Consider the following 54883-nt stretch of genomic DNA (forward strand, 5'->3'; position numbering starts at 1 on the left):
TCCGCCCGTCATCGGGGCGCACCAGCCCATAGATCATCTTGACCAGGGTCGATTTTCCGGCGCCGTTTTCGCCCAACAGGGCATGGATCTCTCCGGGCGCCACGGCGAAGGACACGTCGTCATTGGCGCGCACGCCGGGATAGGATTTGCCGATCCCCTCTGCCCGGAGCACTGCGCCTTCGGTCAAATTTTGTCCCCCTGGTCAAAGTCTTTTCCCATGCTTATCGCGCAAGTGACGCCCAGGGCAATTGCGCTGTTTCGGCAGGTTGCGATAGATGTCTGACCATGCCCGCGAAAAATCCCCGATTCATCCATCTTCGCACCCATTCCGAGCATTCGTTGCTGGAAGGTGCCATCCCCGTGGGCAAGCTGCCCGCCCTGGCGGCGGATGCCGGGATGCCTGCGGTCGCGCTGACCGACACCAATGCGATGTTCGCAGCCCTGGAATTCAGCGTGAAGGCGATGGACAAGGGCGTCCAGCCGATCGTCGGCTGCCAGATGACCCTGCTGGACGGCGCGACCGGGCCGGTGGTCCTGCTGGCCCAGAACGACGCGGGCTGGCTGAACCTCATGGCGCTGTCATCCTGTCTCTATCTGCGCGAGAGCGGCGCGCCGCTGCATGTCACCGTGGACGAGTTGTGCGCCAATGCCGAGGGGCTGATCTGCCTGACGGGCGGCGCGACCGGGCCGCTGGGCTGCCTGATCGCGCAAGGCGCGCGCGACAAGGCCGACGCGCTGGCCGACCGTCTGGCCGCCGCCTTCCCGACCCGGCTCTATGTCGAATTGCAGCGCCATCCCGGCGAGAACGGCCAGTTGATGCCCGCCGAGGCCGCGTCCGAATCCGGGCTGATCGACCTGGCCTATGCGAAATCCCTGCCGCTGGTGGCCACCAACGACGTGTATTTCCCCAAGGCGGACATGTTCGAGGCCCATGACGCGCTGATCTGCATCGCGGAAAAGGCCTATGTGGACCAGTCGCAGCCCCGTCGCCGCCTGACGCCGCAGCATTACTTCAAGTCGGCCGAAGAGATGGCCGTGCTGTTCGCCGACCTGCCCGAGGCTTTGGACAACACCGTCGAAATCGCCCGCCGCTGCGCCTTCGCGGTCAAGAAGCACAAGCCGATCCTGCCGCGCTTCGCCGATGACGAGGTGGACGAGCTGCGCCGCCAGGCGCGCGAGGGGCTGGAGGCGCGGCTGGCGGTCATCCCTCACGCCGTCCCGGTCCAGGAATACCAGGCCCGGCTGGAGTTCGAGCTGGGCATCATCGAGCAGATGGGCTTTCCCGGCTATTTCCTGATCGTCGCCGATTTCATCAAATGGGCCAAGGACCGCGACATTCCGGTGGGTCCGGGGCGGGGGTCGGGCGCGGGGTCGCTGGTCGCCTATGCGCTGACCATCACCGACCTGGATCCGTTGCGCTACAACCTGCTGTTCGAACGCTTCCTGAACCCGGAACGGGTGTCGATGCCGGATTTCGACATCGACTTCTGCATGGACCGGCGCGAGGAGGTGATCCGCTATGTCCAGGACAAATACGGCAAGGACAAGGTGGGCCAGATCATCACCTTCGGCGCGCTTCTGTCCAAGGCCGCCGTGCGCGACGTGGGCCGCGTTTTGCAGATGCCCTTCGGCCAGGTGGACCGGCTGTCCAAGATGATCCCGGTGGAAGGCGTGAAGCCCGTCAGCATCGCCAAGGCCCGCGCCGACGAACCCCGCCTGCGCGAAGCGGCCAAGGAAGAGGTCGTCAAGCGCCTGCTGGACTATGCCGAACAGCTTGAGGGGCTGTATCGCAACGCCTCGACCCATGCGGCGGGCGTGGTGATCGGCGACCGGCCGCTGGACCGGCTGGTGCCGCTGTATCGCGACCCGGCCTCCGACATGCCCGCGACGCAGTTCAACATGAAATGGGTCGAACAGGCCGGGCTGGTCAAGTTCGACTTCCTGGGTCTCAAGACGCTGACGGTGATCCAGAACGCCGTGGACCTGATCAACGGCGGCGGGCGGCCGTTGCATGTCGCGGCGGATGGGCGGCAGCTTTACGACCCCGCGCCGGGCACGGAAAACCAGATCAACCTGATCCCGTTGGACGACAAGGCGACCTATGATCTGTTCGCCAGCGCCAAGACGGTCGCGGTGTTCCAGGTCGAAAGCTCGGGCATGATGGACGCGCTGCGCCGGATGCGGCCGACCTGCATCGAGGATATCGTGGCGCTTGTGGCGCTGTATCGTCCCGGCCCGATGGAGAACATCCCGACCTATTGCGAGGTCAAGAACGGGCTGCGGAAGCTGGAATCCATCCATCCCAGCATCGACCATATCCTGGCCGAGACCCAAGGCATCATCGTCTATCAGGAACAGGTGATGCAGATCGCCCAGGTCATGGCGGGCTACAGCCTGGGCGGCGCCGACCTGCTGCGCCGCGCGATGGGCAAGAAGATCGCCGCCGAGATGGCCAAGGAACGCCCGAAATTCGTGGACGGCGCGGTGGCCAACGGCGTGGACGCCAAGAAAGCGGGCGAGGTCTTTGACCTGCTGGAAAAATTCGCCAATTACGGTTTCAACAAGTCCCACGCGGCGGCCTATGCCGTGGTCAGCTATCAGACGGCCTGGCTGAAAGCGAACCATCCGGTCGAATTCATGGCGGCGGTGATGAACTGCGACATCCACCTGACCGACAAGCTGGCGATCTATAAACGCGAATGCGACCGGATGGGGATCGCCATCGTGCCGCCCTGCGTGAACCGCTCCGCACCCACCTTCAGCGTCCGCGAGGGGCGGATCCATTACGCCCTGGGCGCGCTGAAGGGCGTGGGGGTCGAGGCGATGAAGCTGATCCAGGACGCGCGGGGCGAGACGCCCTTCCGCGACATGCACGACTTCGCCCGCCGCGTGGACATGAAGCGCGTGGGCAAGCGCCCGCTGGAAATGCTGGCCCGCGCCGGGGCCTTCGACGTGCTGGACGACAACCGCGCCCGCGTGCTCAAGGGGCTGGACGCGCTGTGCGCCTGGTCGGCGGCGGTGCAGGACCAGGCGGCCTCCAGCCAGACCTCGCTGTTCGGCGGGGGCGAGGATCTGCCGCCGCCCCGCGCGCCCATCGCGGGGGTCTGGCTGCCCACCGAAAAGCTGGCCGAGGAACACAAGGCTGTGGGCTTCTATCTGTCGGGCCATCCGCTGGACGATTACCTGCCCGCGCTGAAGCGCAAGGACGCGAAGACGCTGGCAGAGATCTGTGCCAAGGCCGCAGACGGCCCTTGTGTCACCTATATCGCCGGCACCGTCGCCGCCCGGATGGAACGCAAGTCGGCGAAGGGCACGGCTTACGCCTTTGTCAACCTGTCCGATCCAACGGGCATTTATGAAGTGACGGTGTTTTCGGATCTTTTGACCGCCTCTCGTGCTTTGCTGGAACCGGGTCAGAACGTCGTTCTGCAGGTCAAGGTCGAACCTTCCGGCGATGAAGTGAAGATGCTGGCAAATTCGGTTGTCACGCTGCCCGATTTCGTTGCCGACGCGGGTGCGGGCTGCCTGGCCGTGGACATGCAGGGCGCGGACACCATCCCGCGCATCGCCGAGACGCTGGACCGCATCCGAACCGAGATCACGGTTCCCGCGCGCAGCCGCGGCCCGGTGCTGCTGCGCATCCGCGAAGGCGACGAGGTGATCGAGATCGAGATCGCGAACGACGCCCCCCTGACGACCCCGGCCCGTCAGGCTTTGCGCGCCGTGCCGGGCGTCCTGGATGTGGTCGAGGAATAGGCTTTGCCCCTAGGCAGATGTTCGCGTTTCGTGCTAGTCCTGGGGAAAATCGGAAGGGCAGGCTATGCGCGTCCTGGGCATTGATCCCGGATTGAGGAATATGGGCTGGGGCGTGATCGCGGTGGACGGATCGCGCCTGCGCCACGTCGCCAACGGCGTGATTCAGACGGACGGGGGCGACCTGGGGACGCGGCTGTCGCGGCTGTATCGGGGCCTTTGCGCGGTGATCGCCGCCCATGCGCCCGACGCGGCGGCGGTCGAACAGACCTTCGTGAACAAGGACGCGGTCGGGACGCTGAAACTGGGCCAGGCGCGCGGGATCGCCCTGCTGGCTCCGGCCGAGGCCGGGCTGGCCATCGGCGAATACGCCCCGAACGCGGTGAAGAAGACCGTGGTCGGCGTGGGTCATGCGGGCAAGGAACAGGTGCAGCACATGGTCAAGGTCCAGCTTCCCGGCGTGATCTTCGACAGCGCTGACGCTGCCGACGCGCTTGCCATCGCCATCTGCCACGCCCGCCACCTGCAAACCCGCACCCTGCGCATCGCGAGGACCGCATGATCGGCCGCATCAGTGGGATCATCCTGCACCGCGCCCGCGATCACGTTCTGATCGACGTGCGCGGGGTGGGCTATATCGTCCATGTCAGCGAACGCACCGCCGCCGGTCTGCCTCCGGTCGGGCAGGCGACAGCACTTTATACCGACCTGATGGTGCGCGAGGATCTGCTGCAACTGTTCGGCTTTCCGTCCATGCTGGAAAAGGAATGGCACCGGCTGCTGACCAGCGTGCAGGGCGTGGGGGCCAAGGTCTCGCTGGCGATCCTGGGGACGCTGGGGGCCGAGGGGCTGGCGCGGTCCATCGCGCTTGGCGACTGGGCCTCGGTCCGCAAGGCGCAGGGGGTGGGGCCGAAGCTCGCGCAGCGCGTGGTTCTGGAACTGAAGGACAAGGCGCCTTCGGTCATGGCGCTTGGCGGAACGCTCAGCGTGGATATGGGCGTGCCGGTGGTGGATGCGGATGCGGTCGTTGATGCAGCCGCCGCCCCCGCCGCCAGGCCCGCCGCGCCGTCGGACGCGATGCTGGCCGCCCGCACGACCTCGGACGCGCTGTCCGCGCTGACCAATCTGGGCTATGCTTCCAGCGAGGCCGCGCAGGCCGTGGCCGAGGCGCAGGCGCGGGAACCCGGCGCCGCGACGCCCGCGTTGATCCGCGCGGCGCTGCGCCTGCTGGCGCCGAAGGAACAAGGGGGCGCTTGATGCACGGGAACGCAAAGGTCTTTGTCCTGATGGCTGCCATGACCGCCCTAGTCATGGCTCTTGGCTGGATGCTGGGCGGACAGGGCGGCGCGGTGATCGCGCTGTTGCTGGCCGGGGGCATGAACGTCTTTTCCTGGTGGAACAGCGACAAGATGGTGCTGCGCCAGCAGGGCGCGGTCGAACTGTCGCCGCAGCAGGGCGGCGATCTGTATCGCATGACTGCCGAACTGGCCCGGCGGGCCGATCTGCCGATGCCCAAGCTGTATCTGCTGCCGACCGAACAGCCCAACGCCTTCGCGACGGGGCGCAATCCCGAAAACTCGGCCGTGGCGGTGACGCAGGGCCTGGTCCGCAGCCTGTCGCGGGATGAGATCGCGGGCGTGATCGCCCATGAACTGGCGCATATCAAGCATCGCGACACGCTGACCATGACCGTCACCGCAACAATGGCGGGTGCCGTCGCGATGATGGGCAACATGATGCTGTTCACCGGTGGGCGCGACGACCGGGGCGGCGGCCTGGGTGCGATCCTTGCGATGATCTTCGCCCCGATGGCGGCGATGATGGTGCAGATGGCGATTTCCCGCGCCCGCGAATTCGAGGCCGACGCGACCGGCGCGCAGATCTGCGGGCAGCCGCGGGCGCTTGCCTCGGCTCTGGCGAAGATCTCGCAACTGGCGGGGCGGACGCTGAACATCCCTGCCGAACGGAACCCGGCGGCGGCGGCCATGTTCATCGTCAACCCGCTGAACGGGCTGCGGATGGACCGCCTGTTCGCCACCCACCCCGCGACCGAGGATCGGATCGCCCGGCTGATGGCGATGGAGGGCGGGCTGCCCGAACGGCCTTCCTCCATCCCGCGCAGCGGACGCGACGACGGCCCCTGGGGTCGCGGATGATCCAGCCCGATCCGACCTTGCGCCCGGAACCGATGGAAGGCGAAACAGAAGACCGCGCCCTTCGCCCGCAGATGCTGTCCGAATTCGTCGGCCAGGCCGAAGCGCGGGCCAACCTGCGCGTCTTCATCGAAAGCGCCCGGATGCGCGGCAAGGCGATGGATCACACGCTGTTCTTCGGCCCGCCCGGCCTGGGCAAGACCACGCTGGCGCAGATCATGGCGCGAGAGCTTGGCGTGAACTTCCGGATGACCTCGGGCCCGGTCTTGGCGCGGGCGGGCGATCTGGCGGCGATCCTGACCAACCTGGAAGCCCGCGACGTGCTGTTCATCGACGAAATCCACCGCATGAACCCGGCGGTCGAGGAGATCCTCTATCCCGCTCTGGAGGATTTCGAACTGGATCTGGTGATCGGCGAAGGCCCCGCCGCGCGCACCGTGCGGATCGAGTTGCAGCCCTTCACGCTTGTAGGGGCGACCACCCGCCTGGGCCTGCTGACCACGCCGCTGCGCGACCGTTTCGGCATTCCCACGCGCCTGGAATTCTATACCATTGCCGAACTTGACCTGATCGTGCAGCGCGGCGCCCGCTTGATGGGCATCAGCGCCGATCCCGAAGGGACACGCGAAATCGCCCGGCGCGCGCGCGGAACGCCCCGGATCGCCGGGCGGCTGCTGCGCCGGGTGGTGGACTTCGCCCTGGTCGAGGGCGACGGGCGTCTGACGCGCCAGATCGCCGATACGGCGCTGACCCGGCTGGGCGTGGACGACCTGGGCCTGGACGGCGCCGACCGGCGCTATCTGATGCAGATGGCCGAACATTACGGCGGCGGCCCGGTGGGCGTCGAAACCCTGTCGGCGGCGCTGTCGGAAAGCCGCGACGCGATCGAGGAAGTGATCGAACCCTATCTGCTGCAACAGGGTCTGGTCGCCCGCACCCCGCGCGGGCGGCAGTTGACGGCGGGCGCCTGGCGGCATCTGGGTCTGTCGGCCCCCACCGCGCCGTCGCAGGCGACGCTGTTCGACGGTTGACAGGGGGCAGGGGGCTTTGCCCCCGCCGCGCGTGCCGCGCGACTCCCCCAGGATATTTGTGGTCCAATGCAGGAATGAAAAACGCCCCATCCTTGCCGGATGGGGCGCCTGCTTCGGACACGGTCATCGGCGTCCCCGCCTGCACCGTAGGCCCATGATTGCCAGGATTGCTTAAGATTCGGTTTATGTCCCGATGCGGACTGCAAGTCTCGCAGCCCCCGGTTGCGGGCTCAGGGCGTCAGGCCGTCGGGATCGGGCAGGCCGTTGGCGCGAGCCGTCGCGGTCAGCGTGTTGGCCAGCAGGCAGGCGATGGTCATCGGGCCGACGCCGCCAGGAACGGGGGTGATGGCGCCCGCCACCCTGGCCGCCGCGTCGAAATCGACATCGCCGACCAGCCCGTCATCGGTGCGGTTGATGCCCACGTCGATCACCGTCGCGCCCGGCTTGATCCAGTCGCCCCGCACGAAATGCGCGCGGCCCACTGCGGCCACGACGATGTCGGCCTGGCGGCACAGGTCGGGCAGGTTCGCGGTGCGCGAATGGGCCACCGTCACCGTGGCGCTGTCGCGCAGCAGAAGCTGGGCCATCGGCTTGCCGACGATATTGCTGCGGCCGATGACCAGGGCGTTCTTGCCCGACAGGCTGCCCAGATGGTCGCGCAGCAGCATCAGGCAGCCCAGCGGCGTGCAGGGCACCATCGCCTTCTGTCCTGTCGCCAGCCGCCCGACATTCAGGATATGGAACCCGTCCACGTCCTTGGCCGGATCGATGGCGTTGATGACGGAGAATTCGTCCATATGGGACGGCAGCGGCAGCTGTACCAGGATGCCGTTCACCGCCGGGTCGGCGTTCAGCCGGTCGATCAGCGCCAGCAGGTCCGCCTGGGGCGTGTCGGCGGGCAGGCGGTGTTCATAGGAGTTCATCCCCACCTCGCGCGTCATCCGGCCCTTGGACCGGACATAGACCTGGCTGGCCGGATCCTCGCCCACCAGGACGACGGCCAGGCCGGGGGTGATCCCCTGGGCGGCCATGCCTGAGGCCTGGGTGGCGATGCGGGCGCGCAGGGCGGCGGCGAAAGCCTTGCCGTCGATCAGTTTCGCGGTGATGGGCAACGATGCGGTCACGAGCGGTCTCCGTTCAGATAGCGATCTTCCTGCGCGATGGCGGCTTCGATCAGTTGCCGCCAGATATTCTGGATCAGCGCCGAATCCAGTCCGCGCGATGCGGCATGGCGGCCGACATTTGCGACCACTTCCTCGACCCGGTCGTCGATCCGGGCGGGCAGGCCGACCTGTTCCTTGATCCGGGCGGCGCGGGCGATCAGGGCATGGCGCTGCGCCAGAAGCGCGACAAGCTGTTCGTCCAGCGCGTCGATATGGGCGCGCAGCGTTGCCATGTCTGGAATGTCGTCGATCTGCATCGGCCCCTCCGTTCACCTGGAAGGGGGATGCACCGCGCGGCACCGGGGTGCAAGGGCACGGGCAGGAAGAAATGAAAAACCCCGGCGCGGGGCCGGGGTTCTGGGGATCAGGCCGGGGCGGGATCGCCGCCGGGCGCGGCCTTGCCCGCCTGGGGGATCGCCGTGACCGAGGGGATCACGCTGCCCGGCGTGTCGTCGTCGCCGCCCAGCGGTTCGCCGCGAAGGATCTTGCCGATCTCCTCGCCGGTCAGGGTTTCGTATTCCAGAAGGCCCTGGGCCATGCGTTCGAATTCCTCGGACTTCTCCAGCAGGATGCGACGGGCTTCCTGATAGCCTTCCTCGATCAGGTCGCGGACTTCCTGCTCGATCAGTTCCTTGGTCGCAGCGGAAATCGAGAAACCGCCGGTCGAGCCGTTATAGCCCTCATGCGCTTCGGCATAGTCGATATTGCCCACCTTGTCGGACATGCCCCAGCGCATCACCATCGCGCGGGCCAGCTGGCTGGCCTGCTGGATGTCGCCTGCGGGGCCGTTCGACACGCCTTCCTCGCCATATTTGATGATCTCGGCGGCCTTGCCGGCCATGGTCATGGCCAGCTTCTGCTTGGCCTCGTCCTTGTGGAAGTTCAGCCGGTCCATTTCCGGCAGGCTGACGACCATGCCAAGCGCGCCGCCGCGCGGGATGATCGTCGCCTTGTAGACCGGATCGCATTTCGGCAGCGACAGGCCCACCACGGCATGGCCCGCCTCGTGATAGGCGGTCTTTTCCTTCTGTTCCGGCGTCAGGACCATGCTGCGGCGTTCCACGCCCAGCATCACCTTGTCCTTGGCATTCTCGAAATCTTCCATGCTGACGAAGCGGCGGCCGATGCGGGCGGCCATCAGGGCGGCCTCGTTCACCAGGTTCATCAGGTCGGCGCCGGAAAAGCCCGGCGTGCCGCGGGCGATGATTCGCAGATCCACATCGGGGCCGACCGGCACCTTGCGGGCATGGACCGACAGGATCTTCTCGCGCCCCTTGATGTCGGGGTTGGGGACATGGATCTGGCGGTCGAAGCGGCCCGGACGCAGCAGGGCGGGGTCCAGCACGTCGCGGCGGTTGGTGGCGGCGACGATGATGATGCCCTCGTTGGCCTCGAACCCGTCCATTTCCACCAGAAGCTGGTTCAGGGTCTGTTCGCGTTCGTCGTTGCCGCCGCCGATGCCCACGCCGCGTGCGCGGCCCACGGCGTCGATCTCGTCGATGAAGACGATGCAGGGGGCGGATTTCTTGGCCTGTTCGAACATGTCGCGGACCCGGCTTGCACCGACGCCCACGAACATTTCCACGAAGTCGGAACCCGAGATGGTGAAGAAGGGCACGCCCGCCTCGCCGGCGATGGCGCGGGCCAGCAGGGTCTTACCCGTGCCCGGAGGGCCGACCAGCAGCGCGCCCTTCGGGATCTTGCCGCCCAAGCGGCTGAATTTCTGCGGGTTGCGCAGGAATTCGACGATTTCTTCCAGTTCTTCCTTGGCCTCGTCGATCCCGGCCACATCGTCGAAGGTCACGCGGCCGTGCTTTTCGGTCAGCAGCTTGGCGCGGGATTTGCCAAAGCCCATCGCGCCGCCTTTGCCGCCGCCCTGCATCCGGTTCATGAAGAAGATCCAGACGCCGATCAGCAGGATGAAGGGCAGCCAGACGCCCAGCAGCGACATGAAGCCCGACTGCTGCTGCGGCACGACCTTCACATCGACGTTCTTGGCGATCAGGCGGTCGGCGAGATTCTCGCCCTGAGGACGGACGGTGGCATACTGGTTGCCGTCGGTGCCGGTGATGGCCAGCGATTCCCCGTCGATGGTGACGGCGGCGATCTGGTCGTTGTCGACCCGCTGGATGAAGTCCGAATAGCTGATCTGCCGGCTGTTCATGGTCGTCGCGCCGTCGCTGAACAGATTGAACAGCGCCAGGATCATCAGGAAAAGGACGACCCAGAAGGCCAGGTTGCGTGCGTTGCCCAAATCGGACCTCCGGCGGAAAGCGGTTTGGCTTGAAAATAGGGATTATCGGGGCAGGTTCAATGCGCCATGACAAGCCTGTGGAAATCTGACGCAATCCTGACCGGGCGCACGTCATAGGGCGCCGCCGGGCGGATCAGCGGCGCGGCCACCAGCCGGTCGCCTTCCCAGACCGCAGGGCTGGCGGCGGCCTCGTCGCGGCCCAGGCCCGACAGGCGCCATTTGACCCGCGCGACCTGGCCCAGGCCAAGCGCCGCGACATGCTGGCCGGGCTTCAGGCCGCTGACATGCCAGCGGTTGTCCCAGATGCCGTTCTGAACGTCGGGGGCGCGCAGGGCTGCGGCGGTTTCGCGGAACAGCCGGATCCGGTCGCCCTCGGGCTCGATCAGGGTGCCGTCCAGCGTGACCCGGTGGCCGGTGGCGATGGCGTTCAGCGCGTGGATCGCGGTGTTGCGGCGCGGCGGGTAGTCCGCCCCGGTGACCCAGCGGCAGGCGGCGACGATCAGGCGGCGCCGGATCTCGGGCGGGGCGTCGCCATAGGCGCGGCGCGGCAGGGTCAGGCTGCCGTCGCGGGCCACGGCATCGCGCGCGGCATGGGCGGCGTAATGGGACAGCGCGTCCCGCGCTTCCTGGATGTGGTTGGCGGCGCGGGCCAGGGCGGGGACATCCAGGCCCATGGCCTGGATCGCCTTGCGGATGCGGACGCGGTCGAAATCCTCGTTCTCGTTGCTGGGATCGTCGATCCAGCCGATGCCGCGCGCCCGCAGCCAGTCGCGCAACGGCTGCCGCCCGGCCGCCAGCATCGGGCGCAGCCAGCGGATGCCGAAGCGGTCGCGCCATTCCGCCATCGAGGCCAGCCCGTCGATCCCCGACCCCCGCGCCAGCCGCATCAGCAGGGTTTCGGCCTGATCGTCGGCCGTGTGGCCAAGCGCCACGGCGGGCAGGTCGTTGCGCTGCGCCCATCCCGCCAGCAGCCGCAGCCGGGCGTCGCGGGCGTTGGCCATCAGGTTGCCGGTCTCGGTGCCGCGCTGCCAGAGCAGGGTGGCATGAGGCAGGTCAAGCGCGCGGGCGGCGCGACCGACCTGGCGGGCCTCGTCCCTGCTTTCGGGGCGCAGGCCGTGATCGACGGTGGCAACCATGATCCTGCGGCCGCGCCCCCATTCGGCGATCATATGCATCAGGGCGATCGAATCGCCGCCGCCCGACACCGCAATGCCGATGGCGGGCAGGTCGCCCGCCAGCCGGTCCAGGGCTGCATGAACGCGAAAGGCTGGATCGGCTGGCGGCAGGGACATGGACGCGCTATTGCCGCTGGTCTTCGGCCAGATCGGCCTGGGCGTCATCGCCGGGCAGGGGTTCCAGGTCGTTGCTGCCGCAGGCAAGGCGGCTCATCCGGGTCTCGGCCTCGGCGGCGAAGGGGGATCCGGGGAAGCGGGCGGGGATTTCGGCCAGATAGAGGCAGGCCGCCGTCGCGTCCCCCTCGGTCTCGATCACGCGGGCGATGCCCAGCAGGCTTTCGGCCGCGCGCGGGCCGTCTGGATCGGCCGAGAACCCCTCCAGCCAGGCCGCCGCCGCGCCTTTGGCGTCGCCCGCGCTGTCCAGGGCCGCGCCGCGCAGGAACAGCGCCTCGGCCGTCAGGGCGCCCCCGGCATGGGTTTCGGCGACCGTGCCGAACAGGTCGGCCGCACGGCGGAAATCGCCGCTGGCCATCACCTCGCGCGCGGCGTCGAAATCGGCCTGTTCGCCCGCCGAGGCCGGCTGGCGCCCCGGTTGGGGCGCGGCCGGAGGCACGGCGACGCCCGTCCCGCCCGCCATGCGGCCGGGGTCAGCCGTGGTCAATGCGGCCAGGTCGCAGGTCTCGTCCATCTCGCACAGGCGGAACTCCATGTCGGCGATGCGGCGGTTGCTGTCCGCGACGATCCGGTCGATGCGGTTTCCCAACTGCTCGGTCCGGTCGGTCAGCCGCGCCAGTCGCTGCTCCATCGCGTTCATGCGGTCGATGGCGGCATCCCCGCCCGCCGCCTGGAACCCGGCCGCGCCCGAGGCGACCAGTTCCGAACGCAGCGACTGCAACTGGCCGCGAATCTCGGACAGTTCCGCGCGCAGATCGGCCAGCCGGGGTTCATCCGCCAGCGCAGGCAGCGCCACCGTCACGGCCAGGACGGCGGCGGCGATGGCGCGGCCGATCACGATCCGGCCCCCGTGGCGCTGACCACGGTCACGGCGCGGCGGTTGTTGGCATAGCACGCCTCGTCCGAGCAGACCTCGCGCGGGCGTTCCTTGCCAAAGCTCAGGGTGCGCAGGCGGTCCGACGCGACGCCCTGGGCGATCAGGTATTCCTGGACCGCGCTGGCGCGGCGCGCCCCAAGGGCCAGGTTGTATTCGCGGGTGCCGGTTTCTTCGGCATGGCCCTGGACCACCGCGGTGAAGTTGGTGTGCCGGTTCAGCCACTCGGCCTGGCGGGCCAGGATCGCGCGGGCGTCGCCGGTCAGCGCCGTCTGGTTCGCCGCGAACAGGACCGTGTTGCCGATGGTGTTGTTGAAATATTCCGCCGTCGCTTCGGCCCCCAGGGTGCCCCCGGCCAACTGACCCTGATACAGCGCCCCGCCCGCGGCGTTGGCATAGGGGTCGACCACGGTCTGCGTGACCGGCGGCGCGGGTTGCGCGCAGGCGGCAAGGGCCAGCAGCAGGGCGGCGGCGACAGGCTTTTTCCAGGCGATCATCGGGTCATCCTTCCGGTCGGTGTTCCGGTGCGGGCTTCAGGGCATCAATGGACCCCAAGAGGGATCCGAGGCGGCAAAGTCAAGGCTCAGCGGTCGCATATTGCGTCCGGTGATGTCCACGGAATGCAGGCGCGGCTGGCCATTCCCGCCCGGCGTGACCCGCGTGAACATCACCACGCGGCCATTGGGTGCCCAGGTGGGGGACTCGTCAAGGAAAGATTCGGTCAGGGTCTTTTCGCCCGACCCGTCGACGCGCATCGTGGCGATGTGGAACCGTTCGCCCACCTGCTTGGTAAAGGCGATCAGATCGCCCTTGGGCGACCAGGCGGGCGAGCCATAACGCCCGTCGCCGAAGCTGATCCGGGTCGGCTCGCCCCCGCCGACGCCTACGACATACAGCTGCGGATTGCCGGAACGGTCGGATTCGAACACGATCCGCTGCCCGTCCGGGCTGAAGCTGGGCGCGGTGTCGATGGCGGGCGACTGCACCAGCGGGCGCTGCGCGCCGGATGCGGCATCCATCAGCCAGATGTCGGTATTGCCGCCCTGTTCGCGGGAATAGGCGATCCAGCGCCCGTCCGGGCTGAACCGGGGCGAGAACGCCATGCTGTTCGCGTCCTGCGTCAGCGCGCGGGACGTGACGGTCGCCACCTCCATCACCCGGATCTGCGGAAACCCGCTGTCGAAGCTGGTATAGACCAGCCGCCGCCCGTCGCGTGAAAACTGCGGCGCCAGCACCAGCGATGAACTGTCGGTCATCCACAGGATGTTCTGGCCGTCATAATCCATCACCCCGATCCGCTTGATCCGCGCGTCCTTGGGTCCGGTTTCCTGCACGAAGGCCACGCGGCTGTCGAAATAGGGCTGTTCCCCGGTCAGCCTGGCATAGATCTGGTCGGCGATCTTGTGCGCCGCGCGCCGCCAGTCGCCGGCGCGGGCGTCGAACTGCATCCCGTCGCCCTGGGCTTGGCCTGCGTAGACATCGTACAGCCGGAACTTGACGCTGATCGCCTCGCCCGATTGCTTGACCTCGGCCGAGACAAGCGCCTGGGCGTTGACCGCGCGCCAATCCTCATAGGCGATGGCCTCGCCGAAGCTGCCGGGGCGGGCGACCTGCGCGTCCTTCGGGATTTCGCGGAACAGTCCGGTGCCGGTCAGGTCGGCGGCCACCACGTCGCGGATCCGCTGGGCCACGGCCGCGTCGCCGTGGAAGGCCGGGATGGCGACGGCCATCGGTTCGGTCACGCCGTCGGTGATCTCGATCCTCAGGGGGCCGTCCTGCGCCAGGGCGGGCAGGGCGGCCGATGCGGCGGCAAGGGCCATCGACAGGGTCAGGGTCAGCGTCCGAAGCATCATATCCTCATCATCCTTGCGACGGGACCGGGGGACCGGCCTCAGTCAAATCCGATACCGTCGGGGCGAAACTCGACCACGACATCCCGCCAGCGGCTGTATTTGTCGAAGGGCAGCGGAAAGCCGGCGCCGCCGCACATCATGATCGCGCGCCGGGCGACCTGGAAGGCGTGGTCCGCCCCGGATTCCGGCCCGCCCCGGTAATCGGCCATGCGCAGGCTGTCCGCGATGGGCCGGCCGTCGGCGGTCATGCTGAACGCGACCGAGACCGACATCTGCCGCGCCTCGGTCGACAAGGCGCCTTCGTTCCAGCACTGGCGCAGGGCCGTGCGGAAGGCGTCCTTTTCGGCCAGGGACAGCGGTTGGGCCTGCGACAGGCTGGACATGTCGATGCCGCCGTCCAGCGGTGCCGGGCGGATGGCCGAGGGCGCAAGCTGCATCGGCTCGACCCCTGCCGCCCCGCCGGACGGGCTGTCCGTGGTGCCGCCGCCGCCCGACATCGCCCCGGCCAGGGCTGCCGCCAGCGGATCCTGCGCGGCAGAGGCCCCCGACCCGCCGTCGATCATCTGGCTGTTGCCGCCCACGGCATCGCCGATCGAGGCCGTATCCGTGCCCTCGGCTCCGGCATTGCCGTCCTGCGCCTCGCGCAGCGCATCCTCCAGCGCCTGCTGGCGCGCGGCCTCGGCTTGGCGGTCGGCTTCGGCGCGTTCGGCGGCCTCTCGTTCGGCGGCGGCGCGGCGTTCCTCGGCCTCGCGTTCAGCCGCCGCGCGGCGTTCTTCCTCGGCCCGCCGCTCGGCCTCGGCTGCCCGGCGTTCCTCTTCCGCTTGACGTTCGGCGGCGCGGCGCTCCTCGGCTTCTCGTTCGGCTGCGGCGGCCGCCTCGCGGGCCTCGGCTTCACGCCGTTCCGCCTCGCGGGCCTCGGCTTCACGCCGTTCCGCCTCGGCGGCCTCTGCCGCCCGGCGTTCCTCGGCCTCCCGACGCTCGGCCGCCGCGCGACGTTCTTCGGCCGCACGCTCGGCCTCGGCTGCGCGACGTTCTTCCTCGGCGCGCGCGGCTTCGGCTTCGCGCTGTTCGCGGGCCTCGCGTTCGGCGGCCTCTCGGCGCTCCGCCGCCTGGCGCCGCTCCTCGGCGGCCTGCCGTTCGGCCTCGGCTTCCGCCTGGGCCTGCCGCTCCGCCTCCTCGGCGGCGGCGCGTTCGGCGCGGCGCGCTTCCTCGGCGGCTTCGCGCTCGGCGGTCAGGCGGCGTTCCTCTGCGGCCGCTGCGGCGGCTTCGGCTTCCGCGCGGGCAGCCTCGGCGGCCGCCCGGCGTTCGGCCTCTTGCCGGGCAAGACGGGCATTGCGCTGCTCGACCAGGCCTTCGGGCCGCAGCCGGGGCAGGGCCGAACGGTCCAGCGCCAATTCCGACCGGGGCGCCACCGGCTGCGCGGCGGGTGCCGCATCGGGCCGGGTCTCGGGCTGCGGAGCCGGCGGGACCGCGTCCGCGGCGGTCTGGTTTTGCGCAGGCGCCCCCAGATCGGTGGCGACCGCGACCGGATCGGGGCGGGCGAAATCCGACAGGTCGGGCCGCGCTTCGGGCCGGTCGGGCGGGGCCAGATCCTGCGCGGCCTCCTGCGCGTCGGGCAGGCTGGCGGCTGCGGGGGCCTGGGCCGCAGCGTCGGCATCCGTCGGGGCGGGCATCGTCGCCACCGCCGTAGCGTCGCGGCCCACGGGACCGGCCCCGCGCGACGCGGCGGCAAGCGCCTCGAACTCGGCCCCGCTCATGGTGGCGACCTCGGTCGTGCGCAGCGGGGTCGAGGGCTGCGGGCGCAGGAACACCCCGCCCAGGACCGCCCACAGGATCAGCGCGGTATGCGCCGATCCCGAAACCCACCAGCCGATGCGCCCTTCGCGGTCATCCATGGCGTCAGCCGTCCATCCTCGGCCCGCCGGTATCCGTGACCAGCACGATGTCGGACAGGCCCGCCGCGTTCAGCGCGCCCATCACCTGGACGACGCGGGCATAGGGGATCGCCCCGTCGGCCCGCAGGAACACCCGCTGGCTTTCGCGCGTGGCCAGGATCTCGCGCAGCCGGGTGACGATCTGGTCCTGCGCCACCGGCGCGTCCATCAGCATCACGTCGCCATCGGCGGGGATCGAGATGACCAGCGGCTCCTCGGGTTCGGTCGGCACGGCGGTCGCGGCGGTCTGCGGCAGGTTCAGCGGCACGCCCGCCGTCATCAGCGGCGCGGCGACCATGAAGATCACCAGCAGCACCAGCATCACGTCCACGAAGGGCGTGACGTTGATTTCCGACATCGGCGCGTTGCGGCGCCTGCCCCGGCCCTTGCGGCTGACCCGCTTGACGACGGCGCCGGACATCTCAGGCCTCGTCCATCTGGCGCGACAGCAGGGTCGAGAATTCGTCGGCAAACGCCTCCCAGTTGCCGGTCACGCGCTCCGCATCGCCCGACAGCTTGTTGTAGAAGACGACGGCGGGGATCGCGGCCAGCAGCCCCAGGGCGGTCGCCAGCAGCGCCTCGGCGATGCCCGGCGCGACCACGGCCAGGCTGGTGTCCTGCGACATGGCGATGCCCTCGAAGGCGGTCTTGATGCCCCAGACGGTGCCGAACAGCCCGATGAAGGGCGCGGTGGATCCGACCGTCGCCAGGAAGGACAGGCCCCGGAACAGCCGCGCTTCCTCGCGTTGAATGGCGACGTTCATGGCGCGGTCGATGCGGGCCGGGCCGCCGGGGATCAGCGCGCCGTCGTCGCGGTGGCTGCGGCGCCATTCGGTCATGCCCGCCGCGAAGATCCGTTCCGACGCGCCCGAGGGACGATCGCCCAGCCGGTCATACAGGTCGTCCAGCGGTTCCCCCGACCAGAAGCTGCGGTCGAAGCGCGCGGCTTCCTTGCGGGCCTGGGCGAAGGCCAGGAATTTCTGGATGATGATCGCCCAGGACCAGACCGAGGCGATGATCAGCAGCACCATCACCACCTGCACCGTCAGCGAGGCGCGCGCAAACAGCGCCATCAGCGAGAAATCAAGGGCCTGCGCGGCCTGGATCGGTTCCATCATCACTGCCTTTTCGTCGTGATCCATCGCGGACCCGGCCGGCGTTCCGGTCGGTTTGCTGGCCTTCTAGCGCCTTCCTAGCAAAGGTTGCAGCCCCTTGCCGCAACACAATGCCGTCACTTTTCATCAATGCCCGAAGGGGTTTCCAGCAGACCCGCCAGCGATGCCGGAAGCCGGACCGGCCGCCCGGCCGCGTCCAGACAGGCCAGTGTGACCCGCGCCGTGAACAGGACCGCTTCGCCGCGCCGGACAGCCTGGTGCATGACGATCCGCGCGGCGGTCGCCTGGGCCAGCATGGTTTCCACCGTCAGCAGGTCGTCAAAGCGGGCGGGGCGCAGGTAGTCGGCCTCGATCCGGCGGACGGCGAACACCCGGCCCGCTGCCTTCAGCGCGGCCTGGTCGACGCCAAGCGCCCGCAACCATTCCGACCGGCCGCGTTCGATGAATTTCAGATAGTTGGCATAATAGACGATCCCGGCAAGGTCGGTATCCTCGTAATAGACGCGCACGGTCAGCCTGTGCATCACGCGCCCTCCATCCGCGCCGCCAGCCGCAGCGCATGGGCCGGATCTGTCGCCGCGACCGGCAGCACCGGGTCATAGGCCGCCCGGATCAGCGCGGCCACCGGGGCCGAGGGCGCGATGTCCCGCGCGAAGGTCAGCGCGCAGCGCATGAAGATCGCCTCGGCCAGGTGTCCCGGATGGCTGTCGGCCAGCGCGCCGCCCATGCGTAGGAACGCCAGGCAGGCGCGAATGCCGCCATCCGCGTCAAAGCGGAACAGCCGGTATTGATCCGCCTCCGCCCGCGCCAGCCGGTCGGGCAGGCCCGGCGCGTCGGTCAGCCGGTCCAGATCGGGAATATCCGCCAGGTCGGACCAGTCGCGGACGAAGAACAGCATCAGGTTCGCGCCCATCTCGGGGTCGGTCTCGGCCAGCGGATGGCGCGCATGGGCAAAGCCCGCCCGGATCGCGCCGCGAAAGATGTCCAGGCTTTCGTCGGACAGGCCGAAGATCACCGGCGCCACCGGCCGCCCCCAGCGGGCGCAGAGAAACGTCCCGTCGGCGCGGGTGAACGCCGCTGCGATCTGATCTGCGGTCATGCCCCGCCCTTTCACCTTTGCCCAAATATCCTGGGGGCTTCGAGACGCCCGGAAAAAGGTCCAGTGGACCTTTTTCAGTCGAGAAGGGGCCGGCAGGCCCTGCCGAAACGGCGACGGGGGGCAAGGCCCCCCGCCGACATTTCCACCCCGCGCGACGGATCAGCCGACGATGGTGGCTTCGGTCGCGGCGCGCAGTTCCTCCTCGGTCACGCCCTCGGCGCATTCGACGATCTTCAGCCCGCCCGGCACCACGTCCAGAACGCCCAGGTTGGTGATGATGCGGTCCACCACGCTCTTGCCGGTCAGGGGCAGGGTGCATTCGCGCAGAACCTTCGATTCGCCCGCCTTGTTGGTGTGGTCCATCACCACGATCACCCGGCCCACGCCCGCGACCAGATCCATGGCCCCGCCCATGCCCTTGACCAGCTTGCCGGGGATCATCCAGTTCGCCAGGTCGCCGTTCTCGGCCACCTCCATCGCGCCCAGGATGGCGGCGGCGATCTTGCCGCCGCGGATCATGCCGAAACTGGTCGCGCTGTCGAAATAGGCGGTGCGGTCCAGTTCGGTGATGGTCTGCTTGCCCGCGTTGATCAGATCCGGGTCTTCCTCGCCCTCGAAGGGGAACGGCCCCATCCCCAGCATCCCGTTTTCCGATTGCAGGGTGATGTCCTTGTCGCCGACATAGTTCGCCACCAGCGTCGGAATCCCGATGCCGAGGTTCACATACATCCCGTCTTCCAGTTCCTGCGCCGCCCGCGCGGCCATCTGGTTGCGATCCCAAGCCATCACGCGTCCTCCCGCTTGCGCACGGTGCGCTGTTCGATGCGTTTCTCGTGCTGTCCCTGGACGATCCGGTGCACATAGATGCCGGGCAGGTGGATCAGGTCGGGGTCAAGGCTGCCGCGCGGGACGATCTCCTCGACCTCGGCCACGCAGACACGCCCGCACATCGCGGCGGGCGGGTTGAAGTTGCGGGCCGTCTTGCGGAACACCAGGTTGCCGGTATCGTCGGCCTTCCAGGCCTTCACGATGGACAGATCCGCGACGATGCCGCGCTCCAGGATGTAATCCTGGCCGTCGAAACTCTTGACCTCTTTCCCCTCGGCGATGACGGTGCCGACGCCGGTCTTGGTATAGAAGCCGGGGATGCCGCAGCCGCCCGCCCGCATCCGCTCGGCCAGGGTGCCTTGGGGGTTGAATTCCAGCTCCAGCTCGCCCGACAGATACTGGCGCATGAATTCGGCGTTCTCGCCGACATAGCTGCTGATCATCTTCTTGATCTGCCGGGTTTTCAGCAGGATCCCCAGGCCGAAATCATCGACGCCGCAGTTGTTGGACGCGATCGTCAGATCCTTGGTGCCCGCGTCGCGGATGGCCGCGATCAGCAGTTCGGGGATGCCGCACAGCCCGAATCCTCCGGCGGCAATGAACATGCCGTCGTGCAACAGCCCGTCCAGCGCCTCGCCCGCCGTGGCATAAACCTTTTTCATCGTCCCTCCCCAGAATGACCGCTGCCGATTTGTCGCCCGCGTCCGGCGCCAAGTCAATGCGGCGGTGCAGCATGGTTGACTTTGCCGGAACGCGGCGCCATCAGGACGGCATGAAACGCGCTGCCGCCTTTGCGACCTATTACCGCCCGCTGACATAGCGGGGGCAGCATCATGTCAACCGCGCAGGGGTGCGGTTGACGGCGACATGACAACGACCTTTGCGCAAGCCGAAAGGTCCGTCCCATGTCATTCCGTCCCGAAACGCTTTCCATCATCGGCCTTGGCGCCTTCGGCCAACTGGCCGCCCGCCATCTGCGCCCGCATCTGGCGCTGACGGTCTGCGATCCGCAGGTCCGCGCGAACGACCTGCCGCAGGTCGATCTGGCGCAGGCGGCGCTTGCCGATATCGTCGTGCTGGCGGTGCCCCTGTCGCGGATGGCCGGGGTGCTGCGCGCCATCGCCCCGCATCTGCGGCCGGGCGCAGTGGTGATCGACGTGGCCTCGGTCAAGGTCGCACCGGCGCGGCTGATGCTGGATCTGCTGCCGCCGCATGTTCAGGTCATCGCCAGCCATCCCCTGTTCGGTCCCGCCAGCGCGGCCGAGGGCCTGGCGGGCCACCGCATCGCCTGGTGCCCGTTGCGGGGCGGGGCGCACCGGCGGATCGCGGCCTTCCTGCGGGCCCAGGGATTGGAGGTCATCCCGACCACGCCGGACCAGCATGACCGCGACATGGCGGTGGTCCAGGGGCTGACGCATCTGATCGCCCGCAGCCTGTCGCGGCTGGGGCCGCTGCCGCAACGCATGGCGACCCGCAGCTTCCAGAAGCTGGCCGAGGCCGCCGCCATGGTGCAGGACGATTCGCCCGAACTGCTGACGACGATCCTGCGCGACAACCCCCATGCCGAGGGCGTCCGCAGCCGCTTTCTGGCCGAAGCCGCAGGCATCGCCGCCGGGGTTTGACGGACCGGCACGGGCCGGGCCGCCGACCTTTCGCTATTCGGCAGCCTTCTTCGCCGGCTTTTTCGGCGCGGCCTTCTTCGTGGTCGCCTTCTTCGCCGCAGGCTTTGCCGCTGCCTTGGCCTTGGGCGCGGCCTTCTTCTTCGCGGGCGATTTCGCCGCCTTCGCCGCGATCAGCTCCAGCGCCTGCTCCACCGTCAGATCCTCGGGCGCGACATCGCGGGGCAGGGTGGCGTTCACCTTGTCCCATTTCACATAGGGGCCATAGCGGCCGTTCATCACCTGGATCGCGCCGCCATCCGGGTGGTCGCCCAACTCGCGCAGCGGCGCGGCGGCGGCCGCACGGCCGCGGGTCTGCTTGGCGGCCAGCACCTCGACGGCGCGGTTCATGCCGATGGTGAAGACCTCCTCGACATCCGGCAGGTTCGCGTATTTCGATCCGTGCTTCACATAGGGGCCGAAGCGGCCGATCCCGGCTTCGATCAGCTCTCCATCCTCGGGATGCGGGCCGACCGGGCGCGGCAGCGACAGCAGTTGCACGGCGCGGTCCAGATTCAGCGTCGCCGGATCCCAGCCCTTGGGGATCGAGGCGCGGGCAGGCTTGGGATTGGCCTCGGTGGCCTCGCCGCGCTGGACATAGGGGCCGAAGCGCCCGGTCTTCAGGCTGATCGGGTCGCCGTCATCCTCGCCCAGGATGCGGTCGCCCACCGCCGCCTCGCCGTCGGGGGCCGAGATCGGGCGCGTATAGCGGCATTCGGGATAGTTCGAGCAGCCGATGAAGGCGCCCCCGGACCGCGCGGTCTTCAGGTTCAACCGGCCCTTGTGGCACAGCGGGCATTCGCGCGGATCGCCGCCATCGGCGCGCGGCGGATACAGGTGCGGAGCCAGAGCGTCGTCGATGGCGTCCAGAACCTCGGTGATGCGCAGTTCCGAGGTGCCTTCCAGGGCCTTTGAAAAATCTTTCCAGAAACGTCCCAGCACCTCGCGCCACATCAGGTCGCCCGCGCTGATCTCGTCCAGTTCGTTTTCCAGATCGGCGGTGAAGTCATAGCTGACATAACGCGGGAAGTATTTCGTCAGAAAGACCGTGACCAGCCGCCCCTTGTCTTCGGGGATCAGGCGGTTCTTGTCCTTGCGGACATAGTCGCGGTCCTGGATCGTGGTGACGATGCTGGCATAGGTGGACGGGCGGCCGATGCCCAGTTCCTCCATCCGCTTGACCAGCGTCGCCTCGGTATAGCGGGGGGGCGGCTGGGTGAAGTGCTGGCGGGCGGCCACCGCGGCGGTTTCATTCGCCACGAAACCCCCGGCCACCAACTGCCCGGCCGAGGCGGTCTCGATCAGCGAATCCTCGGACGCCGCGGCCTTTTCATAGTCCGAGAGGAAGGCGTTCTTCACCAGCGTCGCGGGTTCGCTTTCCCGGATCGCGGGCAGGCGGGCGCTGTCCTCGCCCTCGTCGTCGTCGCGGCCCTGGTCATAGACGCGCAGGAAGCCGTCGAACAGCACCACCTGGCCGGTGGCGCGCAGCCCGACCTGGTTGTCGGGGCTGGCGATCTCGACCGTGGTGCGCTCCATGCGGGCGGCTTCCATCTGGCTGGCGATCGTCCGCTTCCAGATCAGGTCATACAGCTTGCGCTGATCGTCCGCGCTGACGTTCAGCCTGTCGGGCGACAGCATCATGTCGGTGGGGCGGATACATTCGTGGGCTTCCTGGGCGTTCTTGGCCTTGTTCTTGTACATGCGCGGGCTGGACGGGACGTATCTGTCGCCGAACTTGGCTATGATGGCGTCGCGCGCGGCATGGACCGCCTCGGGCGCCATGTCGATGCCGTCGGTCCGCATATAGGTGATGAGGCCCGCTTCATAAAGCCGCTGCGCCGCCGACATGCAGGCCTTGGCGCCCATGCCCAGCTTGCGGCTGGCCTCTTGTTGCAGGGTCGAGGTCATGAAGGGCGGCCAGGGGTTCCGCGTGGCGGGCTTGGCGGCCACGCTGGCGACGCGCAAGTCGCGGCTGGCGACCGCGCTGACGGCCATCGCGGCCTTTTCCGCATTGGGCAGGTCGAAGCGGTCCAGCTTGGCGCCCGCCAACGAGACCAGCGTCGCGTCGTATTCGGCGCCCTGGGGCGTCGCCAGCCGGGCATGGACGGACCAGTACTCGCGGGCCTTGAAGGCCTCGATCTCCATTTCCCGGTCCACGATCAGGCGCAAACAGACCGACTGCACCCGGCCCGCCGATTTCGCGCCCGGAAGCTTGCGCCACAGCACCGGCGACAGGTTGAAGCCCACCAGGTAATCCAGCGCGCGGCGCGCCAGATAGGCGTCGACCAGCGGCTGATCGATTTGGCGGGGATGGGCCATGGCCTCGGTCACGGCGGCCTTGGTGATGGCGTTGAAGGTCACGCGGCTGACCCCGCTGCCCTTCTTCAGGGCCGGTTGCAGGGCTTCCAGCAGATGCCAGGAAATCGCCTCGCCCTCGCGGTCGGGGTCGGTCGCCAGGATCAGGGTCGGGTCGTCCTTCAGCGCGTCCTTGATCGCCTTCAGATGCTTCTTGCTGTCGGCCGCGACCTCCCATTTCATGGCGAAATCGTCGGCCGGATCGACGCTGCCGTCCTTGGGCGGCAGGTCGCGGACATGGCCGAAGCTGGCAAGCACGCGATAGTTGCCGCCAAGGTATTTTTCGATGGTCTTGGCCTTGGCCGGAGATTCCACGACGACAACGGGCATTCTTACCTCAAGGCGCATCTGCAATGGGCCGGGAACATGTGTCGGGCGCCTGCCAGTGTCAACCGGGCGCGGTCAACCGTTCCGTGCAGCATCCTCAGCCAAGCGCCAGACGTCCGCCCGGCACCCGCAGCAGCCGCCCCTGCAATTCCAGCGACAGGATCGCCGCGTTAGCCGCCGCCGCGGGCAGGCCTAGGTCGCGGATCACATCATTCTCATCGGAAGGCGAGGGGCCAAGCCGCGACAGGATCCGCGCCTCCAACTCTCCGGCCTCGACGGGTTCGGGGCGGGGGGCGGGGGCAGGGGGCGCTTCGGGCGTATCCGCCGCCCCGGCCTCGTGGGCAAGGGCGGCGCAGACATCGGCGGAGTTCCTGACCAGCAGCGCGCCGTCCCGGATCAGCTGGTTGCAGCCGCCCGCGCGCGCATCCATCGGATGGCCGGGCACCGCCATCACCTCTCGGCCCTGGTCCAGGGCGTTCTTCGCGGTGATCAGCGTGCCCGAGCGATGCGCGGCCTCGATCACAACCACGGCCAGAGACAGGCCCGAGACGATGCGGTTGCGGGTCGGGAAATGCCGGGCCTGCGGTTCGGTGCCGGGGGGCTGTTCGGACACCAGCGCGCCCTTTTCGGCGATCTCGGCGGCCAGGACGAGGTTTTCGGCGGGATAGATCACATCGACGCCCCCCGCCATCACCGCGACGGTGCCGGTCGGCAGGGCGGCGTTATGGGCGGCGGTGTCGATGCCGCGCGCCAGGCCCGCGACGATGGTATGCCCAGCCTCGCCCAAGCCCGCCGCCATGCCGCGCGCCATGCGCAGCCCCAGCGAGGATGCGTTGCGCGCGCCGATGACCGCCACCGGGTTCTTCGCCAGCCAGGCCGGATCGCCACGCACCCACAGGATCGGCGGCGCCCCGTCGATCTCGCGCAGCGCGGCGGGATAGAGCGGCGAATCGCAGCGGATCAGCCGGGCGCCCGCCTTGCGCCCCGCCGCCAGTTCCGCCGCCGCCACGCCTTCGGGGCAGGGTTCGTAATCGCCAATGCCCGCCGCCGCCGCGATGGCGGGCAGGGCGTCAAGCGCCGCCCGCGCGCCGCCGTGTTCGGCGATCAGCCGGTGATAGGTGGCCGGTCCCACCCGTCGCGACCGGATCAGGCGCAGTACCGTCAGGTCGTCGTCCTGCGTGCCGAAAGGAAGATGCCCGGTATCCATGCTGCCCCCGCCTTGTCCGGGAATCACCCTTACCCGCAAGGCGTTAACAACTGGTTAGCGATCCCTCAAGCCGCCGATCCGCCGACCGTCAGCCCGCCGATCAGCAGGGTCGGTTGGCCGACGCCCACCGGCACCCACTGGCCCTGCTTGCCGCAATTGCCGATGCCGGGATCCAAGGCCATGTCGTTGCCGATGGCGCGCACCTGCCGCAGCGCGGTGGCGCCATCGCCGATCAGGGTCGCGCCCCGGATCGGATCGCCCACCACGCCGTTCTTCACGCGATACGCCTCGGTGCAGGAAAACACGAACTTGCCGTTGGTGATGTCCACCTGCCCGCCGCCGAAACCCACCGCATAGATTCCGTCGCGCAGGTCGGCCAGGATCGCGGCCGGATCGGCATCGCCGCCGGGCATGTAGGTGTTGGTCATGCGTGGCATCGGCGCATGGGCAAAGCCCTGCCGCCGCCCGTTGCCGGTCGGTTCCACCCCCATCAGGCGGGCGTTCTGGCGGTCCTGCATGAAACCCACCAGGATCCCGTCCTCGATCAGCACGTTGCGGGCCGGGGGCATGCCTTCGTCGTCGACGCCGATGCTGCCGCGCCGGTCGGGGATGGTGCCGTCATCGACCACGGTGACGCCGGGCGCCGCGACCCGCTGGCCCATCAGCCCGGCAAAGGCCGAGGCCTTCTTGCGGTTGAAATCCCCCTCCAGCCCGTGGCCCACGGCCTCGTGCAGCAGGATGCCGGGCCAGCCGGGGCCAAGCACCACGTCCATCACCCCCGCAGGCGCCGGGACGGATCGCAGGTTGACCAGGGCGATGCGCAGCGCCTCGTCCACGGCGGGCTGCCAATGGGCGGGATCCATCAGCCCGGCCAGGGACACGCGGCCGCCGCCGCCATGGCCGCCGGATTCGCGGCGGTCGTTGTTTTCCACGATCACGCCGACATTCAGTCGCGCTATCGGTCGGATGTCGGTCACCAGCCCGCCCTCGGGGCGCAGGATCGCCACTTGCTGCAAGGACGAGGCCAGCGACACCGTGACCTGCACCACGCGCGGATCGCGGGACCGGGCGTAGTCGTCGATCTGGCGCAGAAGCTCGATCCGGGTGGCGAAGGGGATGCCTTCGGCCGGGTCGGCGGCCATGTACATCGGCCGGACCTGCATCGGCGCGGCGGGCGCCATCACGCCGCCGCCCTGGCCCACCGCCAGGCGTGCGGTTTCCGCCGCGCGGCGCAGGGCGGGTTCGGAAATCTCGGTCGAATGGGCGTATCCCGTGACCTCGCCCCGCACGGCGCGCAGGCCGAAGCCCTGTTCGGCGGTATAGCCGGAGTTGCGCAGCCGCCCGTCGTCGAAGACCAGCGTTTCCGACACGGAATGTTCCAGGAACAGCTCTCCGTCCTCGGCCCCCGCCGTGGCGTCGCGCAGGATCGCCAGGGCGCGGTCGCGGTCCAGATGGGTGGCGAAGGGGTCGAAGGGGGTGCTGCTCATGGCGGGGCGTCGTCTTTCTCTCGGCGAAACAAGGCTGCGAACTGGGCTGGAGGACGGTCCCGGCCCGTGGATTTTGCGAAGGCAGGCTTATGTATCACTTGCCCGTAGGGACGAGATATGGTCATAGAACGGTCAGTGTTAAAGGAAAAGGGGCGGTCTTGGGGCGCCCCTGCGGTCGCGCGGCCGCGCCAGGATAACGGGATGGGATGATGGCAATAGCGATGATTCGCCGTGCAGTCGCGGCAGCTTCCGGGCTGGCGGCAGCGGGGATGGTAGCCAACGCGGCTTGGGCGCAGGATGTGCTGGGGGAACTGCCGGTGATCGGCAAGCCCCATGCGCGCGGGGTGAATTTCCAGCCCCCCGTGACTGAATTGGCCCATGACCAGCAATGGCTGGACCATTTCGTGCTGATCATCATCTCGGTCGTGACGCTGGTGGTCTGCGCGCTGCTGCTGTTCGCGATCCTGCGTTTCAACAGCCGGGCGAATCCGGTTCCCGCGAAGTTCACCCACAACACCCCGCTGGAGATCGCCTGGACGCTGGTGCCGGTGCTGATCCTGGTCTCCATCGGGGCCTTTTCGCTGCCCGCGCTGTTCCGCAGCCAGGAAATGCCCGCCGATCCCGATGTGGTGATCAAGGCCATCGGCAACCAGTGGTACTGGTCCTACGAATATCCCGAAAACGGCATCAGCTTCGACTCGATCATGCTGACCAAGGAAGAGCTGGCGGATTACGGCTATAACGAGGACGAATACCTGCTGGCGACCGACACCGCCGTCGTCGTGCCGGTGGGCCAGACCGTGCTGCTGCAAGTGACCGCGAACGACGTGATCCACAGCTGGACGATCCCGGCCTTCGCCGTGAAGCAGGACGCGGTTCCGGGCCGGATCGCTCAGGCCTGGTTCAATGTCGAACAGGAAGGCGTCTATTTCGGCCAGTGCAGCGAGCTGTGCGGCATCAACCACGCCTATATGCCGATCGTCGTGAAGGCGGTCAGCCCCGAAACCTATGCCGCCTGGGTCGCCGAACAGGGCGGCACCCTGGAAGGGGCCGCGGAAACCGCTTCGGCCGCCCCTGCCGACACCGTGACGCTGGCCAAGGCCGACTGAGCGTCGGACCGACCAGCGACAAAGCCAGGCCAAAGGAAAGATGACCGATATCAACACCTATGAAGGCGCCCCCGAGGCCGAGTTCCGCGATTTCGTCGCGCTGCTCAAGCCGCGGGTGATGTCGCTGGTCGTCTTCACCGCCTTCGTGGGGCTGTGGGTGGCGCCGGTCGATCTGCATCCCTTCGTGGCCTTCTGTTCGGTCCTGTTCATCGCGCTTGGCGGCGGCGCCTCGGGCGCGCTGAACATGTGGTATGACGCGGACATCGACGCCGTGATGCGCCGCACCCGGTCCCGCCCCATCCCCTCGGGCCGGATCGAGGGGGGCGCGGCGCTGTCGCTGGGCCTGATCCTGGCCGGCTTCGCGGTCATGATGCTGGGGCTGGCAGCGAACTGGTTCGCGGCGGGCTTCCTGGCCTTCACGATCTTCTTCTATGCCGTCGTCTATACGATCTGGCTGAAACGCTGGACGCCGCAGAACATCGTCATCGGCGGCGCGGCCGGAGCGTTCCCGCCGATGATCGGCTGGGCCTGCGCGACGGGCGGGATCAGCATCGAATCGCTGCTGATGTTCGCGCTGATCTTCTTCTGGACGCCGCCGCATTTCTGGGCGCTGGCGCTGTTCATGAAGTCGGATTACCACATCGCCAAGGTGCCGATGCTGACGGTGACGCATGGCCGCGCCGCCACCCGCCGCCATATCTTCGCCTATACGCTGGTGCTGGCGCCCTTTGCGATCTGGCTGGGGCTGACCTCGGTCGGGGGGCCTGTCTATCTGGCGGCCTCGGTCGTGCTGAACGCGCTGTTCATCCATGGCGGCTGGCGGATCCTGCGCCGGTCCGAGGATGCGGCGATCGCCGACGGCTATGCGGTCGAAAAGCGGGTCTTCAAGCTGTCGCTTTATTACCTGTTCCTGCATTTCGTCGCGCTGTTGGTTCAGAACGCAATGGGGGGCTGGTGATGCCGCTGCACGCCGAACACGAGATCCACGGCCGCCGCCGGTCGCGCAATGTCGGGCTGGGCCTGGTGCTGCTGGCCTTTGTCGCGCTGGTCTTCGGCCTGACGGTGGTCAAGGTCCAGCAGGGCGACATGATGGAGGCCTTCGACCACCAGCCGCGCGTGTCCGTCCTGCCTCCCGAGGAGCCGGCGGAATGACCCGGCGCATGTCCCCGGAAACCCGCACCGTCACCGTCCTGGTGGGCGTCGTCGTGACGATGGGCGCGCTGGCCTGGGCCGCCGTGCCGTTCTATGACTGGTTCTGTCGCGTCACCGGCTTCGGCGGCACCACGCAGGTCGCGGAATCGGCGCCTGATCAGGTGCTGGACGAGGTCGTCCGGGTCCGCTTCGACGCCAATGTGGACAAGGATATGGAATGGACCTTCCGTCCCATGCAGACCAGCATGGAGCTGAAGATCGGCGAACCGGGCCTGGCCTTCTATGAGGCGGTGAACAATTCCGACGTGGCCATCACCGGCACCGCCAGCTATAACGTCGCGCCCGAGGTGTCGGGCTATTACTTCGACAAGATCGAGTGTTTCTGCTTCACGGAACAGACCCTCCAGCCGGGCGAGCGGATCGAGATGCCGGTCAGCTTCTTCGTCGATCCCGACCTGGTCAAGGACCGCGACGCAGGCTGGGTCAGGGACATCACCCTGTCTTACACCTTCCACCGCACCCAGCCGAAGCAGGCCGCGCTTGACGCTGCCCCGGCGGGTAACGTCAACTGAACCAAGAGGAGCCGACGGGGACAGCTCATGGCGCACGCAAAGAACCACGATTACCACATCCTTCCGCCGTCGATCTGGCCTTTCGTCGCCGCCATCTCGGCCTTCCTGATGCTGTATGGCGCTGTCGGCTGGATGCATTCGGGCGATGTGCATCTGCTGTTCATTCCGGTCAACGGACCCTGGCTGGCGCTGATCGGCTTCGTCGGCGTGCTGTACGTGATGTACAGCTGGTGGGCCGACGTGGTGCGCGAAAGCCAGGCGGGCGATCACACCCCTGTGGTGCGGATCGGCCTGCAATACGGCTTCATCCTGTTCATCATTTCGGAACTGATGTTCTTCACGGCCTGGTTCTGGAACTTCATCAAGAACGCGATGTATCCGATGGGGCCGGAAAGCCCGATCAAGGACGGCGTCTGGCCGCCCGAAGGCATCGTGACCTTCGACCCCTGGCATCTGCCCTTCATCAACACGCTGATCCTGCTGCTGTCGGGCGTCGCGGTGACTTGGGCGCACCACGCGCTTGTCCACGACAACGACCGCAAGACCACCATCAACGGGCTGATCGTCGCGGTCTTCCTGGGCGTCGTGTTCACCATCCTGCAAGCCTATGAATACAGCCACGCGGCCTTCGGTCTGGCCGACACCGCCTATGCAAGCGCCTTCTATCTGGCGACGGGCTTCCACGGCTTCCACGTCATCATCGGCACGATCTTCCTGGCCGTCTGCCTGCTGCGGATGCTGAACGGCCAGATGGATCAGGAAAAGCATATCGGCTTCGAGGCCGCCGCCTGGTACTGGCACTTCGTCGATGTGGTCTGGCTGTTCCTGTTCGCCGTGATCTATGTCTGGGGCAGTTGATCCCCGCCGAAACCGAAACACGACGCGCGGGGGCGGTTCCCGCGCGTTTTCTTTTGCGATTGGCTGATCCTCTCATGCGCCGCATCCTGATTCCCCTGATCTTCGGCATCCTCGGCTGCGCGATCCTGATCAATCTCGGCCTGTGGCAATTGCGCCGCCTGGACGAAAAAGAGGGGCTGCTGGCACGGATCCAGGCCGGCATCGAGGCCCCTGCCGTGCCGCTGCCCGCCGCCGTCGATCCGTCGATGAAATACCTGCCCGTCACCGTCAGCGGCACCACCACCGGGGCCGAGATCGACGTGCTGTCGGGCAGCAAGGAACAGGGCGGCGGCTACCAGATCGTGTCCCGCTTCATCACCGACGACGGCCGCGCGATCCTGCTGGACCGGGGCTTCGTGCCGCAGGAACTCCGCCATGCCGAACGCGGGCCGACCCGGCTGTCGGTGCGCGGCAACCTGCACTGGCCCGACGAAAAGGGCAGCGCCACGCCCGAGCCGAACCTGGACGAGAACATCTGGTTCGCCCGCGACGTGCCCGCCATGGCGAAGGCGCTGGACACCGAACCGATCCTGGTCGTCGCCAGATTCGTCGAGGGCGACGCCCAGGGGGTCGAGCCGATCCCCGTCGCCATCGAGGGGATCCCCAACAACCACCTGTCCTATGCCGTCCAATGGTTCATGATCGCGGCCACCTGGGCAGGGATGACAGTGGCCTTGATCTGGCGTATCAGGCAGCGGAAATACTGAGGGAACACGGATGCGCTATGTCTCGACGCGGGGTCAGGCCCCGGTGCTGAACTTCGAACAGGCGATGCTGTCGGGCCTGGCCCGCGACGGCGGCCTGTACCTGCCCGAGACGATCCCCGCCTTCCGCGGCCTGCGCGACCTGGACGGCCTGCCCTATGAGGAGGTCGCCTTCCGCGTCATCCGCCCCTTCACCGGCGACAGCTTCACCGACGACGAACTGCGCGGCGCCATCGACCGCGCCTATGCGCGTATCGAACATACCGCCAAGGCGCCCCTGCGCCAGCTTGCCCCCGGCCATCACCTGCTGGAGCTGTTCCACGGCCCGACCCTGGCCTTCAAGGACTTCGCGATGCAGTTGATCGCGCAGTTGTTCCAGATCGCGCTGAAACGGTCCGGCCAGAAGATCACCATCGTGGGCGCGACCTCGGGCGACACCGGATCGGCGGCCATCGAGGCCTTCAAGGGCATCGACAATGTGGACGTGTTCATCATGTTCCCGCATGGCCGCGTCAGCGACGTGCAGCGCCGCCAGATGACCACGCCCGACGCGGCGAATGTCCATGCCCTGGCCGTGACCGGGCATTTCGACGACTGCCAGGCGCGGCTGAAGGATCTGTTCAACGACCACGCCTTCCGCGACCAGGTGGGGCTGGCGGGCGTGAACAGCATCAACTGGGCGCGCGTGGTAGCGCAGATCGTCTATTACTTCACGGCCTGCGCGTCCCTGGGGATGCGGGACACGGATTTCACCGTGCCGACCGGCAATTTCGGCGACATCTTCGCGGGATCCATCGCGCGGGCCATGGGCCTGCCGATCCGCCGCCTGATCGTGGCGACGAACCAGAACGACATCCTGCACCGCGCGCTGACCACCGGCGAATACCGGGTGGGCACGGTCGAACCCTCGATCAGCCCGTCCATGGACATCCAGGTCAGTTCCAACTTCGAACGCGCCCTGTATCTGGCCTATGGCGGCGATGCAGCCGCGGTGGCGCAGATCATGGACGAATTGAAGCACGGCGGCTTCACCATCAGCCAGGGCGCCTTGCAGGCGCTGCGCGAACAATACCTGTCGGGCCGCGTCTCGGAGGATGAGACCTTGGCGATGATCCGCACCATCCGCGCCGAGACCGGCGAAATCCTGTGTCCCCACAGCGCGGTGGGCGTCGCCGTCGCACGCCAGCATGTCGAACCCGGCGTGCCCATGGTGACGCTGGCGACCGCCCATCCGGCCAAGTTCCCCGATGCGGTGGAGGCCGCGATCGGCGTCCGGCCGCCGCTGCCGCCGCATATGGCCGGGCTGTTCGACCTGGCCGAACGCGTGACGCGGGTTGAAAACGACGTGCAGGCGCTTAAATCGCTGATCCTTGACCGGAGAACGCAGTGAACCAAGACCCGACCCCGCAGATCACGACCCTTGCCAACGGCCTGCGCGTCGCCACGCGCCTGATGCCGGGGCTGCATTCCGCCGCCCTGGGCATCTGGGTCAATGCGGGCGGGCGCAATGAGCGCCCCGAACAGAACGGCATCGCGCATTTCCTGGAGCATATGGCCTTCAAGGGCACCACGACGCGCAGTGCCCTCCAGATCGCGGAAGCCATCGAGGACGTGGGCGGCTATATCAACGCCTATACCTCGCGCGATGCGACGGCCTATTACGTGCGCGTGCTGGAAGATGACGTGGATCTGGCCTTCGACGTGATGTCCGACATCGTGCTGAACCCGATCTTCGACGAACGGGAAATCGAGGTCGAGCGCGGCGTGATCCTGCAAGAGATCGGGCAGTCGATGGACACGCCCGACGACATCATCTTCGACTGGCTGCAAGAGGCCGCCTATCCGAACCAGCCGATGGGCCGCACCATCCTGGGACCAGTGGAACGCGTCAGCCGCTTCGGCCGCGCCGACCTGGCGGGCTTCGTGGCGGAAAACTATGGCCCTGGCCAGATGATCGTGGCCGCGGCCGGGGCGGTCGATCACGACCGCATCGTGCGGCTGGCCGAACGGGCCTTCGGCCATCTGGCCCCCGTGGCGCAGGCCCCCAAGGAAGCCGCCCGCTGGCAGGGTCTGGAAACCCGCAAGGTCAAGCGGCTGGAGCAGGCGCATTTCGCGCTGGCCCTGGAGGGGCCCGGCTATCTGGCGCCCGATTTCTATGCCGCGCAGATCTTTTCCTCGGCCCTGGGCGGGGGCATGTCGTCCCGCCTGTTCCAGAAGATTCGCGAGGAACGGGGCCTGTGCTACACGATCTTCGCGCAGTCGGGATTCCATGACGACACCGGAATGCTGACCGTCTATGCCGGCACCGGGGCCGAGGATCTGGCCGACCTGTCCACCCTGACCATCGACGAGATGAAGCGGGCCGCCGAGGACATGTCCGAACCCGAGGTCGCCCGCGCCAAGGCGCAGTTGCGCGCAAGCCTGCTGATGTCGCTGGAAAGCCCGTCGTCGCAGGCGGAACGCATGGCCCGGACCCTGGCGATCTGGGGCCGGGTGCCCGACGCGGCCGAGGTCGCGGACCGCATCGCCGCCGTGTCGGTGGCCGAGGTGCGCGCCCATGCCGAACGCCTGATCGGGCAGGCCCGCCCCGCGCTGGCGCTTTATGGTCCGGTCAAGGCGGCGCCCGCCCTGGGCACCCTGGCCGAACGGCTTGCCGCCTGATGTTCCTGCGCGCGCGGCCCGTCAGGCTGGAGGCCGAACGGATCGTGCTGCGCCTGCCTGCCCATGCCGATTTCCACGCCTGGACGGCGCTGCGCCAGGCCAGCCGCGACTTCCTGACCCCGTGGGAGCCGGTCTGGTCCCCGGACCACCTGTCCCGCAAGAGCTTCGTCAACCGCGTCTATTGGGCTGCCCGCGCCAGTCGGGGCGGCACCGCGCTGCCCCTGTTCCTGGTGCGCCGCGACGGCGTTTTGTTGGGCGCGATCACCCTGGACAACATCCGTCGCGGCCCCGCGCAGTCGGGAACCATCGGTTACTGGATCGGCCAGCCCTTCGCCCGCCAGGGCTATATGCGCGAGGCGATCGGCGCGCTGGTCCACCACGCCTTCACCGTGATGGACCTCAGCCGGGTCGAGGCCGCCTGTTTGCCGGAAAACGCCGCGTCGCGCGGCGTCTTGGAAAAGTCGGGCTTCAAATACGAAGGCGTCGCGCAAAGCTATCTGCAAATCGACGGCCGGTGGCGGAACCATGTGCTGTATGCCAACCTGCGCGGCGACCGGCGCGGCCGCAGCGATGCGCGCTGACGGCTTTGCGTCCCGCGATCCCGGGGGCCAGCCCCCGGACCCCGGGGATATTTGAACACAGGAGATGGGGCGGACGATGGGATTGAATCCGGCGGATGAGCGGCTGGCGGCACGGCTACCGCAAGGTGTTCTGCGCGAGGCGGCGCCCGCCTATCTTGAGGAACCGCGCGGCCGCTATCGCGGCCAGGCTGGGTTGGTCGCCGCCCCCCGCGATACCGAGGAGGCGGCGGCGGTGATCCGCGCCTGCGCCGAGGCCGGGGTGGCGGTGGTGCCGCGCGGCGGCGGCACGGGGCTGGTTGGCGGGCAGGTGATGCCCGAGGGGCCTGTCCCCCTGCTTCTGTCGCTGGAGCGCATGAGGGCCATCCGCGCGGTCCACCCCGAGGAAGGCGTGATCGTGGCCGAGGCGGGCGCCACCCTGCAACAGGTCCGCGAGGCCGCTGCCGCCGTGGGGCGGCAGTTCCCGCTGGCGCTGGCGTCGCAGGGGACCGCGCAGATCGGCGGGGTGCTGTCGACCAATGCGGGCGGCGTCAACGTGCTGCGCTATGGCAATGCCCGCGCGATGTGCCTGGGGGTCGAGGCGGTGCTGCCGCAGGGCCAGGTCATGCACGACCTGAAACGGCTGCGGAAGGACAACACCGGCTATGACATCCGCGACCTGCTGATCGGGGCGGAAGGAACGCTGGGCATCATCACCGCCGCCTCGCTGGTGCTGGCTCCGGTCCCGCCCGAGGTCGGCGTGGCGATGCTGGTCGTGGAATCGCCCGAGGCCGCGCTGACCCTGCTGTCGCTGGCGCAGGCCCGGATGGCGGGGGGCGTGACGGCGTTCGAGCTGATCTCGGGGCAGGGGCTGCGCTTCCTGGACGTGGCCTTTCCGGCGCTGCGCCAGCCTTTCGCGGATCGCCCCGACTGGCTGGTCCTGATCGAGGTGGGCCTGCCCGCGGGCCTGTTCGCAGATGCCGCGCTGGAGGGCCTGTTCTCCGAGGCTGCCGAGGAGGGGCTTGTCCGCGACGGCGTGATCGCGCAGTCAGGCCAGCAGGCCGCCGAGTTGTGGGCGATCCGCGAGACGATCCCCGACGCGAACCGCCATATCGGCGCCATCGCCAGCCACGACATCAGCCTGCCTTTGTCCGAAATCGCCCGCTTCATCCGCGATGCCAGCGCCATGCTGGCGGGCATGGCCGACCTGCGCATCAACTGCTTCGGCCACCTGGGCGACGGCAACCTGCATTTCAACCTGTTCCCGGTCGAGGGGAAAACCCGTGACGCCTATGACCGGGTTCGGCGAGACTTGTCGCGCGCGGTGCATGAGATGGTGGTGGCGCGCGGCGGGTCGTTCTCGGCGGAACACGGGGTGGGGCGGCTGAAGGCGGCGGACCTGGCCGAATGGGGCGATCCGGCGCGGCTGGGGGCCATGCGCGCGATCAAGGATGCGCTGGATCCGGCGGGGATCATGAATCCGGGGGTGATCCTGAATGATTATGCAAAAACCACCCTGTAATTAAAGGAGTATAGGGACGGTATGGTAGAAGATAGCGATCTGGATTTACTGTATGAGGAATTTCCGGAGCTTGAGGGAAAGAATATTATAATTGAAAAGGAAGTCCTTGCTCACTTTGGTCTGCTCTTTTCAGGATACGCTCTTTTGGAAGCAGGTTTGCAAAATTGTTTCATTTTCTGGAAACTTTGCTCTCGCGTAAAAGATCGATCGGTGAGCGATGGCGAGCAATGGAAATTACTTTATGATTCTTTTGAACATAAAGCGCAGGCTTCGACTTTTGGCGCCTTATTGCGTTTGTTGGAAGATTGCACGCCGCTATTGGTTCAGCAAGATGAACTTAAGTTATTAAAGCGGAAACGAGACTACTTCGCCCATCATTTCTTTAGAGAAGAAAACAAGAATATGTTCTCTAGTGAAGTGAAAATATTGTTAATATCACGCATGAACGTGTTGCGCAGGAGGGTTAAGGCGTCAGAGGAGAAGGTGGACGTAGCAACGCTGGAAATTTTGAAGGATCTCTATCCGAAAACCGATGTGATCAAAATGATTGATGGGCTTGCTGACGATCTCAAGTCGCAGGCAATGGCTAATCCGCCAACCCATTTTGGTTGGGAGAAGTATTAAACCTGAAGATAGCCGCTTACTCCCCCTCGAACGCGCACAGCGCATGAACCTCATGCCCCAACCCCTCCAGCAGACGCCTTCCGCCCAGATCCGGCAGGTCGATCACGAAGGCGCAGCCCACGACCTTGGCGCCCAGCCTCTCACACAGCGAAATCCCCGCCGCCGCCGTGCCGCCCGTGGCCAGCAGGTCGTCCACGATCAGCACCCGTTCGCCCGGCTTCAAGGCGTCGTCATGGACCTCGACCACGGCCTCGCCGTATTCCAGTTGATAGGCCTGGGAAATCACCGCGCCGGGCAGCTTGCCCTTCTTGCGGATCGGCACGAAGCCGGTGGAAAGCTGATGCGCCACCGCTCCGCCCAGGATGAAGCCGCGCGCCTCGAGCCCCACGACCTTGTCGATCCGCGCGCCCGCATAGGGGGCCAGCAACTGGTCTATGGCGATGCGGAAGCCGCGCGCGTCCGCGAACAGCGTGGTCACGTCGCGGAACAGGATCCCTTCATGCGGGAAATCGGCGATGGTGCGGATATAGTCCTTGACGTTCAGGCTCATGCAGGGCGTTCCATTTCGAACAGCTGGGTGACGGCGGCATAGTCGTGATAGCCCAGCCGCGCGATCCATCCGCCCGCCGCGCGCGGATCGAAACGGCCGTCCACCACGCAATCGTCGCGGATATGCACCCCCGTCACCACGCCGAAGACGACGAAATTCGCCTGGCCCGCCAGCGGCAGCACACGGGTCATCCGGCATTCCAGCGCGGCGGCGGCCCCTGCGACGCGTGGGCAGGCGATGGTCTCGCATTCGGCGGCGGGGATCCCGGCGGCATCGAACTCGCTGACCCCGGCGGGCAGGGTGGCGGAACTGGCGTTCACCTGGTCGCGCAGGTCTCCGGTGGCGATGTTGACGCAGAACACGCCCGATTCGATGATCTGCGCCACGCTGTCCTTGGTGCCCTTGCGGTCGGGCTTCGCACTGGTCGAGGCGAACATCACCTGCGGAGGGACATAGGCCACCGCGTTGAAGAACGAATAGGGCGCCAGGTTGTCGCCCGCCGTCCCGCGCGTCGAAATCCAGCCGATGGGGCGGGGGGCGATGATGGCGTTGAAGGGACTGTGGGGCAGCCCGTGGCCGGACTCGGGGCGGTAGAACATCGGGGCCTCCTGTCTTGTCGGCTCAACCTGCCATTCGCACGGCCGCGCCGCAATGCCCCGGATGTTTCATCGTCCCCGTCCCCGTGCTAAGGGGCGGCAAGACCCGAGAGGAGGCGCGATGTACGAGATCTGCCCCGAGACGCCCGCCGACGAGCCCGAGGTCGAGGGTCTTTACGATCTGTGCTTCGCGCCGGGGCGGACGGCGCTGTCGTCGTACCGCCTGCGGGACGGGGTGCCCAAGGTCGCCGACCTGTGCCTGGTGCTGCGCGACGGGTCGAACACCGTGATGGCCGCGATCCGCTTCTGGCCGGTGCGCGTAGGCGGCAAGCCGGTGCTGCTGCTGGGTCCGATCGCCGTGCATCCCACCGCCCAGGGCGAGGGGCTGGGCGGCCTGCTGATGCGCGACAGCCTGGCCCGCGCGCGCAAGCTGGGCTGGGAACGGGTTCTGCTGGTGGGGGACGCGCCCTATTACAGCCGCTTCGGCTTCGCGCGGCTGGACGATGTGGTCATGCCGCCGCCGACCAATCCGGCGCGGGTTCTGGGGCTGGAACTTCGCCCCGGCGCCTGGGTTGATGTCGTGGGACCGGTGACGCGCGAAACCTTTCCCGATGCGGGGAAATTGTCGCGCGGCGCCAATGACCTGTCGGCCTGCGTGACGGTCGACCATCCAAAAGAGGATACCGATGCCCGCCACTCCGCAACTGGTGCTTCCGCCGATCAATGACCCCTCGGTCCATGCCCAGGTCGACCGCCTGGCGCGGCGCTATCTGGATGCGGGCGGGCTGGGGATGGAACTGATGGCCGCCGTCGGCAACGGCGCCGAAGGGCTGATCGAGAAACTGCCGGGTTTCGTGCGCAGCCGCATGGACCGCATCACCCGCGCCGGGCTGAACCGGGCCTTCGCTGCGGCGACAACTTCGCGTCGGATGGTCCGCGACCGGGGCGACTGGTTCAACCGCATGGCCTCGACCGTCAGCGGGGCGGCGGGGGGCGTGGGCGGTTTCGCGGGCGCGATGATCGAACTGCCCTTCACGATCACGCTTCTGCTGCGCGCGATGCTGGATATTGCCGTGGAACACGGTCTGGATCCCGACAGCGACGAGGTGCGGATGGAATGCCTGCGCATCTTCGCCGCCGCCGGTCCGATGGCCGAGGATGACAGCACCGACCTGGGCCTGCTGGCCGCGCGCATGTCGGTGACGGGCCAGACGGTGCAGGGGCTGATTTCCAAGGTCGCGCCGCGCCTGTCGGTGTCGATGGGCCAGAAGCTTGCGGCGCAGGCGGCGCCGATCTTCGGGGCGGTGGTGGGCGCGTCGATCAACTATACCTTCACGCGCTATTATCAGGAACTGGCCCGCGTCCATTTCGGCATCATGCGCCTGTCCCGCGAAACCGGCATTCCCAAGGAAGCCCTGGTCGAGGCGCTGCGCCTGTCCATCGAACGGCTGGACCACCGCCAGGCGGCGCGCTGAAGCCGAAGGCTGTTTTGCCTTGGTCTAAATATCCTCTGGGGGTTCGGGGGGCGAAGCGCCCCCGACCGGCGCGGGACGCTATTCCTCCTCGGCCGCCAGGGTCAGGTCGGCGACCGGCGCGTCCAGATCGTCCGTGCCAAGCTGCGCGGTGGGCCGGGCCAGGCGCGATTTCGTGACCCAGAACAGCCGTTCCTGCGCGCGGGTGATGGCGACATAGGCCAGCCGCTTCCACAGGGGGATCCCGGCCTCGGTCCGGTTCGACCAGGCGGCGGCGCTGATATCGGGGCCGAAAACCTGCACGTCGGGCCATTGCGAGCCTTGCGACTTGTGGATCGTCACCGCCGCGCCGTGCAGGAAGGTCGCCCCCATCCGGGCCGCGAAGGGGATGAAAGGCTCTTCCTCATCCGGCAGCTCGATCTTGACGATGCTGGCGGCGGACAGGCGCGGATCCTCGGCCCCGATGACGTGCAGCCGCGAAAAGCCCGGCTTGCGGCCCGGTCCCAGATAGACGACCTGCGCGCCCTTGATCAGCCCCCGCGCCTCCAGGTCGATGCGCTTCTTGCGGTGTTTCAGGGGCAGCTCGATTCCGTCGCAGATCAGCGGCTCTCCGGGCAGCAGCGCGTCGCCCGGCGCGCCATAGGCGGCGCGGAAGGCGTGGATCAGCCGGATCCGCGTGGCGTTGCGCCAGACCAGCACCGGGCTGCGGGCCATCAGGTCGCTTTCCACCCGTTCCGACCAGACCACCCGGTCGTCGCGCCGTGCGGCGGCGCGGATCTGGCTTTCGAAGCCCTCGAAGGACAGGCTTTCGTCGGACAGCGCATGGGCCAGATCCAGGATCGGGCTGTCGTCGGCCTGCCGGTGGATGCGGTTCAGGATCAGCCGTTGCGACGGCGCCAGCTTGTCAAAGACCATCTCGCCCGACTGGCCGACCGGGGCAAGCTGCGCCGGATCGCCGAACAGGACCAGCATGGGAAAGATCTCGCGCAGATCCTCGAACTGCTTTTCGTCCAGCATGGAGGCCTCGTCGATCAGCCCCACGTCCAGCGAATCCTCGCGCCGTTTCCAGCCGCGGATGAAATCGGACCCGCGCAGCCCGGCCGCCGCCAGCGCGCCGGGGATCGAGGCGTTCTGGTCGTAAAACGCCTTGGCCCGATCCAGCGCGGCATCCGTCATACCCTCGACCACCGGGCGGTCGCCGGTGCCCGCCAGCCATTCGGCCAGCTTTTCATATTCCGGGTCATAGACGGGGGTATACAGGATCCGGTGAATCGTCGTCGCCGGAACCCCGCGCATCCGCAGCACGAAGGCCGCCTTGTTGGTCGGCGCCAGGATCGCCACGCTGCGCCGCTCCTTGCGCTTGCGGCCTTCGTAGTCGCCGCTGACGACCTCGACGCCCGCGTCGCGCAGCGCCTTGGTGATCTGCGACAGCAGCAGCGTCTTGCCCGACCCGGCCTTGCCGATCACCGCCATCACGCGCCCCTTGCCCGGCTGCGGGGGGTGCAGTTCGCTGGACAGCAGGTCTATGCCTGCCGCCCCGAAGGCGTCGGCAAGGCTGTCCCAGGCTTCGGCCTGGTCGGGGGAAAGGGTCGGGGCAAGGGCGTTCATGCCGGGGTCTTATCCCGCCCGCCGCCAAAAGCGAAGCCGCCTTGTCGGCGGCCCCGCAGTCGCATCGTCAGATCACGCCGAAGGCGCGCATCGGTTCGGCCACGCGGATGAAACCGGCGATGTTCGCGCCGATCACGTAATCGCCCGGCGCGCCGAATTCCTCAGCGGTGGAATAGCAGGCGTCGTGGATGTCGCGCATGATCTCGGCCAGCCGGGCCTCGGTCTTTTCGAAGGTCCAACGGTCGCGCGAGGCGTTCTGCTGCATCTCCAGCGCCGAGGTCGCGACGCCGCCCGCATTGGCGGCCTTGCCGGGGCCGAACTTGACGCCCGCCTGCTGGAACGCGCGGATCGCCTCGGGGGTCGAGGGCATGTTGGCGCCTTCGCCCACCGCCTGCACACCGTTCTTGATCAGCGTCTTGGCGTCCTTGCCGGTCAGTTCGTTCTGCGTGGCCGAGGGCAGCGCGACCTGGCAGGGCACGTCCCAGATCGACCCGTCGCCCGCCTTGACGAAATAGACGCCGCTGCCTTCGCCCTTGATCCGCGCATATTCGCTGATCCGGCCGCGCCGCACTTCCTTGATTTCCTTGACCAGATCCAGGTCGAGGCCGTTCTCGTCGACGATATAGCCGCCGCTGTCCGAACAGGCGACGACCTTGCCGCCATAGGACCGGACCTTCTCGATCGTGTAGATCGCGACATTGCCGGACCCCGACACCACCACCGTCTTGCCGTCGAAATCGTCGCCGGTGGTTTGCAGCATGGCGCGGGTGAAATAGGTGTTGCCGTATCCGGTCGCTTCCTTGCGGGCCAGCGATCCGCCATAGAACAGGCCCTTGCCGGTCAGCACGCCTGCCTCGTAACGGTTGGTCAGGCGCTTGTACTGGCCGAACATGTATCCGATCTCGCGCGCGCCGACGCCGATGTCGCCCGCCGGCACGTCGGTATATTCGCCCAGATGGCGGTAAAGCTCGGTCATGAAGGACTGGCAGAAGCGCATGACCTCGGCATCCGAGCGGCCCTTGGGATCGAAGTCGGACCCGCCCTTGCCGCCGCCGATGGGAAGGCCGGTCAGCGCGTTCTTGAATGTCTGCTCGAAGCCCAAGAACTTGATGATCCCGACATTCACCGACGGATGGAACCGCAGCCCGCCCTTGTAGGGGCCCATGGCCGAGTTGAACTGGACGCGGAAGCCCCGGTTGATCTGGACCTGGCCCTTGTCGTCGGTCCAGGGCACGCGGAAGATGATCTGGCGTTCGGGTTCGCAGATCCGTTCGATCAGCGCGTTGTCCAGATATTCCGGGTGCTTGGCGACGACGCGGCCAAGGCTTTCCAGAACCTCGCGCACAGCCTGATGGAATTCCGCCTCGCCCGCGTTGCGGCGGACGACCTCGTCATAGATGGGGGTCAACTTGTCGTCGATCTGCGGCATGGCACTGTCCCTTTTGTGATTCTGACAGCGCGTTAGCCGTTATTTCAGGCAAATTAAATGGGAAGTCGCGACATATTCGGGCAGGTCGCGCAAGTTGTGGGCAGAACAGGACCGTCCCTGCAACTTTTCAGGCCCTGGCGCGTGTATGAGGGATCATCGAAAGGAACACGCGATGATCGAGCTGTTCTTCGTCACATGCCTGATCAGCGACCCGCACCGCTGCACCGAACACAGCCTGCTGTTCGAACGGCGCAACGGCATCCAGACCTGCATGTTGTCCGGCCAGAACGAACTGGCCCGCTGGGTCGCCGCCCATCCGAAGGACCGGGTGTTCGAATGGAAATGCCGCCTGCCCGAGGCAGGCGACACCAGGATTTAGGCCGCGTCAGCCGCGACGGGCTTCCAACGCATCCTCGAAGGTGCGCAGCCCGGTGGTCGGGGCCTGAACCAGCACCGACATGTTGCCCGGCTTGTGCTGGTTGCGATACATCTTCATATGCGCGGCCGGGATTTCCGCCCAAGGAAAGACCTCGGACATGCAGGGATCCAGGCGGCGTTCCAGCATCAGCTTGTTGGCCGCCGACGCCTGTTTCAGATGCGCGAAATGCGACCCCTGGATGCGCTTCTGGTGCATCCACAGGTAACGCACGTCGAAGGTGCAGTTGAAGCCTGTGGTGCCCGCGCAGATCACCACCATGCCGCCCTTCTTGCAGACGAGGGTGCTGACCGGGAAGGTCGCCTCGCCCGGATGTTCGAAGACGATGTCGACGTTGTTGCCCTTGCCGGTGATGTCCCAGATCGCCTTGCCGAACTTGCGCGCCTCGTTGAACCAGTCCTTGTATTCGGGGGTGTTGACCTTGGGCAACTGCCCCCAGCAGTTGAATTCCTTGCGGTTGATGACGCCCTTGGCGCCCAGGCCCATCACGAAGTCGCGCTTGTCTTCCTCTGAGATGACGCCGATGGCATTGCCGCCCGCCGCGTTGATCAGCTGGATCGCGTAAGACCCCAAGCCCCCCGAGGCGCCCCAGACCAGCACGTTCATGCCGGGCTTCAATTCGTGCGGCTCGTGCCCGAACAGCATCCGGTATGCGGTGGCCAGCGTCAGGGTATAGCAGGCCGATTCCTCCCAAGTCAGGTGCCGGGGGCGGGGCATCAGCTGCTGCGACTGGACGCGGGTGAACTGGGCGAAGCTGCCGTCCGGGGTCTCATAGCCCCAGATCCGCTGGGTCGGCGAATACATCGGATCGCCGCCGTTGCATTCCTCGTCGTCGCCGTCGTCCTGGTTGCAATGGACCACGACCTCGTCGCCGACCTTCCAGCGTTTCACCTTGTCGCCCACCGCCCAGACGATCCCCGAGGCGTCGGATCCGGCGATGTGATAGGGCGCCTTGTGCCCGTCGAAGGGGCTGATCGGCTGGCCCAGCCCGGCCCAGATGCCGTTATAGTTGACGCCCGCCGCCATCACCAGGACCAGCACCTCGTTGCTGTCGATGCTGGGGGTTTCGACGACTTCCAGCTGCATCGCCGTGTCGGGTTCGCCATGGCGTTCGCGCCGGATCGCCCAGGCGTGCATTTTCGCCGGAACATGGCCCAGGGGCGGCATCTCGCCGATGTCGTACAGATCCTTCACAGGGGCGTCATAGGGGGCGATCGGAGTAGGGGAATCGAGGGCCATGCGCGTCTCCTTGTCGTGCCGCGGCGCAGAATCGCCGGGTGTCTGGCACAAGTGGTATGAAGACTTGCGCAACATTGCAACAACGATGCAGATATAATCGCAATAAAATGTCCGAAAGTCGCATATCCTTGCCGCGCTGCGGCGAATTGACGGCGCATGTTTGTTTCTATATTCCTTTCTGGACCGAAAGATTGTTGCGAGGTGGCCGATGGCTGACAAGGACAAACCCTGGCTGTTCCGCACCTATGCGGGCCATTCCACGGCCGAGAAGTCGAACGCGCTGTATCGCGGCAACTTGGCCAAGGGACAGACCGGACTGTCGGTGGCCTTCGACCTGCCGACCCAGACCGGCTATGACAGCGATCACGTCCTGGCGCGGGGCGAGGTCGGCAAGGTCGGCGTTCCCATCTGCCATCTGGGCGACATGCGGGCGCTGTTCGACCGGATCCCGCTGGAACAGATGAACACCTCGATGACGATCAACGCGACGGCGCCTTGGCTGCTGTCGCTCTACATCGCCGTGGCCGAGGAGCAGGGGGCGGACATCGCCAAGCTGCAAGGCACGGTGCAGAACGACCTTATCAAGGAATACCTGTCGCGCGGCACCTATATCTGCCCGCCGAAGCCCTCGCTGGCGATGATCACGGACGTGGCGGCCTACACGCGGGAACACCTGCCCAAGTGGAACCCGATGAACGTCTGTTCCTATCACCTGCAAGAGGCCGGGGCGACGCCGCAGCAGGAACTGGCCTATGCGCTGGCGACCGCCATTGCCGTGCTGGACGACCTGAAGGGCAAGGTGCCGTCTGATACCTTCCCCGAGATGGTGGGCCGCATCAGCTTCTTCGTGAACGCGGGCATCCGCTTCGTGACCGAGATGTGCAAGATGCGCGCCTTCACCGAACTGTGGGACGAGATCACGCGCGACCGCTATGGCATCGCGGATGAAAAATACCGCCGCTTCCGCTATGGGGTGCAGGTCAACAGCCTGGGCCTGACCGAGCAGCAGCCGGAAAACAATGTCTACCGCATCCTGCTGGAGATGCTGGCCGTCACGCTGTCGAAAAACGCCCGCGCCCGTGCCGTGCAACTGCCTGCCTGGAACGAGGCGCTGGGCCTGCCGCGCCCCTGGGACCAGCAATGGTCGCTGCGGATGCAGCAGATCGTCGCCTATGAAACGGATCTGCTGGAATATGGCGACCTGTTCGACGGCAATCCGGTGATTGCCGCCAAGGTCGAGGAACTGAAACAGGGCGCGCGCGACGAATTGCGCCTGTTGGACGAGATGGGCGGGGCGATCGCCGCCATCGACTATATGAAGGCGCGGCTGGTCGAATCGAATGCCGAGCGTCTGGGACGGATCGAGACCAACCAGACGGTCGTGGTCGGCGTGAACCGCTGGCAGCAGGGAGAGCCTTCGCCGCTGACGGCGGGCGATGGCGGGATCATGGTGGTCGATCCGGCGGTGGAACAGGACCAGATCGCCCGGCTGCACGCCTGGCGGCAGGCCCGCGACGAAGGCGCGGTGCAGCTTGCGCTTGGCGCGTTGCGCGATGCGGCCCGGCGGGGGCAAAATGTCATGCCCTGGTCCATCGCGGCGGCCAAGGCCGGGGCCACGACCGGCGAATGGGCGGGCGTCATGCGCCAGGTCCATGGCGAATATCGCGGCCCGACAGGGGTGTCCGCCAGCCCGTCGAACCGCACCGAGGGGCTGGAGGAGATCCGCGAGGCCGTCGATGCGGTCAGCGCCCGCCTGGGACGGCGGCTGAAATTCGTGGTCGGTAAGCCGGGCCTGGACGGCCATTCCAACGGCGCCGAGCAGATCGCCTTCCGCGCCCGTGATTGCGGCATGGACATCACCTATGAAGGCATCCGCCTGACCCCCGAACAGATCGTCACCCGCGCGCAGGAAGAAGACGCCCATGTCATCGGCCTGTCGATCCTGTCGGGCAGCCATATGCCCCTGATCGAGGATCTGATGGCGCGGATCCGTGCGGCGGGCCTGGCCCATGTCCCGGTGATCGTCGGCGGCATCATCCCGGACGAGGATGCGGCACGGCTGCGCGCAATGGGCGTGGCGCGGGTCTATACGCCCAAGGACTTCCAGTTGAACGCGATCATGATGGATATCGTGGCCCTGGTGGAACCCAGCGTCGAGGCAGCCTGACGCCGCCCTTTTCACCTTTGTTCAAATATCCCGAGGGAGTCCCGCAGGGACGGGGGCAGCGCCCCCATCCTGCACCGCAAAAGGAAACGCCGCCCGGTCGGGGCGGCGCTTCGCACTTCCAGGGTCGGGCAATCAGAAGCCCAGGCCCGCGTATTTCGACTTGAACTTCGACACGCGGCCGCCGGTATCCATCAGCTTGGCCGAACCGCCGGTCCAGGCCGGGTGCGAGGTCGGGTCGATGTCCAGGGCCATGGTCGCGCCTTCCGAACCCCAGGTCGAACGGGTCTGGTAGGTGGTGCCATCGGTCATCTTGATCTCGATGGTGTGGTAATCGGGATGAATGTCTTTTCTCATCGGATGATCCCTCAGGCTTTCGCGTCGGACAGCGGGCGATAGTTGGTTTTCTCGACGATCCGCGCCGATTTGCCGCGACGGTCGCGCAGATAGTACAGCTTGGCGCGGCGGACCTTGCCGCGGCGCACGACCTCGATCGAATCGATGTTGGTCGAATACAGCGGGAACACCCGTTCCACGCCTTCGCCAAAGCTGATCTTGCGCACGGTGAAGCTGGCGGCCAGCGTCGCGCCGCCCTTGCGGCCGATGCAGACGCCTTCATACATCTGCACGCGCGACCGGGTGCCCTCGGTCACCTTATAGCCGACGCGCACGGTGTCGCCGGCCTTGAAATCCGGGATGGTCTTGCCGAGCTGGGCGATCTGCTCGGCTTCGAGTTCTGCGATCAGGTTCATCGCCTGGGTTCCTTGTCATGCTCGCGGTAGCCCCGCGATTGGTCTGATGCGCCCGAGAGCTGTCGGTCCTTTGCCGGGTCCACGGGCCGGTCGGCCCATGCCCGCCACAGGTCGGGGCGGCGTTGCTTGGTCAGCCTTTCGGCCTCACTGGCCCGCCAACGCTGAATGGCCGCGTGATTGCCGGACAGCAGAACCTCCGGTATCTCGCGGCCTTCCCATTGGGCGGGCTTCGTGAACTGGGGGGCTTCAAGAAGGCCCCTGTTGCCGATGGAAAAGGATTCCTCGGCCAGAGAGTCGTGATTCCCCAGCACGCGCGGTATAAGCCGGACCGTCGCGTCGATCAAGACCTGAGCGGCGATCTCTCCTCCGGTCAGGACATAGTCGCCGATGCTGATTTCCTCGACATCATGGGCGTCCAGGACGCGCTGGTCCACCCCTTCGAACCTGCCGCAGATCAGGGTGACGCCGTTGCCCCCCGCCAATTCGCGGGCGCGCGCCTGCGTCAAGGGCGCGCCGCGCGGCGACATGTAGATCACCGGGCGCGGGCTGCCTCGGCGGGCCTCGTGCAGGGCCGCGTCCATCACGTCGGCGCGGATCACCATGCCCGCGCCGCCGCCGGCGGGCGTGTCGTCCACGTTGCGGTGCCTGCCGATGCCGAAATCGCGCAGGGGCACGGTGCGCAGGTTCCACAACCCCTGCGCCAGCGCCTTGCCGGTCAGCGACAGGCCCAGGATGCCGGGGAAGGCCTCGGGGAACAGGGTGACGATGCTGGCGGTCCAGGCGCCCGCGACCTGCGGTTCGGCCATCAGCTGGCGGGGGCGCAGGCTGGCTGTGATCGACAGGCGGCCGTGGGATTTGGGCGGCTCACTCATCGGTGGCGGGCGGATCGGCGACGATGCGCTTCGCCGCCAGATCGACGGTCGGCACCACGGCGCGGGTAAAGGGCAGCAGCATAATGTCCTTGCCGCCCACGACTTCCAGAATGTCGCCCGCGCCGTGGTCGAAGATCGCCCGGACCCGGCCCAGCACGGCGCCGCCGGTATCGACGACCTCCAGCCCGATCAGGTCGGCGTGATAGAATTCGTCGTCGGGAAGCGAGGGCAGGGCGGATCGCGGCGCCCAGAGGGTCACGCCCCGCAGCGCCTCGGCATCCTCGCGCGTGGCCACGCCCGACAGGCGCGCGCCAAGGCCGCCGGTGACGGGGCGGGTCAGTTTCACGGTGAAGCTGCGCTTGCCGTCCTCGGTCGTCAGGGGGGTGTATGTGGCGATGTCCGACGGCTCGGCGCAGAAGCTTTTCAGCCGCACCTCGCCCCGGACCCCGAAGGCCCCGGCGATCGCGCCCACGCAGATGCGGTCTTCAGTCATGCGGCCCCCGCGATGGCAAAGGGCGGGGTCGCCCCCGCCCGTCGTGATTATTCGGCCTCGGCCGGGGCGGCGGCCTTCGCGGCCTTTTCCTCGGCGCGCTGCTTGGCTTTCTTGCCCGGCTCTGCCTTCTTCATGTTGGCGCGGTTGGCTTTCTCGCGGACGCCGGCGGCTTCCAGGAAGCGGGCCACGCGGTCGGTCGGCTGGGCGCCCTGGTCCAGCCAGTGCTTGGCGCGGTCCAGGTCCAGCTTGATGCGGTCCTCGCTGTCTTTCGCCAGCAGCGGGTTGTAGGTGCCCAGCTTTTCCAGGAAGCGGCCGTCGCGCGGCATGCGCGAATCGGACACGACGATGGCGTAATGCGGGCGCTTTTTGCTGCCGCCACGGGCCAGACGGATTTTCGTTGCCATTGGGTTTCTCCTTTAGAATGGCGTGGTGGGGCGGCGCCCCGTCAGGATTGGAAGGTCTCGTGATGCCGGATCACTTCGGCGATCACGAAGTTGAGGAATTTGCGCGCGAATTCCGGGTCCAGGTCGGCCTCGCGCGCGAGGCGTTCCAGCCGTTCGATCTGCTGCGCTTCGCGGGCGGGATCGGACGGCGGAAGATCGTGTTCCGCCTTGAGGCGGCCGACGGATTGGGTGTGCTTGAAGCGTTCGGCCAGCGTATAGACAAGGATCGCGTCCAGCCGGTCGATGCTGGCGCGATGTTCCTTAAGCAGTTCGGCGGCGCGGGTCACGGCGTCCATGGGCTGGGCTCCGGCTGATGGGGGTGGCGCCGGGGGGCCGTCTGCCCCCCGGACCCGCTGAACATGTTTCGGCACAGAAAACAGGACCGGGTCATGCGTCACCTTTGGGGTGGCGATAGACAAGACAGGGCATGTCGCGGATCACCGTTTCGCTTTCGATCTGCGCGCCAAGCCGCTCGGCCAGACGACGCGAACGGGCGTTATCGCGGTGGATCAGCGAGATGACCGGGCCAAGGCCCATCTGCGTCTGGGCGTGGCGGCGGGCGGCAAGGGCGGCTTCATGGGCGATGCCGCGGCCTTCGAAGCCTTCATAGATGTGCCAGCCCAGTTCGGGTTCCGGCCAGTCGATATGGTGGCCGATGCCGGTGCGGCCCGCGGTCTGGCCGCTGGCCTTGTCCTCGATCATCCACCAGCCGAAGCCGCGCAGGGTCCAGTGGCCGATCAGGCCGGTCAGCGAGGTCCAGCCGTCCCAGGGTCTGCCGGGGCCGCCGACGAAGCGGGCGCGGTCCGAGGTGGCGAAGCAAGTGATCGCATCCAGATCCGACAGGCGCGGCGCACGCAGGATAAGGCGATCAGTTTCGATTACCGGAATGCTGACCGAGATGGTTTGGGTCAAAGACGTCATTTCTTGCCGAACATCCCCGAAAGGCCGCCGGGCAGACCGGCCTTGCCCAACTGCCCGCCCAGGCCCTTGGGATCCTGCAGCATCTTCTGCGCCTCGGCCATCTTGGCGGGATCGAAGTTCTCTAGGTCGGGCAGCCCGCCGCCCTTGCCGGTCATGGCTCGCATGGCCTGCTTCAGCATCCCGCCCTTGCCCATCTTGCCCAGCTTCTTCATCGTGTCGGCCATCTGCTTCTGCATCTTCAGCAGCTTGTTCAGCTCGGACACCTCCATGCCCGCGCCCGCCGCGATCCGCTTCTTGCGGCTGGCTTGCAGCATGTCGGGATTGGCGCGCTCCTTCTTGGTCATCGAGTTGATCAGCGCGATCTGCCGGGCGATGGCCTTGTCGTCCATGCCCGCGGCCTCGGCCTGCTTGGCCATCTTGGCCATGCCGGGCATCATGCCCATGATGGACTGCATGCCGCCCATCTTCTGCATCTGTTCAAGCTGGCCCTTGAGGTCGTTCATGTTGAACAGACCCTTCTGGAAGCGCTTCATCATGCGCTCGGCCTGTTCGACCTCCAGCACCTGCTGGGCCTTTTCGACCAGGGCGACGATATCGCCCATGCCCAGGATCCGGCCCGCGACGCGCTGCGCGTCGAAGGTTTCCAGCGCGTCCATCTTTTCGCCCAGACCCACGAAGCGGATCGGCTTGCCGGTGATGGCGCGCATCGACAGGGCCGCGCCGCCGCGCCCGTCGCCGTCCATCCGCGTCAGCACCACGCCGGACACGCCCACCTTGGCGTCGAATTCGGTCGCGACGTTCACCGCGTCCTGGCCGGTCAGGCCATCGACCACCAGCAGGGTTTCGCGCGGCTGGGCGATGTCGCGGACGGCTTGAACCTCGTCCATCAGCGCCTGGTCGATGTGCAGCCGGCCGGCTGTGTCCAGCATCACCACGTCATAGCCGCCAAGGTTGGCCTGCTGCTTGGCGCGCTGCGCGATCTGCGGGGCGGTCTGGCCTGGCACGATGGGCAGGGTGTCGACGCCGATCTGCTGGCCCAGGATCGCCAGCTGCTCCATCGCGGCAGGGCGGTTGGTGTCCAGCGAGGCCATCAGCACGCGCTTCTTCTCGCGGTCCTTCAGGCGCAGGGCCAGCTTGGCAGTGGTGGTGGTCTTGCCGGACCCTTGCAACCCGACCATCAGGATCGGCGCGGGCGGGTTGTCGATGCGCAGCGCGTCGGGCGCGTCCTCGCCCTGCAAAACCTTGATCAGCTCGTCATGGACGATCTTCACGACCTGCTGGCCGGGGGTGATCGACTTGGTGACGGCCGATCCGGTGGCTTTCTGCGTCACCGCCTTGACGAAGTTGCGCGCCACCGGCAGCGACACGTCCGCCTCCAGCAGGGCCACGCGGACCTCGCGCATGGCGGCGGTCACGTCGTCCTCGGTCAGGGCGCCCTGCTTGGTCAGCCGGTCGAAGACGCCGCCCAAACGGTCGGAAAGGTTCTCGAACATCGCCGGGCCTCCTTCGGTCCAAAACAGGTTTGCCCCCGTGGGCGCGACGCGCTGACGGAGGGCGATCCCCGCACCAGGCAGGGACCGGAAGGGCAGTCCTTCCGGGAATCCGGTGGCTGATACGAAAAAACGGCCCGCAAGTCAACGCAGGCCGTCATACTCTTTACATCGGGCGTCCGACAGCCTTACGCCGCCAGCTTTTCCAGCGCGTCCTGCGCGCGGGCCAGACCGGCCTCGCGGTCCATCGCCAGGCGGTCGGCGGCCACGAAATCCACATCGGTGATGCCCAGGAAGCCCAGCATGAAGCGGATATAGTCCGAGGCGTGGTCCATCTCGGATCCCATCGGGGTGCCCGCCGCGCTATAGGCGATGATGGCGCGCTTGCCTTTCAGCAGGCCTTCGGGACCGGCTTCGGTATAGCGGAAGGATTTTCCCGCCCGCGCGATCTGGTCCAGCCAGTTCTTCAACTGCGCGGTCAGGGTGAAGTTATAGATCGGCATGCCGATCACCAGGACGTCGGCGGCCTGCACCTCGGCCAGATAGGCGTCCGAGATCTCGATCAGCTTCTGCTGTTCGGGCGTGGGATCGGTCGGCGCCAGGCGCACGGCCTTGAACCAGTCGGTGTCGATGGCGGGCACGCCCTGGTTCAGGTCGCGATAGGTGACGGTCGCATCCGGATTGGCGGCGGTCAGCTTGGCCACGATGTCCGCGGTCAGCTTGCGGGACACCGAAGCCTCGCCCGTGATGGCGCTGTCGATATGCAGGATGTTCATGGGTTTGGTCCGTTCGTCCAGAATGGTATGGCACCGATTTAGGTCTAGGCGCGCACGAACGGAAGGGCGATAAGCGCGCATCATCTGTGCGGGGATGCACATGACTATCGACAGTTGGGACGATCTTCGCATCGCGTTGGCGGTGGCGCGCACCGGCACCGTCAGTGCCGCGGCCGAGTCCCTGGGCGTTCACCATGCCACCGTGATCCGCCGGATCGACGGGCTGGAATCGCAACTGGGCGTCAAGCTGTTCCAGCGTCATCCGCGCGGCTATGCCCTGACCGAAGCCGGGCAGGCCATGCTGAAGGTGGCGGGCGATGCCGACGAACGCTTCGCCCAGCTTGCCGTGCGGATCGCGGGCGGCGCCGACCGGATCGAGGGCGAGCTGATCGTGACCTCCTTGCCCGAACTGGCCGATGTGGTCATGCCCCGGCTGATCCGCCTGATGCGCCAGCATCCTGGGCTGCGGGTGAACTATGTCACCGACGTGCGCCTGTTCCGCCTGGACGCCGGAGAGGCGCATGTGGCGATCCGTGCGGGCAGTCAACCGACCGAGCCGGATTATGTCGTGCGTTCCATGGGAACGATGCGCCATCCGGTCTATGCCGCGCCCGAATACATCGCCACCCATGGCGAGGTGACGGATATCGCCGCCCATCCCCTGGCGCTGCTGGGTCCGCAGGCCCGCAATGCGCCGCTGATGCGCTGGCTGCACGGCAAGATCGAGCCCGGCCAGATCGTGCTGACCGCCAACGACGAATCCGCGCGCGAGGCGGTGATCCGCGCGGGCCTTGCCATCGGTCCGCTGTCGCCGTCCCGCGCCGAGGGGCTGGTCGAGGTGATGGCCCTGCCCGAATGGGAATCGCGGCTGTGGCTGGTCACGCATGTCGATCTGCACCGCACGCCCAAGGTGCAGGCGGCGGTCGCCGCGCTGCGGGGCGACTGACCCCCTTCACAGTCTGCAATCGCCGCGCCAATCTGCCCCGCAGGAGGAAACCGTCATGACCCACCCCATCAGCCGCTTCGCGGTGCCCGATCTGAAGACCCTGCCGCAGGACATGCAGGACGCCATCGCCCAGGTGGCCGAGAAATCCGGCTTCGTGCCCAACGTGTTCCTGGCGCTGGCCCATCGGCCCGAGGAATTCCGCGCCTTCTTCGCCTATCACCAGGCATTGATGGACAAGGATGTCGGGCTGTCCAAGGCCGAACGAGAGATGATCGTGGTGGCCGTCAGCGGCATCAACAACTGTCAGTATTGCGTGGCGGCCCATGGCGCGATCCTGCGGATCCGGGCGAAGAACCCGCTGATCGCCGATCAGGTGGCGGTCAACTGGCGCAAGGCCGATCTGTCCGACCGGGAACGGGCGATGCTGGCCTATGCCGAAAAGGTCACGACCGCCGCCTATCAGATCGGCGATGCGGATCATCAGGCCCTGCGCGAGGCGGGCTTCGATGCCGACGAGATCTGGGACATCGGCGCCATCGCGGCCTTCTTCGGCATGTCGAACCGTATGGCCAATGCCGGGGATTTCCGCGCCAACGACGAATTCTACATGCTGGGTCGCCAGATGCCGGTCGCCCCGTGACACGGACCGAGGCGCTGCGCGGCCATGCGGCGATGCTGCTGTTTTCCGCCCTGGTGGCGGGGTCGTTCTCGCTGGGCGTCAGGGCGGCGAACCTGATCGACCCGGCGGCGATCACGGTCGCGCGCTTCATCATCGCGGCGGGGGTTCTGGTGGGGATCGTGCTGCTGGTCCCCGGCGCGGGCAGGCCGCGCGCGCTGTTGCAGGCGCCGTGGCGGTACCTGCTGCTGGGCGGCGCCTTCGCCGGCTATTTCGTCCTGATGTTCGAGGGGCTGAAGACCGCCCCCGCCGTATCGGCCAGCGCGGTCTTCACCCTGACGCCGATCATGGCGGCGGGCTTCGGCTGGCTGCTTTTGCGTCAGAGGATGACCGGGCATCTGGCCGTGGCGCTGGCTCTGGGCGGGGCCGGGGCGCTGTGGGTGATCTTTCGCGGCGACCTGGCGGCGATGGCGCGGTTCCAGATCGGCCGGGGCGAGGCGATCTATTTCATCGGCTGCGCGCTGCACGCCCTTTATACGCCGCTGGTGCGCAAGCTGAACCGGGGCGAAGGGCCGCTGATCTCGTCCCTGGGGACGCTGGTGGCGGGCGGGATCCTGACCGCGGTCTGGGGGTGGGGGGCGCTGACCGCGACCGCCTGGGGTCAGCTTCCCGCAATTGTCTGGATCACCATCTTCTATGTCGCGATCTTCGCCAGTGCGATCACCACGATGCTGGTGCAATACGCGGCGCTGCGCCTGCCTTCGGCCAAGGTGATGGCCTATACCTACCTGACGCCGCTATGGGTGATCGTTCTGGAAGCCGCCCTGGGCAAGGAAACGCCCGGCATCGTCCTGCTGCCGGGCATCCTGGCGACGCTGGGGGCGCTGGCCCTGCTGCTGCGGTCGGATCAGCCCGCCGGGCTTAGCCGCGCCCGCTGAGGCGCGCCCACAGGCTGCGCGGCGCGGGCCGGGGCGTCACGGCATGGCCGGTCAGGATGCGGCCCCCCGCCTCGATGCTGACGCGGCCGTCGGGCAGGCGGCCGACGATCGGACCCTGCGCCTGCTGGCGCGGACCCACGGAAATGGTGGCATAGCCCGGATCCCGGCGGTGGCCGGGCAGGTCGTCCATCCACAGCGCCGCAGGGTTGACGACGGCCGTTGGCGTCTGAAGCGCAAGGCCGGTGATGAAATTCGGGGTCATGTCGGTCGTCCTCCCTTCTGGTCGCCGTGCAGGCCTGGGATCATTAGGGCAGAGCGGAGCCGCCTTGGCAAGAAAAATCTACTTTCCTGGTCGTGATTGCGTGCTGTCCCGCCCTGCGCGATCCCGCAGGCGCGGCTTTGCGGCATCAGCCGCCACGCGAACTTGCCCAGCGGCGCTTTTCTTCGCGCGGCGGCGCGGCTAGGGTCCGCGCCGACATCAGGACCGGCAAGGGGTGGCTGTGGCGCATATCATCGTTGTGGGGAACGAAAAGGGCGGGTCGGGCAAGTCCACCACCTCGATGCATGTGGCGACTGCCCTGGTGCGGATGGGGCACCGGGTCGGCGGGCTGGATCTGGACGTGCGCCAGCGCAGCTTCGGCCGCTATCTGGAAAACCGCGCCCATTTCGCCCAGCGGGAAGGGCTGGACCTGCCCATGCCGGTCATCGGCACCATGGGCGAGGGCGGCGATCCGCTGACCCCGGCGCTGACCCAGCTGGAAAAGACCTGCGATTTCATCCTGCTGGACTGTCCCGGTTCGCACACGAAGCTGAGCCAGATGGCCCATACGGTCGCGGACACGCTGATCACGCCGATGAACGACAGCTTCGTCGATTTCGATCTGCTGGCCCGCCTGTCGCCCGA

58 protein-coding genes (2 of these 58 only partly in view) are annotated in these 54883 nt (G+C 67.3%); 25 read left to right on the top strand and 33 right to left on the bottom strand.

The genetic code is table 11. The annotated features are described in order from the left end of the window. Window positions 1–187, bottom strand: partial view of an ABC transporter ATP-binding protein gene (locus tag PARHAE_RS04185; RefSeq protein WP_126153347.1) — the 5' portion only. Its footprint begins 1334 nt before the window's first position; the window shows 187 of its 1521 coding nt (coding positions 1–187); it begins with the start codon at window positions 185–187; its stop codon lies beyond the left edge, outside the window. Between the two features lie 98 nt (window positions 188–285). On the opposite strand from PARHAE_RS04185, the gene dnaE reads away from it, so the two are divergent. The 5 genes from dnaE to ruvB all read left to right on the top strand — a co-directional run bounded on the left by dnaE (window position 286) and on the right by ruvB (window position 6937). Next, on the top strand, window positions 286–3756 hold the full coding sequence (gene dnaE, locus PARHAE_RS04190; protein ID WP_126153348.1) for a DNA polymerase III subunit alpha: 3471 nt from the start codon (window positions 286–288) through the stop codon (window positions 3754–3756). 64 nt (window positions 3757–3820) lie between these two features. After that, on the top strand, window positions 3821–4315 hold the full coding sequence (ruvC, locus tag PARHAE_RS04195; protein WP_126153349.1) for a crossover junction endodeoxyribonuclease RuvC: 495 nt from the start codon (window positions 3821–3823) through the stop codon (window positions 4313–4315). Next, a complete protein-coding gene (gene ruvA, locus PARHAE_RS04200; RefSeq protein ID WP_126153350.1) occupies window positions 4312–5010 on the top strand; it encodes a Holliday junction branch migration protein RuvA in 699 nt (232 codons plus the stop codon). Before ruvC ends, ruvA begins: the two co-directional genes overlap by 4 nt. Continuing rightward, entirely contained in the window at window positions 5010–5909 is a 900-nt protein-coding gene (gene htpX, locus PARHAE_RS04205) for a zinc metalloprotease HtpX (protein ID WP_126153351.1), read from the top strand. Before ruvA ends, htpX begins: the two co-directional genes overlap by 1 nt. Further along, the gene (ruvB, locus tag PARHAE_RS04210; RefSeq protein WP_126153352.1) at window positions 5906–6937 is read left to right on the top strand and encodes a Holliday junction branch migration DNA helicase RuvB; all 1032 of its coding nucleotides are present in this window, start codon (window positions 5906–5908) and stop codon (window positions 6935–6937) included. The genes htpX and ruvB overlap by 4 nt, the downstream gene beginning before the upstream one ends. A gap of 230 nt (window positions 6938–7167) precedes the next feature. Here ruvB and folD read toward each other — a convergent pair whose 3' ends face one another. The 14 genes from folD to PARHAE_RS04280 form a co-directional block, all read right to left on the bottom strand. Further along, window positions 7168–8043, bottom strand: coding sequence for a bifunctional methylenetetrahydrofolate dehydrogenase/methenyltetrahydrofolate cyclohydrolase FolD (gene folD, locus PARHAE_RS04215; protein ID WP_126153413.1), 876 nt, complete (start codon window positions 8041–8043; stop codon window positions 7168–7170). Between the two features lie 14 nt (window positions 8044–8057). Further along, the gene (locus PARHAE_RS04220) at window positions 8058–8357 is read right to left on the bottom strand and encodes a chorismate mutase (protein ID WP_126153353.1); all 300 of its coding nucleotides are present in this window, start codon (window positions 8355–8357) and stop codon (window positions 8058–8060) included. Between the two features lie 107 nt (window positions 8358–8464). Next, window positions 8465–10354 carry an ATP-dependent zinc metalloprotease FtsH gene (ftsH, locus tag PARHAE_RS04225; protein WP_126153354.1) on the bottom strand — a complete coding sequence of 630 codons (1890 nt, stop codon included), beginning with the start codon at window positions 10352–10354 and terminating at the stop codon, window positions 8465–8467. Window positions 10355–10410: 56 nt separating this feature from the next. Next, on the bottom strand, window positions 10411–11646 hold the full coding sequence (gene tilS, locus PARHAE_RS04230) for a tRNA lysidine(34) synthetase TilS (RefSeq protein ID WP_126153355.1): 1236 nt from the start codon (window positions 11644–11646) through the stop codon (window positions 10411–10413). 7 nt (window positions 11647–11653) lie between these two features. Beyond that, window positions 11654–12541, bottom strand: a complete 888-nt coding sequence (locus tag PARHAE_RS04235) for a tetratricopeptide repeat protein (protein WP_241232662.1) — start codon at window positions 12539–12541, stop codon at window positions 11654–11656. Beyond that, window positions 12538–13074 carry a peptidoglycan-associated lipoprotein Pal gene (gene pal, locus PARHAE_RS04240; protein WP_126153356.1) on the bottom strand — a complete coding sequence of 179 codons (537 nt, stop codon included), beginning with the start codon at window positions 13072–13074 and terminating at the stop codon, window positions 12538–12540. The genes PARHAE_RS04235 and pal overlap by 4 nt, the downstream gene beginning before the upstream one ends. 36 nt (window positions 13075–13110) lie before the next feature. Further along, entirely contained in the window at window positions 13111–14427 is a 1317-nt protein-coding gene (tolB, locus tag PARHAE_RS04245; RefSeq protein ID WP_126153415.1) for a Tol-Pal system beta propeller repeat protein TolB, read from the bottom strand. Window positions 14428–14468: 41 nt separating this feature from the next. Next, the gene (locus tag PARHAE_RS04250) at window positions 14469–16325 is read right to left on the bottom strand and encodes a protein TolA (RefSeq protein ID WP_126153357.1); all 1857 of its coding nucleotides are present in this window, start codon (window positions 16323–16325) and stop codon (window positions 14469–14471) included. Window positions 16326–16329: 4 nt separating this feature from the next. Further along, the gene (locus tag PARHAE_RS04255) at window positions 16330–16785 is read right to left on the bottom strand and encodes an ExbD/TolR family protein (protein WP_126153358.1); all 456 of its coding nucleotides are present in this window, start codon (window positions 16783–16785) and stop codon (window positions 16330–16332) included. 1 nt (window position 16786) lies between these two features. Further along, entirely contained in the window at window positions 16787–17482 is a 696-nt protein-coding gene (gene tolQ / locus PARHAE_RS04260; protein WP_420899384.1) for a protein TolQ, read from the bottom strand. A 113-nt stretch (window positions 17483–17595) separates the two neighbouring features. Further along, window positions 17596–18003, bottom strand: a complete 408-nt coding sequence (ybgC, locus tag PARHAE_RS04265; protein ID WP_420899385.1) for a tol-pal system-associated acyl-CoA thioesterase — start codon at window positions 18001–18003, stop codon at window positions 17596–17598. Further along, complete coding sequence (locus PARHAE_RS04270; protein WP_126153360.1) at window positions 18003–18578, bottom strand: hypothetical protein; 576 nt, start codon at window positions 18576–18578, stop codon at window positions 18003–18005. The genes ybgC and PARHAE_RS04270 overlap by 1 nt, the downstream gene beginning before the upstream one ends. Before the next feature lie 159 nt (window positions 18579–18737). Further along, window positions 18738–19364, bottom strand: coding sequence for a CoA transferase subunit B (locus PARHAE_RS04275; RefSeq protein WP_126153361.1), 627 nt, complete (start codon window positions 19362–19364; stop codon window positions 18738–18740). After that, complete coding sequence (locus tag PARHAE_RS04280) at window positions 19364–20068, bottom strand: CoA transferase subunit A (protein WP_126153362.1); 705 nt, start codon at window positions 20066–20068, stop codon at window positions 19364–19366. The genes PARHAE_RS04275 and PARHAE_RS04280 overlap by 1 nt, the downstream gene beginning before the upstream one ends. A 243-nt stretch (window positions 20069–20311) precedes the next feature. Here PARHAE_RS04280 and PARHAE_RS04285 point away from each other — a divergent pair, with 243 nt between their 5' ends. After that, on the top strand, window positions 20312–21028 hold the full coding sequence (locus PARHAE_RS04285; protein WP_126153363.1) for a prephenate dehydrogenase: 717 nt from the start codon (window positions 20312–20314) through the stop codon (window positions 21026–21028). A 33-nt stretch (window positions 21029–21061) separates the two neighbouring features. Here the strand turns inward: PARHAE_RS04285 and topA are convergent, their stop codons facing one another. The 3 genes from topA to tldD all read right to left on the bottom strand — a co-directional run bounded on the left by topA (window position 21062) and on the right by tldD (window position 26440). Then, the gene (gene topA, locus PARHAE_RS04290) at window positions 21062–23749 is read right to left on the bottom strand and encodes a type I DNA topoisomerase (RefSeq protein ID WP_126153364.1); all 2688 of its coding nucleotides are present in this window, start codon (window positions 23747–23749) and stop codon (window positions 21062–21064) included. 94 nt (window positions 23750–23843) lie between these two features. Further along, a complete protein-coding gene (gene dprA / locus PARHAE_RS04295) occupies window positions 23844–24953 on the bottom strand; it encodes a DNA-processing protein DprA (RefSeq protein WP_126153365.1) in 1110 nt (369 codons plus the stop codon). 65 nt (window positions 24954–25018) lie between these two features. Next, complete coding sequence (gene tldD / locus PARHAE_RS04300; RefSeq protein WP_126153366.1) at window positions 25019–26440, bottom strand: metalloprotease TldD; 1422 nt, start codon at window positions 26438–26440, stop codon at window positions 25019–25021. Window positions 26441–26661: 221 nt separating this feature from the next. On the opposite strand from tldD, the gene coxB reads away from it, so the two are divergent. The 11 genes from coxB (at window position 26662) to PARHAE_RS04355 (ending at window position 36238) form a co-directional block, all read left to right on the top strand. Further along, window positions 26662–27549 carry a cytochrome c oxidase subunit II gene (gene coxB, locus PARHAE_RS04305; RefSeq protein WP_241232663.1) on the top strand — a complete coding sequence of 296 codons (888 nt, stop codon included), beginning with the start codon at window positions 26662–26664 and terminating at the stop codon, window positions 27547–27549. A gap of 40 nt (window positions 27550–27589) precedes the next feature. After that, entirely contained in the window at window positions 27590–28507 is a 918-nt protein-coding gene (gene cyoE, locus PARHAE_RS04310; protein WP_126153368.1) for a heme o synthase, read from the top strand. Then, window positions 28507–28701, top strand: a complete 195-nt coding sequence (locus PARHAE_RS04315; RefSeq protein ID WP_126153417.1) for a hypothetical protein — start codon at window positions 28507–28509, stop codon at window positions 28699–28701. The genes cyoE and PARHAE_RS04315 overlap by 1 nt, the downstream gene beginning before the upstream one ends. Beyond that, complete coding sequence (locus PARHAE_RS04320; RefSeq protein WP_126153369.1) at window positions 28698–29273, top strand: cytochrome c oxidase assembly protein; 576 nt, start codon at window positions 28698–28700, stop codon at window positions 29271–29273. The genes PARHAE_RS04315 and PARHAE_RS04320 overlap by 4 nt, the downstream gene beginning before the upstream one ends. Window positions 29274–29300: 27 nt before the next feature. After that, window positions 29301–30131 (top strand): cytochrome c oxidase subunit 3, encoded by an 831-nt coding sequence (locus tag PARHAE_RS04325; protein ID WP_126153370.1) that lies wholly within the window; start codon window positions 29301–29303, stop codon window positions 30129–30131. Window positions 30132–30205: 74 nt separating this feature from the next. Next, a complete protein-coding gene (locus tag PARHAE_RS04330; protein WP_126153371.1) occupies window positions 30206–30877 on the top strand; it encodes an SURF1 family protein in 672 nt (223 codons plus the stop codon). A 10-nt stretch (window positions 30878–30887) separates the two neighbouring features. Next, entirely contained in the window at window positions 30888–32264 is a 1377-nt protein-coding gene (gene thrC, locus PARHAE_RS04335; protein ID WP_126153372.1) for a threonine synthase, read from the top strand. Continuing rightward, window positions 32261–33535 carry a M16 family metallopeptidase gene (locus PARHAE_RS04340; RefSeq protein WP_277600641.1) on the top strand — a complete coding sequence of 425 codons (1275 nt, stop codon included), beginning with the start codon at window positions 32261–32263 and terminating at the stop codon, window positions 33533–33535. The genes thrC and PARHAE_RS04340 overlap by 4 nt, the downstream gene beginning before the upstream one ends. After that, window positions 33535–34116 carry a GNAT family N-acetyltransferase gene (locus PARHAE_RS04345; protein ID WP_126153373.1) on the top strand — a complete coding sequence of 194 codons (582 nt, stop codon included), beginning with the start codon at window positions 33535–33537 and terminating at the stop codon, window positions 34114–34116. Before PARHAE_RS04340 ends, PARHAE_RS04345 begins: the two co-directional genes overlap by 1 nt. A gap of 76 nt (window positions 34117–34192) precedes the next feature. After that, the gene (locus PARHAE_RS04350; protein WP_126153374.1) at window positions 34193–35614 is read left to right on the top strand and encodes an FAD-binding oxidoreductase; all 1422 of its coding nucleotides are present in this window, start codon (window positions 34193–34195) and stop codon (window positions 35612–35614) included. Between the two features lie 21 nt (window positions 35615–35635). After that, window positions 35636–36238, top strand: a complete 603-nt coding sequence (locus PARHAE_RS04355; RefSeq protein WP_126153375.1) for a hypothetical protein — start codon at window positions 35636–35638, stop codon at window positions 36236–36238. Between the two features lie 16 nt (window positions 36239–36254). Here PARHAE_RS04355 and PARHAE_RS04360 read toward each other — a convergent pair whose 3' ends face one another. Both PARHAE_RS04360 and PARHAE_RS04365 read right to left on the bottom strand, forming a co-directional pair. After that, complete coding sequence (locus PARHAE_RS04360; RefSeq protein WP_126153376.1) at window positions 36255–36788, bottom strand: adenine phosphoribosyltransferase; 534 nt, start codon at window positions 36786–36788, stop codon at window positions 36255–36257. Then, complete coding sequence (locus PARHAE_RS04365) at window positions 36785–37387, bottom strand: flavin reductase family protein (protein ID WP_126153377.1); 603 nt, start codon at window positions 37385–37387, stop codon at window positions 36785–36787. The genes PARHAE_RS04360 and PARHAE_RS04365 overlap by 4 nt, the downstream gene beginning before the upstream one ends. A gap of 118 nt (window positions 37388–37505) precedes the next feature. Here PARHAE_RS04365 and PARHAE_RS04370 point away from each other — a divergent pair, with 118 nt between their 5' ends. Both PARHAE_RS04370 and PARHAE_RS04375 read left to right on the top strand, forming a co-directional pair. Next, window positions 37506–38111: a GNAT family N-acetyltransferase gene (locus tag PARHAE_RS04370; protein ID WP_126153378.1), complete on the top strand. Its 606-nt coding sequence runs from the start codon at window positions 37506–37508 to the stop codon at window positions 38109–38111. Next, the gene (locus tag PARHAE_RS04375) at window positions 38071–38859 is read left to right on the top strand and encodes an EcsC family protein (protein WP_126153379.1); all 789 of its coding nucleotides are present in this window, start codon (window positions 38071–38073) and stop codon (window positions 38857–38859) included. The genes PARHAE_RS04370 and PARHAE_RS04375 overlap by 41 nt, the downstream gene beginning before the upstream one ends. Before the next feature lie 78 nt (window positions 38860–38937). Here the strand turns inward: PARHAE_RS04375 and PARHAE_RS04380 are convergent, their stop codons facing one another. Next, the gene (locus PARHAE_RS04380) at window positions 38938–40464 is read right to left on the bottom strand and encodes an ATP-dependent DNA helicase (protein WP_126153380.1); all 1527 of its coding nucleotides are present in this window, start codon (window positions 40462–40464) and stop codon (window positions 38938–38940) included. A gap of 67 nt (window positions 40465–40531) precedes the next feature. Then, window positions 40532–41893: an NADP-specific glutamate dehydrogenase gene (gdhA, locus tag PARHAE_RS04385; protein WP_126153381.1), complete on the bottom strand. Its 1362-nt coding sequence runs from the start codon at window positions 41891–41893 to the stop codon at window positions 40532–40534. 172 nt (window positions 41894–42065) lie between these two features. On the opposite strand from gdhA, the gene PARHAE_RS04390 reads away from it, so the two are divergent. After that, window positions 42066–42272, top strand: coding sequence for a hypothetical protein (locus tag PARHAE_RS04390; protein ID WP_126153382.1), 207 nt, complete (start codon window positions 42066–42068; stop codon window positions 42270–42272). 6 nt (window positions 42273–42278) lie between these two features. Here the strand turns inward: PARHAE_RS04390 and ccrA are convergent, their stop codons facing one another. Next, window positions 42279–43568 (bottom strand): crotonyl-CoA carboxylase/reductase, encoded by a 1290-nt coding sequence (gene ccrA, locus PARHAE_RS04395; RefSeq protein WP_126153383.1) that lies wholly within the window; start codon window positions 43566–43568, stop codon window positions 42279–42281. 208 nt (window positions 43569–43776) lie between these two features. On the opposite strand from ccrA, the gene PARHAE_RS04400 reads away from it, so the two are divergent. Then, entirely contained in the window at window positions 43777–45735 is a 1959-nt protein-coding gene (locus PARHAE_RS04400) for a protein meaA (RefSeq protein ID WP_126153384.1), read from the top strand. A 132-nt stretch (window positions 45736–45867) separates the two neighbouring features. Here PARHAE_RS04400 and rpmE read toward each other — a convergent pair whose 3' ends face one another. The 9 genes from rpmE to PARHAE_RS04445 form a co-directional block, all read right to left on the bottom strand. Next, window positions 45868–46089, bottom strand: coding sequence for a 50S ribosomal protein L31 (gene rpmE, locus PARHAE_RS04405; protein WP_126153385.1), 222 nt, complete (start codon window positions 46087–46089; stop codon window positions 45868–45870). Between the two features lie 11 nt (window positions 46090–46100). Continuing rightward, window positions 46101–46484 (bottom strand): 50S ribosomal protein L19, encoded by a 384-nt coding sequence (gene rplS / locus PARHAE_RS04410; RefSeq protein ID WP_126153386.1) that lies wholly within the window; start codon window positions 46482–46484, stop codon window positions 46101–46103. After that, window positions 46481–47356 carry a tRNA (guanosine(37)-N1)-methyltransferase TrmD gene (gene trmD / locus PARHAE_RS04415; protein WP_126153387.1) on the bottom strand — a complete coding sequence of 292 codons (876 nt, stop codon included), beginning with the start codon at window positions 47354–47356 and terminating at the stop codon, window positions 46481–46483. Before trmD ends, rplS begins: the two co-directional genes overlap by 4 nt. Continuing rightward, on the bottom strand, window positions 47349–47849 hold the full coding sequence (rimM, locus tag PARHAE_RS04420; RefSeq protein WP_126153388.1) for a ribosome maturation factor RimM: 501 nt from the start codon (window positions 47847–47849) through the stop codon (window positions 47349–47351). Before rimM ends, trmD begins: the two co-directional genes overlap by 8 nt. Before the next feature lie 47 nt (window positions 47850–47896). After that, window positions 47897–48253: a 30S ribosomal protein S16 gene (rpsP, locus tag PARHAE_RS04425; RefSeq protein WP_126153389.1), complete on the bottom strand. Its 357-nt coding sequence runs from the start codon at window positions 48251–48253 to the stop codon at window positions 47897–47899. 41 nt (window positions 48254–48294) lie between these two features. Further along, the gene (locus PARHAE_RS04430) at window positions 48295–48588 is read right to left on the bottom strand and encodes a chorismate mutase (protein ID WP_126153390.1); all 294 of its coding nucleotides are present in this window, start codon (window positions 48586–48588) and stop codon (window positions 48295–48297) included. A gap of 91 nt (window positions 48589–48679) precedes the next feature. Then, complete coding sequence (locus PARHAE_RS04435; RefSeq protein WP_126153391.1) at window positions 48680–49213, bottom strand: GNAT family N-acetyltransferase; 534 nt, start codon at window positions 49211–49213, stop codon at window positions 48680–48682. Further along, window positions 49210–50706 carry a signal recognition particle protein gene (ffh, locus tag PARHAE_RS04440; protein WP_126153392.1) on the bottom strand — a complete coding sequence of 499 codons (1497 nt, stop codon included), beginning with the start codon at window positions 50704–50706 and terminating at the stop codon, window positions 49210–49212. The genes PARHAE_RS04435 and ffh overlap by 4 nt, the downstream gene beginning before the upstream one ends. A gap of 185 nt (window positions 50707–50891) precedes the next feature. Beyond that, window positions 50892–51479 carry an FMN-dependent NADH-azoreductase gene (locus PARHAE_RS04445; protein WP_126153393.1) on the bottom strand — a complete coding sequence of 196 codons (588 nt, stop codon included), beginning with the start codon at window positions 51477–51479 and terminating at the stop codon, window positions 50892–50894. Between the two features lie 100 nt (window positions 51480–51579). Here PARHAE_RS04445 and PARHAE_RS04450 point away from each other — a divergent pair, with 100 nt between their 5' ends. Genes PARHAE_RS04450 through PARHAE_RS04460 form a run of 3 tightly spaced genes read left to right on the top strand, consistent with a single transcriptional unit; the run spans window position 51580 to window position 53979 of the window. Next, window positions 51580–52425, top strand: a complete 846-nt coding sequence (locus PARHAE_RS04450; RefSeq protein ID WP_126153394.1) for a LysR family transcriptional regulator — start codon at window positions 51580–51582, stop codon at window positions 52423–52425. A 55-nt stretch (window positions 52426–52480) separates the two neighbouring features. Next, a complete protein-coding gene (locus PARHAE_RS04455; RefSeq protein ID WP_126153395.1) occupies window positions 52481–53065 on the top strand; it encodes a peroxidase-related enzyme in 585 nt (194 codons plus the stop codon). A 32-nt stretch (window positions 53066–53097) separates the two neighbouring features. Next, window positions 53098–53979 (top strand): DMT family transporter, encoded by an 882-nt coding sequence (locus PARHAE_RS04460; RefSeq protein ID WP_126153419.1) that lies wholly within the window; start codon window positions 53098–53100, stop codon window positions 53977–53979. Here the strand turns inward: PARHAE_RS04460 and PARHAE_RS04465 are convergent. Continuing rightward, a complete protein-coding gene (locus tag PARHAE_RS04465; RefSeq protein ID WP_126153396.1) occupies window positions 53963–54241 on the bottom strand; it encodes a hypothetical protein in 279 nt (92 codons plus the stop codon). The genes PARHAE_RS04460 and PARHAE_RS04465 overlap by 17 nt on opposite strands. 238 nt (window positions 54242–54479) lie before the next feature. Here PARHAE_RS04465 and PARHAE_RS04470 point away from each other — a divergent pair, with 238 nt between their 5' ends. Next, window positions 54480–54883: the 5' portion of a division plane positioning ATPase MipZ gene (locus tag PARHAE_RS04470; RefSeq protein WP_126153397.1), read on the top strand. 367 nt of this gene lie beyond the right edge of the window; the window shows 404 of its 771 coding nt (coding positions 1–404); its start codon is at window positions 54480–54482; its stop codon lies beyond the right edge, outside the window.

The sequence above is a fragment of the Paracoccus haematequi genome (assembly GCF_900631945.1).
GTDB lineage: Bacteria > Pseudomonadota > Alphaproteobacteria > Rhodobacterales > Rhodobacteraceae > Paracoccus > Paracoccus haematequi_A.

What these genes read in the sequence shown, in the direction of transcription:
- tolB (WP_126153415.1), bottom strand. Translation starts at nt 14,427, where the DNA reads ATGCTTCGGACGCTGACCCTGACCCTGTCGATGGCCCTTGCCGCCGCA.
- PARHAE_RS04380 (WP_126153380.1), bottom strand. Translation starts at nt 40,464, where the DNA reads ATGAACGCCCTTGCCCCGACCCTTTCCCCCGACCAGGCCGAAGCCTGG.
- tolQ (WP_420899384.1), bottom strand. Translation starts at nt 17,482, where the DNA reads ATGATGGAACCGATCCAGGCCGCGCAGGCCCTTGATTTCTCGCTGATG.
- PARHAE_RS04430 (WP_126153390.1), bottom strand. Translation starts at nt 48,588, where the DNA reads ATGGACGCCGTGACCCGCGCCGCCGAACTGCTTAAGGAACATCGCGCC.
- PARHAE_RS04275 (WP_126153361.1), bottom strand. Translation starts at nt 19,364, where the DNA reads ATGGCTTGGGATCGCAACCAGATGGCCGCGCGGGCGGCGCAGGAACTG.
- rimM (WP_126153388.1), bottom strand. Translation starts at nt 47,849, where the DNA reads ATGACTGAAGACCGCATCTGCGTGGGCGCGATCGCCGGGGCCTTCGGG.
- ybgC (WP_420899385.1), bottom strand. Translation starts at nt 18,003, where the DNA reads ATGCACAGGCTGACCGTGCGCGTCTATTACGAGGATACCGACCTTGCC.
- gdhA (WP_126153381.1), bottom strand. Translation starts at nt 41,893, where the DNA reads ATGCCGCAGATCGACGACAAGTTGACCCCCATCTATGACGAGGTCGTC.
- trmD (WP_126153387.1), bottom strand. Translation starts at nt 47,356, where the DNA reads ATGAGTGAGCCGCCCAAATCCCACGGCCGCCTGTCGATCACAGCCAGC.
- dprA (WP_126153365.1), bottom strand. Translation starts at nt 24,953, where the DNA reads ATGGATACCGGGCATCTTCCTTTCGGCACGCAGGACGACGACCTGACG.
- ccrA (WP_126153383.1), bottom strand. Translation starts at nt 43,568, where the DNA reads ATGGCCCTCGATTCCCCTACTCCGATCGCCCCCTATGACGCCCCTGTG.
- PARHAE_RS04325 (WP_126153370.1), top strand. Translation starts at nt 29,301, where the DNA reads ATGGCGCACGCAAAGAACCACGATTACCACATCCTTCCGCCGTCGATC.
- tilS (WP_126153355.1), bottom strand. Translation starts at nt 11,646, where the DNA reads ATGTCCCTGCCGCCAGCCGATCCAGCCTTTCGCGTTCATGCAGCCCTG.
- PARHAE_RS04350 (WP_126153374.1), top strand. Translation starts at nt 34,193, where the DNA reads ATGGGATTGAATCCGGCGGATGAGCGGCTGGCGGCACGGCTACCGCAA.
- PARHAE_RS04255 (WP_126153358.1), bottom strand. Translation starts at nt 16,785, where the DNA reads ATGTCCGGCGCCGTCGTCAAGCGGGTCAGCCGCAAGGGCCGGGGCAGG.
- PARHAE_RS04320 (WP_126153369.1), top strand. Translation starts at nt 28,698, where the DNA reads ATGACCCGGCGCATGTCCCCGGAAACCCGCACCGTCACCGTCCTGGTG.
- ruvC (WP_126153349.1), top strand. Translation starts at nt 3,821, where the DNA reads ATGCGCGTCCTGGGCATTGATCCCGGATTGAGGAATATGGGCTGGGGC.
- PARHAE_RS04250 (WP_126153357.1), bottom strand. Translation starts at nt 16,325, where the DNA reads ATGGATGACCGCGAAGGGCGCATCGGCTGGTGGGTTTCGGGATCGGCG.
- PARHAE_RS04465 (WP_126153396.1), bottom strand. Translation starts at nt 54,241, where the DNA reads ATGACCCCGAATTTCATCACCGGCCTTGCGCTTCAGACGCCAACGGCC.
- PARHAE_RS04315 (WP_126153417.1), top strand. Translation starts at nt 28,507, where the DNA reads ATGCCGCTGCACGCCGAACACGAGATCCACGGCCGCCGCCGGTCGCGC.
- ffh (WP_126153392.1), bottom strand. Translation starts at nt 50,706, where the DNA reads ATGTTCGAGAACCTTTCCGACCGTTTGGGCGGCGTCTTCGACCGGCTG.
- PARHAE_RS04375 (WP_126153379.1), top strand. Translation starts at nt 38,071, where the DNA reads ATGCCCGCCACTCCGCAACTGGTGCTTCCGCCGATCAATGACCCCTCG.
- coxB (WP_241232663.1), top strand. Translation starts at nt 26,662, where the DNA reads ATGATTCGCCGTGCAGTCGCGGCAGCTTCCGGGCTGGCGGCAGCGGGG.
- PARHAE_RS04390 (WP_126153382.1), top strand. Translation starts at nt 42,066, where the DNA reads ATGATCGAGCTGTTCTTCGTCACATGCCTGATCAGCGACCCGCACCGC.
- thrC (WP_126153372.1), top strand. Translation starts at nt 30,888, where the DNA reads ATGCGCTATGTCTCGACGCGGGGTCAGGCCCCGGTGCTGAACTTCGAA.
- PARHAE_RS04400 (WP_126153384.1), top strand. Translation starts at nt 43,777, where the DNA reads ATGGCTGACAAGGACAAACCCTGGCTGTTCCGCACCTATGCGGGCCAT.
- PARHAE_RS04355 (WP_126153375.1), top strand. Translation starts at nt 35,636, where the DNA reads ATGGTAGAAGATAGCGATCTGGATTTACTGTATGAGGAATTTCCGGAG.
- ruvA (WP_126153350.1), top strand. Translation starts at nt 4,312, where the DNA reads ATGATCGGCCGCATCAGTGGGATCATCCTGCACCGCGCCCGCGATCAC.
- rplS (WP_126153386.1), bottom strand. Translation starts at nt 46,484, where the DNA reads ATGAACCTGATCGCAGAACTCGAAGCCGAGCAGATCGCCCAGCTCGGC.
- PARHAE_RS04370 (WP_126153378.1), top strand. Translation starts at nt 37,506, where the DNA reads ATGTACGAGATCTGCCCCGAGACGCCCGCCGACGAGCCCGAGGTCGAG.
- dnaE (WP_126153348.1), top strand. Translation starts at nt 286, where the DNA reads ATGCCCGCGAAAAATCCCCGATTCATCCATCTTCGCACCCATTCCGAG.
- PARHAE_RS04330 (WP_126153371.1), top strand. Translation starts at nt 30,206, where the DNA reads ATGCGCCGCATCCTGATTCCCCTGATCTTCGGCATCCTCGGCTGCGCG.
- htpX (WP_126153351.1), top strand. Translation starts at nt 5,010, where the DNA reads ATGCACGGGAACGCAAAGGTCTTTGTCCTGATGGCTGCCATGACCGCC.
- topA (WP_126153364.1), bottom strand. Translation starts at nt 23,749, where the DNA reads ATGCCCGTTGTCGTCGTGGAATCTCCGGCCAAGGCCAAGACCATCGAA.
- tldD (WP_126153366.1), bottom strand. Translation starts at nt 26,440, where the DNA reads ATGAGCAGCACCCCCTTCGACCCCTTCGCCACCCATCTGGACCGCGAC.
- PARHAE_RS04435 (WP_126153391.1), bottom strand. Translation starts at nt 49,213, where the DNA reads ATGACGTCTTTGACCCAAACCATCTCGGTCAGCATTCCGGTAATCGAA.
- ruvB (WP_126153352.1), top strand. Translation starts at nt 5,906, where the DNA reads ATGATCCAGCCCGATCCGACCTTGCGCCCGGAACCGATGGAAGGCGAA.
- cyoE (WP_126153368.1), top strand. Translation starts at nt 27,590, where the DNA reads ATGACCGATATCAACACCTATGAAGGCGCCCCCGAGGCCGAGTTCCGC.
- PARHAE_RS04460 (WP_126153419.1), top strand. Translation starts at nt 53,098, where the DNA reads ATGCTGCTGTTTTCCGCCCTGGTGGCGGGGTCGTTCTCGCTGGGCGTC.
- PARHAE_RS04345 (WP_126153373.1), top strand. Translation starts at nt 33,535, where the DNA reads ATGTTCCTGCGCGCGCGGCCCGTCAGGCTGGAGGCCGAACGGATCGTG.
- PARHAE_RS04450 (WP_126153394.1), top strand. Translation starts at nt 51,580, where the DNA reads ATGACTATCGACAGTTGGGACGATCTTCGCATCGCGTTGGCGGTGGCG.
- PARHAE_RS04360 (WP_126153376.1), bottom strand. Translation starts at nt 36,788, where the DNA reads ATGAGCCTGAACGTCAAGGACTATATCCGCACCATCGCCGATTTCCCG.
- PARHAE_RS04365 (WP_126153377.1), bottom strand. Translation starts at nt 37,387, where the DNA reads ATGTTCTACCGCCCCGAGTCCGGCCACGGGCTGCCCCACAGTCCCTTC.
- PARHAE_RS04285 (WP_126153363.1), top strand. Translation starts at nt 20,312, where the DNA reads ATGTCATTCCGTCCCGAAACGCTTTCCATCATCGGCCTTGGCGCCTTC.
- PARHAE_RS04280 (WP_126153362.1), bottom strand. Translation starts at nt 20,068, where the DNA reads ATGAAAAAGGTTTATGCCACGGCGGGCGAGGCGCTGGACGGGCTGTTG.
- PARHAE_RS04220 (WP_126153353.1), bottom strand. Translation starts at nt 8,357, where the DNA reads ATGCAGATCGACGACATTCCAGACATGGCAACGCTGCGCGCCCATATC.
- rpmE (WP_126153385.1), bottom strand. Translation starts at nt 46,089, where the DNA reads ATGAGAAAAGACATTCATCCCGATTACCACACCATCGAGATCAAGATG.
- rpsP (WP_126153389.1), bottom strand. Translation starts at nt 48,253, where the DNA reads ATGGCAACGAAAATCCGTCTGGCCCGTGGCGGCAGCAAAAAGCGCCCG.
- PARHAE_RS04270 (WP_126153360.1), bottom strand. Translation starts at nt 18,578, where the DNA reads ATGACCGCAGATCAGATCGCAGCGGCGTTCACCCGCGCCGACGGGACG.
- PARHAE_RS04455 (WP_126153395.1), top strand. Translation starts at nt 52,481, where the DNA reads ATGACCCACCCCATCAGCCGCTTCGCGGTGCCCGATCTGAAGACCCTG.
- pal (WP_126153356.1), bottom strand. Translation starts at nt 13,074, where the DNA reads ATGATCGCCTGGAAAAAGCCTGTCGCCGCCGCCCTGCTGCTGGCCCTT.
- PARHAE_RS04445 (WP_126153393.1), bottom strand. Translation starts at nt 51,479, where the DNA reads ATGAACATCCTGCATATCGACAGCGCCATCACGGGCGAGGCTTCGGTG.